The 56,230-nt window shown below is 71.0% G+C and carries 53 protein-coding genes, 3 tRNA genes, 2 rRNA genes and 1 other RNA gene; 26 read left to right on the forward strand and 33 right to left on the reverse strand.

Features of this window, described 5'->3' with window-relative positions; all coding sequences use genetic code 11:
* The 3 genes from LPA42_RS15580 to LPA42_RS15590 form a co-directional block, all read left to right on the forward strand.
* A 23S ribosomal RNA gene (locus tag LPA42_RS15580) occupies window positions 1-127 on the forward strand; the annotation flags it as partial.
* Window positions 128-203: 76 nt separating this feature from the next.
* A 5S ribosomal RNA gene (gene rrf, locus LPA42_RS15585) occupies window positions 204-320 on the forward strand.
* Between the two features lie 255 nt (window positions 321-575).
* Window positions 576-1,202 (forward strand): NADPH-dependent F420 reductase, encoded by a 627-nt coding sequence (locus tag LPA42_RS15590; protein ID WP_077937918.1) that lies wholly within the window; start codon window positions 576-578, stop codon window positions 1,200-1,202.
* A 99-nt stretch (window positions 1,203-1,301) separates the two neighbouring features.
* Here LPA42_RS15590 and LPA42_RS15595 read toward each other — a convergent pair whose 3' ends face one another.
* On the reverse strand, window positions 1,302-3,125 hold the full coding sequence (locus LPA42_RS15595; RefSeq protein ID WP_077937919.1) for a VanW family protein: 1,824 nt from the start codon (window positions 3,123-3,125) through the stop codon (window positions 1,302-1,304).
* 608 nt (window positions 3,126-3,733) lie between these two features.
* Here LPA42_RS15595 and LPA42_RS15600 point away from each other — a divergent pair.
* Both LPA42_RS15600 and LPA42_RS15605 read left to right on the forward strand, forming a co-directional pair.
* The gene (locus tag LPA42_RS15600; RefSeq protein WP_043966355.1) at window positions 3,734-4,276 is read left to right on the forward strand and encodes a DUF6230 family protein; all 543 of its coding nucleotides are present in this window, start codon (window positions 3,734-3,736) and stop codon (window positions 4,274-4,276) included.
* 84 nt (window positions 4,277-4,360) lie between these two features.
* Entirely contained in the window at window positions 4,361-6,031 is a 1,671-nt protein-coding gene (locus LPA42_RS15605; protein WP_228986645.1) for a DUF6114 domain-containing protein, read from the forward strand.
* 64 nt (window positions 6,032-6,095) lie between these two features.
* On the opposite strand, the gene LPA42_RS15610 is transcribed toward LPA42_RS15605, so the two are convergent.
* Both LPA42_RS15610 and LPA42_RS15615 read right to left on the reverse strand, forming a co-directional pair.
* Window positions 6,096-7,766, reverse strand: a complete 1,671-nt coding sequence (locus LPA42_RS15610) for a DUF885 domain-containing protein (protein ID WP_077937920.1) — start codon at window positions 7,764-7,766, stop codon at window positions 6,096-6,098.
* Between the two features lie 52 nt (window positions 7,767-7,818).
* Complete coding sequence (locus LPA42_RS15615; RefSeq protein ID WP_144082665.1) at window positions 7,819-8,418, reverse strand: Uma2 family endonuclease; 600 nt, start codon at window positions 8,416-8,418, stop codon at window positions 7,819-7,821.
* A 115-nt stretch (window positions 8,419-8,533) separates the two neighbouring features.
* Here LPA42_RS15615 and LPA42_RS15620 point away from each other — a divergent pair, with 115 nt between their 5' ends.
* Window positions 8,534-9,505 (forward strand): DMT family transporter, encoded by a 972-nt coding sequence (locus LPA42_RS15620; protein WP_144082666.1) that lies wholly within the window; start codon window positions 8,534-8,536, stop codon window positions 9,503-9,505.
* A gap of 45 nt (window positions 9,506-9,550) precedes the next feature.
* On the opposite strand, the gene LPA42_RS15625 is transcribed toward LPA42_RS15620, so the two are convergent.
* The 3 genes from LPA42_RS15625 to LPA42_RS15635 form a co-directional block, all read right to left on the reverse strand.
* The gene (locus LPA42_RS15625) at window positions 9,551-10,615 is read right to left on the reverse strand and encodes a PHP domain-containing protein (protein WP_077937922.1); all 1,065 of its coding nucleotides are present in this window, start codon (window positions 10,613-10,615) and stop codon (window positions 9,551-9,553) included.
* Window positions 10,616-10,691: 76 nt separating this feature from the next.
* Window positions 10,692-13,625, reverse strand: a complete 2,934-nt coding sequence (locus tag LPA42_RS34465) for a glycosyl hydrolase (RefSeq protein WP_228986646.1) — start codon at window positions 13,623-13,625, stop codon at window positions 10,692-10,694.
* Between the two features lie 230 nt (window positions 13,626-13,855).
* Window positions 13,856-14,641, reverse strand: a complete 786-nt coding sequence (locus LPA42_RS15635) for a M23 family metallopeptidase (protein ID WP_077937924.1) — start codon at window positions 14,639-14,641, stop codon at window positions 13,856-13,858.
* A 92-nt stretch (window positions 14,642-14,733) separates the two neighbouring features.
* Between LPA42_RS15635 and LPA42_RS15640 the strand changes: the two genes are divergently transcribed.
* The 4 genes from LPA42_RS15640 (at window position 14,734) to LPA42_RS15655 (ending at window position 16,768) form a co-directional block, all read left to right on the forward strand.
* Entirely contained in the window at window positions 14,734-15,129 is a 396-nt protein-coding gene (locus tag LPA42_RS15640) for a hypothetical protein (protein ID WP_198956585.1), read from the forward strand.
* Window positions 15,130-15,241: 112 nt separating this feature from the next.
* Window positions 15,242-15,409, forward strand: coding sequence for a hypothetical protein (locus LPA42_RS15645; RefSeq protein ID WP_176734415.1), 168 nt, complete (start codon window positions 15,242-15,244; stop codon window positions 15,407-15,409).
* A 137-nt stretch (window positions 15,410-15,546) separates the two neighbouring features.
* Complete coding sequence (locus tag LPA42_RS15650; RefSeq protein ID WP_043964862.1) at window positions 15,547-16,077, forward strand: tRNA adenosine deaminase-associated protein; 531 nt, start codon at window positions 15,547-15,549, stop codon at window positions 16,075-16,077.
* Window positions 16,067-16,768: a nucleoside deaminase gene (locus tag LPA42_RS15655; protein WP_077937925.1), complete on the forward strand. Its 702-nt coding sequence runs from the start codon at window positions 16,067-16,069 to the stop codon at window positions 16,766-16,768. The genes LPA42_RS15650 and LPA42_RS15655 overlap by 11 nt, the downstream gene beginning before the upstream one ends.
* Window positions 16,769-16,833: 65 nt before the next feature.
* Here LPA42_RS15655 and deoD read toward each other — a convergent pair whose 3' ends face one another.
* Window positions 16,834-17,541, reverse strand: a complete 708-nt coding sequence (gene deoD, locus LPA42_RS15660) for a purine-nucleoside phosphorylase (RefSeq protein WP_077937926.1) — start codon at window positions 17,539-17,541, stop codon at window positions 16,834-16,836.
* A 75-nt stretch (window positions 17,542-17,616) separates the two neighbouring features.
* On the opposite strand from deoD, the gene LPA42_RS15665 reads away from it, so the two are divergent.
* From LPA42_RS15665 to LPA42_RS15675, 3 genes are all read left to right on the forward strand, one after another.
* A tRNA-Ser gene (locus LPA42_RS15665) sits at window positions 17,617-17,703 on the forward strand.
* Between the two features lie 287 nt (window positions 17,704-17,990).
* Entirely contained in the window at window positions 17,991-18,767 is a 777-nt protein-coding gene (locus tag LPA42_RS15670) for a DUF5131 family protein (protein ID WP_077937927.1), read from the forward strand.
* An 82-nt stretch (window positions 18,768-18,849) separates the two neighbouring features.
* Entirely contained in the window at window positions 18,850-19,947 is a 1,098-nt protein-coding gene (locus LPA42_RS15675) for a three-Cys-motif partner protein TcmP (protein WP_077937928.1), read from the forward strand.
* Between the two features lie 72 nt (window positions 19,948-20,019).
* On the opposite strand, the gene LPA42_RS15680 is transcribed toward LPA42_RS15675, so the two are convergent.
* From LPA42_RS15680 to LPA42_RS15745, 14 genes are all read right to left on the reverse strand, one after another.
* The gene (locus LPA42_RS15680) at window positions 20,020-21,237 is read right to left on the reverse strand and encodes a tyrosine-type recombinase/integrase (RefSeq protein ID WP_198956586.1); all 1,218 of its coding nucleotides are present in this window, start codon (window positions 21,235-21,237) and stop codon (window positions 20,020-20,022) included.
* 16 nt (window positions 21,238-21,253) lie between these two features.
* Window positions 21,254-21,463: a helix-turn-helix domain-containing protein gene (locus LPA42_RS15685; RefSeq protein ID WP_077937930.1), complete on the reverse strand. Its 210-nt coding sequence runs from the start codon at window positions 21,461-21,463 to the stop codon at window positions 21,254-21,256.
* 369 nt (window positions 21,464-21,832) lie between these two features.
* On the reverse strand, window positions 21,833-23,392 hold the full coding sequence (locus LPA42_RS15690) for a hypothetical protein (RefSeq protein ID WP_077937931.1): 1,560 nt from the start codon (window positions 23,390-23,392) through the stop codon (window positions 21,833-21,835).
* Window positions 23,389-24,372 carry a bifunctional DNA primase/polymerase gene (locus tag LPA42_RS15695; protein WP_077937932.1) on the reverse strand — a complete coding sequence of 328 codons (984 nt, stop codon included), beginning with the start codon at window positions 24,370-24,372 and terminating at the stop codon, window positions 23,389-23,391. Before LPA42_RS15695 ends, LPA42_RS15690 begins: the two co-directional genes overlap by 4 nt.
* Window positions 24,373-24,385: 13 nt before the next feature.
* Window positions 24,386-24,685, reverse strand: a complete 300-nt coding sequence (locus LPA42_RS15700; protein WP_077937933.1) for a hypothetical protein — start codon at window positions 24,683-24,685, stop codon at window positions 24,386-24,388.
* Window positions 24,685-24,984: a hypothetical protein gene (locus LPA42_RS15705; protein ID WP_077937934.1), complete on the reverse strand. Its 300-nt coding sequence runs from the start codon at window positions 24,982-24,984 to the stop codon at window positions 24,685-24,687. The genes LPA42_RS15700 and LPA42_RS15705 overlap by 1 nt, the downstream gene beginning before the upstream one ends.
* Window positions 24,981-25,220, reverse strand: a complete 240-nt coding sequence (locus LPA42_RS15710; RefSeq protein ID WP_077937935.1) for a hypothetical protein — start codon at window positions 25,218-25,220, stop codon at window positions 24,981-24,983. The genes LPA42_RS15705 and LPA42_RS15710 overlap by 4 nt, the downstream gene beginning before the upstream one ends.
* 147 nt (window positions 25,221-25,367) lie before the next feature.
* Complete coding sequence (locus tag LPA42_RS15715) at window positions 25,368-27,554, reverse strand: cell division protein FtsK (protein WP_077937936.1); 2,187 nt, start codon at window positions 27,552-27,554, stop codon at window positions 25,368-25,370.
* 140 nt (window positions 27,555-27,694) lie between these two features.
* Complete coding sequence (locus tag LPA42_RS15720; protein WP_077937937.1) at window positions 27,695-27,916, reverse strand: hypothetical protein; 222 nt, start codon at window positions 27,914-27,916, stop codon at window positions 27,695-27,697.
* 88 nt (window positions 27,917-28,004) lie between these two features.
* Window positions 28,005-28,472: a DUF3307 domain-containing protein gene (locus LPA42_RS15725; RefSeq protein ID WP_077937938.1), complete on the reverse strand. Its 468-nt coding sequence runs from the start codon at window positions 28,470-28,472 to the stop codon at window positions 28,005-28,007.
* Window positions 28,473-28,562: 90 nt separating this feature from the next.
* On the reverse strand, window positions 28,563-29,417 hold the full coding sequence (locus LPA42_RS15730) for an ABC transporter permease (protein WP_077937939.1): 855 nt from the start codon (window positions 29,415-29,417) through the stop codon (window positions 28,563-28,565).
* On the reverse strand, window positions 29,414-29,578 hold the full coding sequence (locus tag LPA42_RS15735) for a hypothetical protein (RefSeq protein WP_158229428.1): 165 nt from the start codon (window positions 29,576-29,578) through the stop codon (window positions 29,414-29,416). The genes LPA42_RS15730 and LPA42_RS15735 overlap by 4 nt, the downstream gene beginning before the upstream one ends.
* A complete protein-coding gene (locus tag LPA42_RS15740) occupies window positions 29,578-29,886 on the reverse strand; it encodes a hypothetical protein (RefSeq protein ID WP_077937953.1) in 309 nt (102 codons plus the stop codon). The genes LPA42_RS15735 and LPA42_RS15740 overlap by 1 nt, the downstream gene beginning before the upstream one ends.
* A 57-nt stretch (window positions 29,887-29,943) precedes the next feature.
* Entirely contained in the window at window positions 29,944-30,192 is a 249-nt protein-coding gene (locus tag LPA42_RS15745; protein ID WP_077937942.1) for a DUF6284 family protein, read from the reverse strand.
* A gap of 482 nt (window positions 30,193-30,674) precedes the next feature.
* Here LPA42_RS15745 and LPA42_RS15750 point away from each other — a divergent pair, with 482 nt between their 5' ends.
* Complete coding sequence (locus LPA42_RS15750; RefSeq protein WP_077937943.1) at window positions 30,675-31,841, forward strand: hypothetical protein; 1,167 nt, start codon at window positions 30,675-30,677, stop codon at window positions 31,839-31,841.
* Window positions 31,842-31,845: 4 nt separating this feature from the next.
* Window positions 31,846-32,412: a cysteine hydrolase gene (locus tag LPA42_RS15755; protein WP_077937944.1), complete on the forward strand. Its 567-nt coding sequence runs from the start codon at window positions 31,846-31,848 to the stop codon at window positions 32,410-32,412.
* A 261-nt stretch (window positions 32,413-32,673) separates the two neighbouring features.
* Here LPA42_RS15755 and LPA42_RS15760 read toward each other — a convergent pair whose 3' ends face one another.
* Complete coding sequence (locus LPA42_RS15760) at window positions 32,674-33,192, reverse strand: hypothetical protein (protein WP_144082667.1); 519 nt, start codon at window positions 33,190-33,192, stop codon at window positions 32,674-32,676.
* A 602-nt stretch (window positions 33,193-33,794) separates the two neighbouring features.
* Window positions 33,795-34,472, reverse strand: coding sequence for an adenylate/guanylate cyclase domain-containing protein (locus LPA42_RS15765; protein WP_096761655.1), 678 nt, complete (start codon window positions 34,470-34,472; stop codon window positions 33,795-33,797).
* 573 nt (window positions 34,473-35,045) lie between these two features.
* Between LPA42_RS15765 and LPA42_RS15770 the strand changes: the two genes are divergently transcribed.
* Both LPA42_RS15770 and LPA42_RS15775 read left to right on the forward strand, forming a co-directional pair.
* Window positions 35,046-35,131: transfer RNA gene (locus tag LPA42_RS15770), tRNA-Ser, on the forward strand.
* A 185-nt stretch (window positions 35,132-35,316) separates the two neighbouring features.
* Window positions 35,317-36,948: an FG-GAP-like repeat-containing protein gene (locus LPA42_RS15775; protein ID WP_228986647.1), complete on the forward strand. Its 1,632-nt coding sequence runs from the start codon at window positions 35,317-35,319 to the stop codon at window positions 36,946-36,948.
* Between the two features lie 158 nt (window positions 36,949-37,106).
* Here LPA42_RS15775 and LPA42_RS15780 read toward each other — a convergent pair whose 3' ends face one another.
* From LPA42_RS15780 to LPA42_RS15815, 8 genes are all read right to left on the reverse strand, one after another.
* Window positions 37,107-38,144 carry a hypothetical protein gene (locus tag LPA42_RS15780; protein ID WP_077937946.1) on the reverse strand — a complete coding sequence of 346 codons (1,038 nt, stop codon included), beginning with the start codon at window positions 38,142-38,144 and terminating at the stop codon, window positions 37,107-37,109.
* A 112-nt stretch (window positions 38,145-38,256) separates the two neighbouring features.
* On the reverse strand, window positions 38,257-40,335 hold the full coding sequence (locus tag LPA42_RS15785) for an NACHT domain-containing NTPase (RefSeq protein ID WP_096761654.1): 2,079 nt from the start codon (window positions 40,333-40,335) through the stop codon (window positions 38,257-38,259).
* Window positions 40,336-40,446: 111 nt separating this feature from the next.
* Entirely contained in the window at window positions 40,447-41,049 is a 603-nt protein-coding gene (locus tag LPA42_RS15790) for a hypothetical protein (protein ID WP_077937948.1), read from the reverse strand.
* Window positions 41,046-41,660: a hypothetical protein gene (locus LPA42_RS15795; protein ID WP_077937949.1), complete on the reverse strand. Its 615-nt coding sequence runs from the start codon at window positions 41,658-41,660 to the stop codon at window positions 41,046-41,048. Before LPA42_RS15795 ends, LPA42_RS15790 begins: the two co-directional genes overlap by 4 nt.
* 180 nt (window positions 41,661-41,840) lie before the next feature.
* Window positions 41,841-43,505 carry an FG-GAP and VCBS repeat-containing protein gene (locus tag LPA42_RS15800; protein WP_077937950.1) on the reverse strand — a complete coding sequence of 555 codons (1,665 nt, stop codon included), beginning with the start codon at window positions 43,503-43,505 and terminating at the stop codon, window positions 41,841-41,843.
* A 137-nt stretch (window positions 43,506-43,642) separates the two neighbouring features.
* On the reverse strand, window positions 43,643-43,831 hold the full coding sequence (locus LPA42_RS15805; RefSeq protein WP_077937951.1) for a hypothetical protein: 189 nt from the start codon (window positions 43,829-43,831) through the stop codon (window positions 43,643-43,645).
* A 53-nt stretch (window positions 43,832-43,884) separates the two neighbouring features.
* Window positions 43,885-44,769 (reverse strand): hypothetical protein, encoded by an 885-nt coding sequence (locus LPA42_RS15810; protein ID WP_144082668.1) that lies wholly within the window; start codon window positions 44,767-44,769, stop codon window positions 43,885-43,887.
* 226 nt (window positions 44,770-44,995) lie between these two features.
* Window positions 44,996-45,080 (reverse strand) — tRNA-Ser (locus LPA42_RS15815).
* A gap of 82 nt (window positions 45,081-45,162) precedes the next feature.
* On the opposite strand from LPA42_RS15815, the gene ffs reads away from it, so the two are divergent.
* The 9 genes from ffs (at window position 45,163) to LPA42_RS15860 (ending at window position 55,143) form a co-directional block, all read left to right on the forward strand.
* Window positions 45,163-45,252: signal recognition particle sRNA small type (gene ffs / locus LPA42_RS15820), an RNA gene on the forward strand.
* 131 nt (window positions 45,253-45,383) lie between these two features.
* Complete coding sequence (locus tag LPA42_RS15825) at window positions 45,384-47,936, forward strand: DNA polymerase III subunit gamma and tau (RefSeq protein WP_228986648.1); 2,553 nt, start codon at window positions 45,384-45,386, stop codon at window positions 47,934-47,936.
* A 110-nt stretch (window positions 47,937-48,046) separates the two neighbouring features.
* A complete protein-coding gene (locus LPA42_RS15830; RefSeq protein WP_043964883.1) occupies window positions 48,047-48,355 on the forward strand; it encodes a YbaB/EbfC family nucleoid-associated protein in 309 nt (102 codons plus the stop codon).
* 14 nt (window positions 48,356-48,369) lie between these two features.
* Window positions 48,370-48,963: a recombination mediator RecR gene (gene recR, locus LPA42_RS15835; RefSeq protein WP_043964885.1), complete on the forward strand. Its 594-nt coding sequence runs from the start codon at window positions 48,370-48,372 to the stop codon at window positions 48,961-48,963.
* Window positions 48,964-49,199: 236 nt separating this feature from the next.
* Complete coding sequence (locus tag LPA42_RS15840; RefSeq protein ID WP_077937955.1) at window positions 49,200-50,864, forward strand: ABC transporter substrate-binding protein; 1,665 nt, start codon at window positions 49,200-49,202, stop codon at window positions 50,862-50,864.
* A 78-nt stretch (window positions 50,865-50,942) separates the two neighbouring features.
* A complete protein-coding gene (locus LPA42_RS15845; RefSeq protein WP_043964889.1) occupies window positions 50,943-51,947 on the forward strand; it encodes an ABC transporter permease in 1,005 nt (334 codons plus the stop codon).
* Complete coding sequence (locus LPA42_RS15850) at window positions 51,944-52,906, forward strand: ABC transporter permease (protein WP_077937956.1); 963 nt, start codon at window positions 51,944-51,946, stop codon at window positions 52,904-52,906. Before LPA42_RS15845 ends, LPA42_RS15850 begins: the two co-directional genes overlap by 4 nt.
* 69 nt (window positions 52,907-52,975) lie before the next feature.
* A complete protein-coding gene (locus tag LPA42_RS15855) occupies window positions 52,976-54,043 on the forward strand; it encodes an ABC transporter ATP-binding protein (protein ID WP_077937957.1) in 1,068 nt (355 codons plus the stop codon).
* Window positions 54,040-55,143, forward strand: coding sequence for an ABC transporter ATP-binding protein (locus LPA42_RS15860; protein ID WP_043964893.1), 1,104 nt, complete (start codon window positions 54,040-54,042; stop codon window positions 55,141-55,143). Before LPA42_RS15855 ends, LPA42_RS15860 begins: the two co-directional genes overlap by 4 nt.
* 101 nt (window positions 55,144-55,244) lie before the next feature.
* On the opposite strand, the gene LPA42_RS34470 is transcribed toward LPA42_RS15860, so the two are convergent.
* Entirely contained in the window at window positions 55,245-55,661 is a 417-nt protein-coding gene (locus tag LPA42_RS34470; RefSeq protein WP_308291151.1) for a hypothetical protein, read from the reverse strand.
* The gene (locus LPA42_RS15870; RefSeq protein ID WP_077937959.1) at window positions 55,559-56,218 is read right to left on the reverse strand and encodes an HNH endonuclease family protein; all 660 of its coding nucleotides are present in this window, start codon (window positions 56,216-56,218) and stop codon (window positions 55,559-55,561) included. The genes LPA42_RS34470 and LPA42_RS15870 overlap by 103 nt, the downstream gene beginning before the upstream one ends.
* Between the last annotated feature and the right edge of the window lie 12 nt (window positions 56,219-56,230).

The raw sequence follows: 56,230 nt of genomic DNA on the forward strand, positions 1-56,230 counted from the left end.
GATGAGGTATCCCACCCCACTTTGTGGGGGTAAGGCCCCCAGCTAGACGACTGGGTTGATAGGCCGGAGATGTAAGCTCGGTAACGGGTTGAGTTGACCGGTACTAATAGGCCGAGGACTTGACTACAAAGCTGCTACGCGTCCACTGTGCAACTCTGAACAAACAGACGACCCTGGTTGGTTGTTTGATATGTTCATAGAGTTACGGCGGTCATGGCGGAGGGGAAACGCCCGGTTACATTCCGAACCCGGAAGCTAAGCCCTCCAGCGCCGATGGTACTGCACTCGGGAGGGTGTGGGAGAGTAGGACACCGCCGGACATTCTTTCGTTTCAGGGCCACCCCAACCGGGGTGGCCCTGAAACGCGTCTGCGGCCATTTTGTCGAACACTCCCACCGGTGCCGCCCGCCTCGGTAGCGTCGATCGGGGACCCGCCGTCGGGCGGCGTTCCCCGCGACCGTGGCCGGAAACCCGTACGTGGCGTTCGCCTCCAGCGCTATTGGGACGCTCCGGCCGGGGTACCTGCCCACAGTTCGACCGGATCTGACCGCCGGGAGGCGGAGGCAGGAGTGGCCATGAAGATCGGAATCATCGGGTCGGGACATATCGGTGGCACCCTCACCCGGCGGCTGAGCGCCCTGGGCCACGAGGTGACGGTCACCAACTCACGGGGGCCGGAGTCCCTCGGGGACCTGGCGCGGGAGACCGGCGCGACCGCGGGAACCCTTGAGCAGGCCACCGACCAGGCCGAGGTGGTCGTGGTGGCCATCCCGCTGCGGGCGGTGCCGGAGCTGCCGGCCCGACTCTTCGAGGGCCGGATCGTGGTGGATGCCGACAACTACTACCCCCAACGGGACGGCGACATCGCCGAGCTGCTGGACCGCAGCCTCAGCTCCAGCCGGTGGACGGCCGAGCACCTCAAGGGCGCCCGGGTGGTGAAGGCGTTCAACAACATCCAGGCCCAGCACCTCATGGACAACGGCCGGCCGGCCGGCGCGGCCGACCGGATCGGGCTGCCGGTGGCCGGCGACGACGCCGACGCCAAGCGCGCCGTGATGGAGCTGGTCGACGCCCTGGGCTTCGACCCGGTCGACGCCGGCACCCTCGACGAGAGCTGGCGGCAGCAGCCGGACACGCCCGTGTACGGCACCGACCGCGACGCCGACGGCGTACGCCAAGGGCTGGCCGACGCGCGGCCCTGAGCGCCCGTTCCGGGCGGCCGGGCGTGTTTCGCGTACCCAAGGTGATGCCCCGCCGGCGACGTGCCGGCGGGGCATCGGTGTGTCCGGGCCCGGCGGACCTCAGTCGGCGGGGCCGCCGCAGACGTAGCGGGGCTCGGCAAGGTACCGCCAGGTGAACTTCTCCCGCTTGACCACCTTGCCGTCCTTCTTGATGACCCGGAAGGCGTCCTGGGTGAAGCCGTCGATGCCGTTGCTGGGGATGCACGACGGGCCGGGCGTGAGGTGGATGGTCTTCGGCTTGGTGACGTCCCGGCGGGGGCCGTACTCCGTCTTGACGCTGTCGTAGATCTTCGTGCTCCAGATCGACACGGTCACCGAGCTGGCGGTGGTCGAGGTGTCGATGAGGACGCCGTACTTCGTGTTGTTGCGGAACTTGAAGTCGAGGTTCGGCCAGAAGATCGTCGACTCGATGACCGGCGGGTACCGGCTGAACCAGTAGGAGTGCGGCTTGTGCTCGACGTCCTCCAGGCCCGCGTAGTAGGTGGCGTTGAACAGGGTGGTCGTGAACTGGGAGGTGCCCCCGCCCACACCGGGGACGAGCTTGCCGTCGAGGATCACCGGGGCGTCCCGGTACCCCTGGGCGTAGCCGCGCTCGCCGGTGTGGCCGTTGAGGGAGAACGTCTCGCCGGGCAGCACGACCGTCCCGTCGACGTCCTTGGCGATCTGCACGATGTTCTGGCTGCGGGGCGAGGAGAGGCCGCCGGTGAAGTGGGTGGTGAACCGGGACACCCGTTCGACGATGCCCAGCCCGGCCAGCTTCTCGGTGGTCAGCTTCGGCTGGGTCTCCTTGAGCCGGCCGGTGACCTTGCGGTCGTCGGTGCGGGGCAGGACGGCGAGCAGGTCGCGGCTGAGCGCGGCGCTGTCGAGCTGCTCGCCGGGGCGCCCGTCGACCGGCTTCGGCTTGCCCCCGGTGACCGTCATCCGGGCGTCGCGGGGCTCGGTCTCGATGGCGTCGAGCTTGTCGCCGAGAGCGGCCCGCAGCCGCTTCACGTCGACGCGGGGGGTGAGCTTCCCGGCGTCGTCGGCGGTGAAGCGCAGGCTCCGGGCGATGGCGGCGGGCGGGATGGTGACGGAACCCTTGTCGGTGTCGAGGGTGACGGGGGCGGCGACGGCGGGGCGGGCCAGCTCGGCGACGAGCTTGTCGACCTCCTCGGCGCTGGTCGCCGGCGTGTTCTCCACCAGCGGCACGGTCACCGGCTGACCGGAGAGCCAGCCGGCGCGGACCGCCTGGGCCGAGCGCTGCGGGTCGAGCGCGAGGCCGGACCTGGGGCGTACCGGCTTGGGGGTGGTGCCGGTGAAGATGATGGCCGGCACGGTCCACTCGCGGGTCTGGTCGCCGGCCGCCTTGCGCAGGGCCGCGTCGAGCCGGGCGGCGTCGACGGTCACCACCGGGGCGACGGCGCGCGAGCCGACGAGGCGGCTCACCGGGTGCGCCTGGGCCTTCGCCGCCGCGTCCACGGTCGCTTCGACGTCTACCGCGAGCCCCACGTCGGCGGGGGCGAACTCCAGGCTCTTCTCGCCGACCGTCACCCGCAGGGGGGTGCTCGGGGTGCCCGCCCGCTCCAGCTCAGCGCGTAGCTCGCGGATCGCGTCGGTGCGGCTGCGTCCGCCCAGCTCGGTGCCGAGCACGGTCGTGCCGCGCGGGACGTCGCCGGCGTACGCGTAGGCGCCCACCCCGCCGACGGCGGCGAGGACGGCGGTGCCGACGCCGGCGGCGAGCAGGACCCGCAGTCGGCGGCTGCGGCGGGCCGGCCCGGTGCCGGCTGTGGCCTTTGTGGCTGCCGGTGCGACGGGGTCCGGCTCGTCGACCGGCCAGCTCACCGCGGTCACCTTGACGGTCGGCCGGTCGTCGGCGGGCGGTCGTGTTTCGCCGTACAGAGTCACAGCAACCTCGATCGGTACGTACCACGTGGGAGCCTCTCCCACCCGGGAGACACCTACGGTAACCAACGGCGGGGCCGTCCGGCAGTCTGCGTCCCCGGCCGTGTCCGGGCAGCGTGTCGGCGTGGGGCGCACCGGCTGTCCGTCGGGCTGCGCGGGCTGGTCATGCGGGATTTCCACGCCGGTATCGCCGTCGGGGTGATCGATGGATCACTCTCAGCGGTCTGGCAGGTTCCCGTTACCAAAAAGTTACCGGCGGGTATCACGGCTACGTCGCGTGAGTCTCGCCGCGTCGCCTGTCGCACTCGGCCCGGTTTGTCCGGTGGGGCGTCAAGGCGGGCGTTGACCGAAGGTGACCATAACCGATCTTGATGGCGCGGGCGAGTTACCCGCCGGTAGCAAGGGTCTTGTGACCTGGGTCGCTTAGCGGCAGCATCCAATCCGCACGCTGCGCGCACCGTCCGGCCAGCGGATCGCAGCAGCCACCGCAGCTTCCCCCACCCCCCGAGCCGCGATCCCGCGCTCGGTGACCCCCGTTCGAGGAGGACCTCGTGAAGGATTCGGAAGACCGTCTGGAGCAGGGCGGCACCCGTTGGCGGCGGTTCGCCGCGATGATGGTGCCCGCGACCGCCGTCGCCGGCGCCATCGTCTTCGGCATGGCCAACGGCGCGATCGCGGCGTCGTTCGCCGTCTCCGGCCAGACCTTCAAGGTCGGCGCCTCGAAGCTGGAGGGCACCGGCTTCAAGCAGTACGGCGGGTTCGTCAAGGAGAAGGACGGCACCGCCCACCCGGTGGCGGTGTCCGAGATCGCGGACGCCAAGCTCTACGACTTGTGCCAGTCGGTGAAGATCCCCGACCTGCCGATCGTGCTCACCATCAACGCCGGTGGCGGCGGCAACCCGGCCACCGCCAAGGGCCTGCTGATCGACATGGACTCCCTGGGCGGCGACGCCGAGTTCAAGAACATCAAGATCGGCCGGGACGCCACCGACCTCAACGAGGGGGCCACCGCCAAGTCGTTCGGCCAGAGCGCCGACAGCGTGACCATCACCGACCTGGAGCAGGTGGCCCGCTCCACCAGCGCCGCGATCTTCACCCTCAACGGGCTGAAGCTCAAGGTCAACGTGGGTGCCGCCGCCAAGGAATGCTTCTGAGCCAGCCACCGGGCCCGTGGGGGGTGTGCCCTCCACGGGCCCCGGCCCGCCCTCGTCACCAGTGAGCACCGCCAGGAGGAGTACGTGACGACCGCCAACCCGCAGCACGCCCAGCCGGGCGGGGTCAGTCAGGCGTGGCGCAACTTCCGCCGCTGGCGTCGGGCCCGCCCCTTCTGGGGCGGCCTGTTCACCGCGCTGGCCGGGCTGGAGATCTTCTCCACCACCCAGATGAGCCTCAGCGGCCTGAGCTTCCAGATGGGGCCGACCGGCTTCCTGTCCTGGCTGATCCCGGTGATCCTGGTGGCCTGCGGGATGCTGATGTGGTTCAGCCCGCAGCAGCGGATGTTCTACGCGATCGTCGGCGCGGTGACCGCCGTGTTCTCGCTCATCGGGGTCAACCTCGGCGGCTTCTTCGTCGGCCTGCTGCTCGGCATGGTCGGCAGCGCCCTCGGCTTCGCCTGGGTGCCCGCCCGCCGACCGGCCGCCGCGCCGGCCGGGTCCGGCCCGCCCGCAACCGCGACCGAAGAGCCGGCCGGAACCGCGACGGCCGGGCCGGTCGACGCCGACGCCGACCGCGCCGGCGAGGCGGCGCTGGTCGACGAGCTGATGCCCCGCGCGCAGCACCCCGACGACGTCACCGGCCCGCTCACCGACACCCTGCCGCCGCCCCGCAACCCCCTGCGCGAAGCGCTGCCCGCCGACGCCGCACCCCCGCTACGGGAGTCACCGGCCGCCGGCGCGGGCGACGACAGCACCCAGGTGCTGCCGAGGGTCGGGGCGGACGGCCGTCCGCAGCCCCAGCCGGCCGAGGACGGCCCGGGCCGGCGCGGAACGCATCGGGACCCGAGGCTGCTGGCGATCACCCTGGTGCTGCTCAGCGTCTCGGCCGCCGGGGCGCTGGCGCTGCGCGACCAGGCCCCGGTGCAGGCCGCCCCCGCCGCCCCGTGCCCCACCCCGTCCGCCACCCGTACGGCCGAGCCCGAGCCGTCGGCGTCGCGCCCGGCCAGCAAGAGCCCCACCCCCACCCCCAGCCCGAGCGCGGAGAAGACCTCCGGGGGCAACGTGCTCACCGACATCATCGACGGCATCGGCGACCTGTTCACCGGTGGCGACGACGACGCCGAGCCGGCCGCGAGCCCGGAGCCGACGGGCACCGCGCCCACCACCGGCACACCGACGTCCACCGGCCGGCCGACCGCTTCGGCGAAGCCGACCCCGGACGCGTCGGCCAGCCCCGACAAGCCCGGCGACGGGTGCGCCACCCCCGAGCCCACCGAGCCCGCCGAGGTCGAGCCCGGCGAGCCGCTGCCCAGGATCGCCCCCGAGCCGGGCCAGCCCCGGGTGGCGGCGAAGCCGTCGAAGCTCACCGGCTCCAAGGTCACCATGACCGGGCTGCGCTTCGAGGGGATCGTCGACCTGCCGACCGGCGACGGCACCCTCAAGGCGCTGAAGTTCAGCATGGCCAAGAGCGTCACCGACGACTTCCAGCTCCTGGCCGACGGCCCCGGCGGCCGGAGCCAGCGGTACGTCACGGACCGGCTGACCGTCCAGGGCGACGTGGCGTTCTACGCCACCCGGTTCGTCGGGCGGCTGCTCGGCATCAAGATCACGCTCACGCCCGACCTGCCGTTCCCCGACGGCATCCCGATCACCTCGCCGATCCCGATCACCTTCACCGACCCGGTGATCGACCTCGCGTACGTCCAGTGCGACGTCCTCACCGGAAAGCCGACGCTGAAGCTCGACCTCGCCTGAGCCGCCCCCGACGCGACGGCCGGGGCCACACCCCCGGGCCCCGGCCGTCGTCCGTGCGGGAAACTCAGAGACGGGCGAGCGCCCGGCGCAGCGGGTCGAGGCCCAGCGCCCCCAGGTCCAACGCCTGCCGGTGGAACTCCCGCAGGTCGAAGTCGGCGCCCTTGCGGGCCTTCGCGTCCTCCCGGGCCTGGAGCCAGATCCGCTCCCCGACCTTGTACGAGGGGGCCTGCCCCGGCCAGCCCAGGTAGCGGTTCAGCTCGAAGCGCAGGTTCTCGTCGGGCACCCGGCAGTGCGCCCGCATGAACTCCCAGCCCAGCTCCGGGGTCCACCGCTCGCCCGGGTGGAAGTCGAACGGGTTGTCCTTCGGGATCTCCAGCTCCAGGTGCATGCCGATGTCGACGATCACCCGGGCGGCGCGGAACGCCTGCCCGTCGAGCATGCCGAGCTTGTCGCCCGGGTCCTCCAGGTAGCCCAGCTCGTCCATCAGCCGCTCGGAGTAGAGCGCCCAGCCCTCGCCGTGCCCGGAGACCCAGCACAGCAGCCGCTGCCAGCGGTTGAGCAGGTCGGCCCGGACGGCGGTCTGCGCGACCTGGAGATGGTGACCCGGCACGCCCTCGTGGTAGACGGTGGTCACCTCGCGCCAGGTGGAGAAGTCGGTGACGCCCTGCGGCACCGCCCACCACATCCGCCCCGGCCGGGAAAAGTCCTCGCTCGGGCCCGTGTAGTAGATCGCGCCGTCGCTGGTCGGGGCCAGGCAGCACTCGATGCGGCGCACCTGCTCCGGGATGTCGAAGTGGGTGCCGTGCAGGCCGCTGATCGCCTTGTCGGCCAGCGCCTGCATCCAGTCCCGGAACGCCTCCTTGCCCTGGATGGTGCGCGCCGGGTCGGCGTCCAGCGCGGCCACGGCCTCGTCGATCGTCGCGCCCGGCCCGACGATCCGCGCGGCCACCGTCCGCATGTCGGCCTCCAGCCGGGCCAGCTCCGCGAACCCCCAGGCGTACGTCTCGTCGAGGTCGACGCGCGCGCCGAGGAAGTACTGCGAGGCCAGCGCGTACCGCTCCCGGCCGGCGGCCTGCTTGTCGCGCCCCAGCGGGGCCAGTTCGTCGCGGAGGAACTGGCCGAACCCGGCGGTGGCGGCGGTGGCCGCCGCCGCGCCCCGGCGCAGCTCCGCCCCGAGCGTGCCGTCGACGCCGAGCCGCTCCACCAGGCCGTGGAAGAAGTTGTCGCCGCTCGGGTCCGTCCAGACGTCGCACTGCTTGGCGACCTCGACGAGCTGCGCCTTCGAGCTGACCCGGCCCGCGCCGGCCGCCTCGCGCAGCGTCGTCTTGTAGCCCTCCAGGGTGCCCGCGAACCGGTTGAGCCGGGCCGCGATGTTGGCCTGCGCTTCCTCGCCCTCGGTGGGCATCAGGTCGAAGACCATGCGGATGTCGTGCAGCCCGCTGGCGATGACGTTGACCTCGCTGGTCGTCTCACCCGCCTCGTACCGGGCGAGGTCCAGGCCGAGCCGCTCCTGCATGGCCTCCCTGGCCGTCCGCTCCGACTCGGAATCGGGCTCGGTCACGTCGAGGTCGGCCAGCGTGCGTCGGGTCAGCTCCGCCCGGGCCGCGTAGCCCTCCGGCGACAGGTCGTCGAGCTGGTCGTCGTGTCCGGCGATGCCGACGTAGGTCGCGCCGACGGGGCTCAGCGGCGCCCAGTCGGCGACGTATCGGTCGGCGAGGTCATCGATTCGTCCCACGGGGTGACACTACGCGACCGGGCCGGGCGGTTGTCGAGCGTGATTGCCGTGTTCAGGGCAGCAGCTCGGCCGGGTCGAAGTCGATCGGGAACGGCGCGTCGGCCCGCAGCCGCTCCCCGCTGACCGCCCGCGTGACGAGTTCGGGGCCGCCGAGCCGGTGCAGGGCGAGCAGGCGCACGTCGACCCGCGCCGGATCACGGGTGAGTCGTATCCGCATGAACCAGGGGATGCCGCCCTCGGCGCAGTGACGCGGCCGGTCCACGGCGGCCGGCCCCGGGTTGGCGTCGGAGGAGACCTCCACCGCGAGTTCGCAGTGGCCGGCCGGCATCCAGCGGTCCTCGTCGTCCGTCGCCGGCAGGGTGTGCAGCACGGTGACGTCCGGCTGGATCCACAGGCCCGGGCTGACGGTCAGGTTGACCCGGCCGAGGACGTGCCGGCCGGCGGCCTCGGCGGCGGGGGCGAGCAGGCAGCCGAGGCTGGCCATCGCGAAGCTCTCGCTGGCCCGCAGGAACGGGCTGATCACCAGCCGACCGGCGACGCACTCGTGACGGGCGCCGGCCAGTTCCCTGACGGGGAGGTACCGCTCCGCGAGCGCGGTCGTCCAGCACCCGGACAGCTCCACGAGCGGATCGAACTCCTGCGACGGCAGCACCGGCGTCACCTCCGGCCTGGCTCAACGAGGACGGCGTCACGGCGTTGCTGTGGTGGTGGACACGGTGGCGGGAAACCGCGCGACAGCGTCGCACCTCTGCGGCAGAGTGTCAGGGGTGACACCCGATACCACCCCTGACAGGTCGGCGCTGCGCAGCTGGCTGCCCGGCTTCCTCGCGCTCGCCGCGATCTGGGGCGCCAGCTTCCTGTTCATCAAGGTCGGCGTCCGCGAGCTGCACCCGCTGCACCTCACCCTCTACCGGGTCGCCGCCGGCGCGCTGACCCTGCTCGTCGCGCTCGCGCTGCTGCGCGACCGGCTGCCCCGCGAGCCCCGGATCTGGGCCCACCAGTTCGTGGTCGCCGCGCTGGGCGTGGCCGTGCCGTTCACCCTCTTCGGCTACGGCGAGCAGCGGATCGAGTCGATGCTCGCCGGGATCTGGAACGCCACCACGCCGCTGATCGTGCTGCCGATGGCGGTGCTGGTGTTCCGCACCGAGCGGCTGACCACCCGCAAGGCGGTCGGGCTGGGGCTCGGCTTCGCCGGGGTGCTCGTGGTGCTCGGCGTCTGGGCGGGCGTCGGCGGGGCCCACTTCACCGGTCAGCTCATGTGCTTCGGCGCGGCGGCCTGCTACGGCTTCGCCATCCCGTACCAGAAGCGGTTCGTCGCGGGCAGCGCCCACTCCGGCCTCTCGCTCTCGGCGACCCAGCTCGTGTTGGGGACCGCGCAGCTCGCCGTGGTCGGCCCGCTGGTGGCGGGCGCGCCGCCGCTGCCCACCGACCTGTCGCCCGGCGCGCTGGCCAGTGTGCTCGCGCTGGGCGCGCTCGGCACCGGCCTGGCCTTCGTGATCAACCTGCGCAACATCCGGGTGGCGGGGGCGAGCACCGCCTCCATGGTGACCTACCTCGTGCCGATCTTCGCCGTGCTGGTCGGGGCGCTGGCGCTCGGCGAGCGGCTCAACTGGCACCAGCCGGTCGGTGCGCTGATCGTGCTGGCCGGGGTCGCGGTGACCCAGGGCCTGCTCGGCCGGCGCGGGCGGGCCCGCAGGGTCGACGTCGCCCCGCCGGCCGCCCCGGTCACCGCCCGCTGAGCCGGCGCACGCCGGGCCAGCCCACGTCGAGCCGCTGCGCGTCGGTCAGCCCCGGGCCCACGCCACGAGGCGCTCCGCCGGCCAGGTGTTGACCACCCGGTCGGCGGGGACGCCGCACAGGGCCGCCCGCTCGCAGCCGAACCGCTGCCAGTCGAGCTGGCCGGGGGCGTGCGCGTCCGTGTCGATCGCGAACCGGCAGCCCGCCTCCAGCGCCCGCCGGATCAGCCGCTTCGGCGGGTCCTGCCGCTCCGGCCGCGAGTTGATCTCGACGGCCACGTCGTGCTCGGCGCACGCGGCGAAGACGGCGTCCGCGTCGAAGTCGCTCTCGGCCCGGGTACGCGGCCGGTGCGCCCGGTCGCCCGGCCCCCGCACGCCGGCCGGGCGCGACGACACCATCCGGCCGGTGCAGTGGCCCAGGATGTCCAGGTGCGGGTTGGCGATCGCCGCCAGCATCCGCCGGGTCATCCGGGCCCGCTCGTCGTTGAGCCCGCTGTGCACCGAGCCGACGACCACGTCGAGGCGGGCCAGCAGCTCCTCCTCCTGGTCCAGCGAGCCGTCGGCGAGGATGTCCACCTCGATGCCGGTGAGGATGCGGAACCCCTCGGGCAGCGCCTCGTTCACCGCCGCCACGTGGTCGAGCTGGCGGCGCAGCCGGTCCGCCGTGAGCCCCCGGGCCACCTTGAGCCGCGGCGAGTGGTCGGTCAGCACGACGTACTCGTGGCCCAGCTCGACCGCCGCGAGCGCCATCTCCTCGATGGGCGAGCCGCCGTCGGACCAGTCGGAGTGGGTGTGGCAGTCACCGCGCAGCGCCTCGCGCAGCGCCGTGGCCGCGGCGTCCAGGTCGGTGCCCTCGGTGGCGACGAGCCGGCGCAGGTAGACCGGCTCCTCGCCGGCCAGCGACTCGGCGACGCAGCGGGCGGTGACGTCGCCGACGCCGGCCAGCTCGGTGAGCCTGCCGGAGCGGGCCCGTTCGGCCAGCTCCGCCGCCGGCAGCGCGGCCAGGGCCGCCGCCGCCGACCGGAACGCCCGCACCCGGTAGGTCGCCTCGTTGGCCCGCTCCAGCAGGAACGCGATCCGGCGCAGGTCGGCGATGGGGTCCCGGTCGGTCATGCCCTGCAACCTACGCGCCCGCGCCGCCGGTCGGGGTACGACCGGCGGCGCGGGGTGGTGCGTCAGTGCGGACCGGTCAGGAGTACGGCAGCTTCACGACCGACTGGTTGCCGAGGCCGAGGGTGCTGGGGCTGCCGCCGATCGCCGACCAGACCTCCACCTTCACCGTGCCGTTGGCGAGGTTGCCGAGGGTGCCGCTGCTGGAGTGCAGCCCGGCGGCCTGGGTGTAGTGCTCGTACCCGGGGACCGGGTCGGTGGCGAAGTAGCGGTAGGTCTCCACCCGTTCCCAGCTCCCGTTGCCGGTGAGGTCGTAGGAGAGCCGCACCTGCACCCCGTTGCCGACGGCGGTGCCGGCGTCGAGGAACAGGTCGAACGCGGTCTGCCCGCCGGCGTACGCGAGGTTGAGGCCGGTCGCGGTGAACACCTGGGCGTTGGTCGGGGTGCCGTCGTGGTTGCCGTTCGCCGCCGCCACCGTCGTGGTGCCCGCGCCGCCGGCCGCACCGAGCCCGCCCCCGGCGAGCAGGTAGCGCGTCGGCGAGCTGGCCGGCGGCGTGGCGGTCGGCGACGGGCTCGGGCTGGTGGGCGTCGGGGTCGGGGTCGGCGTCGGGCTGGTGGTCGGCGTGGGGCTCGGGGTGCCCGTCGGCGGCACGCCCCCGGCGGCGTTGCCGCCGCTCCACGTGTACGCCCCGGTGGTGGCCGTCTTCCCGGCCCCCACGGTGAGCGTGGTGCCGTCGGAGAACCGCACCGTGACCGGCGCGGCGGTGATGTTCGACGCCACGTACGTCCGCGCCCCGTTGCGGGTGAAGACGGCGCTCAGCGGGTGGTTCGCGCTGACCGTGGTGTCGACCGTGCCGAGCGCGGCGAGGTTGCGGATCCAGTGGAAGGTGTGCGCGCGGCTCTCCCCCTCCTCCGGCGTGTACCCGGGGTTGGCCCGCAGGTTCGACAGCGCCGTGGCGGGGTCGCCGAGCGCCTGGAACTGCCAGAGGATGTCCTGCCACACCGTCGGCTGCCCGTTGTTGTTGCGCACCAGTTCGGCGTAGTTGGTGCGCACGTACGCGGGGTCGTAGCCGAGGTAGAGGTGGCCGCCGGTGACGGGCAGCAGGTTGATGCCCTGGATCATCTCCGGCTCGGCGCTGAACCAGGTCGCGTACGCGCCGCCGTCGCCCCAGACCATGCCGACCGTCGAGTGCTCGAACCCGGCCGGGAAGTTCTCGTCGGCGTGGTCGAACCAGTATTCCTGGATCGCCGCCGCCTGCGTCGTGTAGAGGAAGATGCCGGCGTCGCGGACGGCCGTGTCGCCGGTGGCCTGACCCCACTGGATCAGGGCGTTGGCGAAGTTCATCCCCTCCGACGAGGACTCCTGGTTGTTGCCCGCCCCGAACGAGCCGTGCCCGGAGGCCCAGTCGTGGCCGGCGTAGATGTCGAAGTCCCGCAGGTACGGGAACCGGGTGTCGTTGCGGTCGTAGTTGTCGGCGTCGCGGATGAGCAGGTCCACCATGCCGCCGTAACGGGCGTCGGTGGCCCACTGCGGGTCGAACTTGGCCAGGGTGGCCGCCGCGGCGATGAAGTAGCCGTAGTGGAAGTGGTGGTCGTTGAGTTCCTGGTCGGACCCGTAGGAGGCCGGGTAGCCGATCAGGGTGCCCCAGTTCTGGTCGTAGTAGAAGACCTTCGCGGTCTTGCCGGGCGAGGCGGTGAACCAGTCGGTGAGGGTGGACCGGATGGCGTTCAGCGCGCTGTCGCGGGTGGTCGTGTCGTCGACGAGGTCGGCCACCTCGGCGATCCGGGCGGCCCGGCCGAGGCCCTTGCCCGTCCAGTACGTGTCGCCGCCGCGCTGGTCCATCGGGTTGCCCCGCACTGCGGCGAGCTGGTCGCGCAGGGTGGCCAGGTCGGCGCCGGAGCCGTCGCCGACGGCCGGCAGTTCGGGCAGCACCCCGTGGTAGGTCATCGCGGTGCGGAACTGGGTGACGCCGGTGAGGACCTTCATCCGGCCGCGCGCCGACGGGTACGTCTGGGTGATCGGCGTGGAGCCGGTCAGCGCCCTCCACTGGTGCGGGTAGAGGCTCACCACGGTCTGCGTGGCGGTGCCCTCCCGGGGCGTGGTGGTGAACGCGTACGTGGTGGTCAGGCGGCTGGCCGCCTGGTCGTACGCGTACGAGACGCGGGTGCCGGTGACGTGGGCGTGCGCGTACCGGCCGTAGGTGGTGGCGAGGCTGGTGCGTTCGGCGGCGGTGCTGCCGGCGGTGGTGGGCAGCAGGGCGACGGAGAAGTAGCCCTTGCCCGCGAGGGTGGACGAGATCCGGCCCCCGCTGACCGTCCAGCTCGCGCCGCTCGGCGCGTACGCGACGTAGTCGTGGCCGGCGACGGTGAAGCCGATGGTGGCGCCGCTGTTGGACCAGACGGTCGGGGTGCTGTTGGCGTTGACGACGGCGTCGCCGCCGGTGGCCTGGAAGTAGGCGAACGGCAGGCCGTGGCCGATGGTGGCGCGCAGGGTGCGCGCGCCGTCGCTCCAGTACGGGGTGACGGTCCAGTCGGTCCAGCCGGCGACCTTCACCGTCGGCGCGGCGAGCCCGGCGACGCCGACGCGGATGTCCTGCGTGTACGGGTAGTGGAACTCGCCGACGCCGGTGGCCGTGCCGCTGATCGCGGGGGTCGAGTTGGCCGAGAAGCCCAGGCCGTCGGTGAACGTGTCGTAGGACAGCGGGTGGGCGTGCAGCGGCTCGCTGTAGGCGCAGTCGGTGCGCTTCCACAGCAGCGACGACCACCAGTCGTTGGTGGGCACGGCACCGGCGGGGGCGTCGGCGGTGACGTGCTGCCGGGGGTTGCTGGAGATCTGTCCGCAGCCGGAGGGCAGCGGGCCGACGGGCGTGGTGGTGTAGCTGCCCGCCCCGACGGACGCGGCCTGGGCGGGGGCCGTGTTGACGGCCACGGCGAGGCCGCCGGTGGCGAGGGCGAGGACGGTGGACGAGACGAGGGCCCAGAGGCGGTGGCGGTGTGGTGTGGGAGGTGTCACGGGTTCCTCCATCGCGCGGGTGCGCCGGACCGGCCGGCGTCGGCGCTTGGTCGGGATTGGGGAGGTTCGTTACCTGTGAGAGCGCTCTCTCATGCCGGGACGTTAACCGGTGTTCGAGACGTCCGTCAATGTGTGCGACCGGTTGAGCCGGGATGTCGCGATTGGACCGTCCCTGGTCCCGCTCCCACGCCCCGCTCAGCCGCCCAGGGCCGAGCCTCCCGTGCGGACCGTCAGCCGCCCCCGCCGCCGGTCTTCGGGGCCTTCGGGCAACCGTGCTCCCGACGCCACGCGGCGACCTCGGCGGCCGGCTCCCGGTTGCCGCCCCGCCGCCACGAGTCGAGATAGCGGGCCGGCCAGACCACCCCGCGCCGGATCCACCAGTCGCCCCGGCCCGAACACTGCGGGGAGAGCCCGAAGTGCAGGTGGCAGACGTTGTTGGCGTTGCCCGTGCGGCCCACCCGGCCGAGCTGTTTCCCGGCCCGCACCCGCGTGCCGGCGTCGATCCCGTCGGCGATCGCGCTCAGGTGCGAGCCGTAGTAGCGCACCCCGTCGTCGCCCAGCAGCGACACCGACAGGCCGCCGTTGTAGGGACCCAGCGGCCCCCGCTTGTCGAACCGGTCCACCCGGCTCACTTCCAGGATCGTCCCGTCGGTCACCGCCACCACCGGCTCGCCGCAGTCGGCGAAGATGTCCGTCCCCGGATAGGCGGAGTGGGTCGGGTGGTAGGCGACGTTGCCCGCGCGCACCGGGAAGACGTGCCGCAGGCCGGTGCGCGTCGGGCTGGGCGACGCCGACGGCCGGGCGCTCGCCGACGGGGTGACCGGCGACGCCGACGGGCCGACCGGCGTCCCGGCCGGCTGCCCGCCGGTGACCATCCCGGTCGGTGCCACCCAGCCCGCCCCGGGCGTGCGGTTCGGCGGCGGCGCGCCGCAACCGGCGGCCAGCACCGGCGCGAGCAGCAGCAGCACCGGGTACGCCGCGCGCGGGCGACGCCGACGCGGGAAGCGCGAGGACATCCGCCCATCCTGACAGAACCGATACGGTGGGGAGGGTACGGTCCGGGGTGTCCACCCCGCGCCCTGCGGCAACCGGCGGACGGAGTGCGGTGATGACCTGGCAGCCGGCCCACCCCGACTGGGCCGACCCGGAGCAGCCGGCCCACCCCGGCTCGCGTACCCCGTCGGGGCTCTTCCCCTCCGGGCCGCCGTCACGGCCCACCTGGCGCGAACCGCACCCGGTGACCGGGTCGGCGGTCGCCGCCGGGGCGGCCGTCACCGCCGCGTGGCTCGTGCTGTTCGCCCTCCTCGGCCGCGACGTCCCCACGTACGCCTGGTGGACCGTCGTCGCCGGCGCGCTGGCCTGGCTGGCCGCCCTGGCGCTGGCCCGCCACGGCGACCGCGGCGTCGCCACCGGCGTCGCGATCGTCACCGCCGGCGGCTGGAGCGTCGCCGCCGCCGTGGTGGCCGTGACCTGGGCGACGACGGGCGACTGGCCCCTGTGGTGACGGGCCCCGCGCGGCGGGACCGGCCGGCCCGCGCTGCCACCCTCGGTCGCCGGCCGGCTGCGCACCGAATCCCGTCTTGACGTACCCGCTTCGACGGCGCACTCTCGGCGGTATGGCCTGGACCACCCCGCGGCTCGACCCCGAGCGGAGCCGCCGCCGCCTCCAGATCCTCGCCGAGCTGGCGGGGGCCAGAGCGGGACGCGAGCGGGAACGGCCCCAACGCGCGCGCACCGAACGGCTGCGCCAGCTCATCGCCACCCGACGCCGGGTCGCGGGCTGACGGCTCCGGCCAACCGCCGCACTTTCCACAGGAATGACCGGCCCTTCGGGGCGTTGACCGGTCGCCTGCCGACCCGACCGGTTAACGTGCACGCGTAACGAGTCGGCGTGCTGTGCCGAGGCAAACTTGGGGGAACCGTGTCGTACTTCGCTGCCGCCGTGGTGCGCGACGGAGGCGGCTGGACCGCCGCAGAGGTGAACCTGCGCGGGGCCACCGACGTCGACGAGGTCGCCGACCGGCTGCGCGACGTCGAGCCCGACGCCGACCTGTCGCTGCTCTTCGTCGAGGCCGACGACGCCTACCTGGTCATCCTGCGCCTCGACGAGGGCGAGGACCTGCGGGTGTTCGGCTCCGACTCCGCGTACGCCGAGGAGTCCCGGCTGGGCGCCCTGCTGGTCGGCGACCTCAAGGGGTCGGTCACCGGCTTCGACGACACCGAGGAGCCCCGGCCGAGCGCCGGCACCGGCGACGACGACAGCGAGCAGCCCGCCGTCGACCCGGAGGCGGACCCGGTCGGTGACGCCGACCTCCTCGCCGACCTCGGCATCCCCGCGCAGCGGCTGCTGCGCCTCTGCGCCCACGAGGGCATGCTCCCGGCCGACGTGACCGCCGAGGTGTGCCAGGTCCTCGGCTGCGCAGACGAGGTCGAGGAGCTGCGTGGCGTCTGAGCCGGCGGACGCCACCGACCCGGCGCTGGAGGGCGTACGGCCGGGCCAGCCCACCCCGGGCGCGGTGCGGCGGTTCGGGCCGGGCGCCGACGAGGGCCTGGCCGAACTGGGCCTTGCCGGCCCGAACGACGGGCATCTCGGCGGGGTCGGCCTGGGTGGAGCCGGTCGCCGGCAGCGGCACGAGCTGTGGATGCGGCGCGCCCTCCAGGTCGCGGTCACCGGCCCCGATCCGGCCCGCGCCGACGCGTCGGCCGACGGGGTGGCACGCGTCGGTGCGGCGGTCGACGCGGCTCGCGCTGGTGAGGTGGCCGACGACGTGCCGGTCGGCGCCGTGATCTACGGCCCGGACGGCACCGAGCTGGCCGCCGGGCGCAACGAGCGGGAGCTGACCGGGGACCCGACCGCGCACGCGGAGGTGCTGGCGCTGCGCCGGGCCGCCGAACGCCTGGGCCGGTGGCGGCTGGACGACTGCACCCTCGTGGTGACGCTGGAACCCTGCACGATGTGCGCCGGGGCCATCGTGCTCGCCCGCGTCGCGGCCGTCGTCTTCGGGGCCTGGGAGCCCAAGACCGGGGCCGCCGGCTCGCTCTGGGACGTCCTGCGCGACCGGCGGCTCAACCACCGCCCCGAGGTCTACGGCGGAGTGTTGGAGGCGGAGAACTCCGCCGTCCTGCGCGCCTTCTTCCGCTGACCGTCTGCTGACCCGCCCCCCGCCCCGCCCGCCCCGCGATCGGGGCCGGGCCGGGCGGGGACTGCTCAGGCGATCGCCGTGTCCAGGCCGATCTCGACCATCTGGGAGAACGTCTGCTCGCGCTCCTCCGACGTGGTCTTCTCGCCGGTCTTGATGTGGTCGCTGACGGTGAGGAGGGTCAGCGCGCGGGCGCGGAACCGCGCGGCGATCGTGTAGAGCGCCGCCGACTCCATCTCCACCGCCAGGACGCCGTAGTCGGCGAGGCTGTCGTAGAGGTCCGGCCGGTCGGTGTAGAAGGCGTCCGCCGCCAGGATCGGGCCCACCCGCATGGTGATGCCGCGCCGCTCGGCCACCTCGACCGACGTACGCAGCAGCCCGAAGTCGGCGACCGGGGCGTAGTCGATCAGCCCGGCGAAGCGCATCCGGTTCATGTTGGAGTCGGTGGACGAGCCGATGGCGGCCACCACGTCCCGCAGCTTCAGTTCCTCGGTGAGCGCCCCGCAGGAGCCGACCCGGATCAGGGTCTTCACGCCGTACTCGTTGATCAGCTCGTGGGCGTAGATCGAGGCGGACGGCATGCCCATGCCCGAGCCCTGGACCGACACCTCCACCCCGTTCCAGCGGCCGGTGAAGCCCAGCATGCCCCGGACCGTCGAGTAGCACCTGGCGTCCTCGAGGTAGGTCTCCGCGATCCACTTGGCCCGCAGCGGGTCGCCCGGCATCAGGACCCGCTCGGCGATCTCTCCCGGCTTCGCGCCGATGTGCGTACTCATGGCAAAGATCCTGCCAGGCCGACCGGGGGGATACCGGTTCGGCATCCGGTCCCGGTGTCCTGTACCCTCGTCGGCGGTGGCGTGTCCGAGTGGCCTAAGGAGCACGCCTCGAAAGCGTGTGAGGGTTTACGCCCTCCGCGGGTTCAAATCCCGCCGCCACCGCTCGTGACAGGCGAGAACGCCCGGTCGATCCGCGAGGATCGCACCGGGCGTTCCGCTTGTGGTCTCAGTTTCGGTCTCAGTTGGGTTCGTCGGCACCCGCGGTCTCGTCACGCTTGCTGCTTTCGCTGTTCCACAACCAGCCCTGTTGAGTGCGCTGCGGCACGGACACGTGAGGCGTTGTACGGATGACACAAGCCACCTGACAACCCGTATGAGGCGCGACGGTGGGTAACTCTTCCGTGCCGTACGGATGTTCGACAAGATGTGTGATCTAAGGAGGTGATGACGTGGCGGACCGTAGTGCCATCGAGTGGACAGAGGCCACGTGGAACCCCACGACCGGGTGTGATCGCATCTCCGCGGGTTGCGACAACTGTTACGCGCTCGCCCTGTCCAGGCGGCTGAAGGCCATGGGCTCGGCCAAGTATCAGACCGACGGCGACCCGCGTACGTCAGGGCCGGGCTTTGGCGTGGCTGTCCACGCAGACGCGTTGGACATCCCGCGACGGTGGCGGGACCCACGGCTAGTGTTCGTCAACTCGATGTCCGACTTGTTTCATGCCCGAGTGCCGTTGAGCTACGTACAGCAGGTGTTCGAAGTCATGCGGGAGACGCCTCGCCATACGTACCAGCTGCTCACCAAGCGGGCCGCAAGGCTGGCGAAGGTGGCCCCCCAGCTTGACTGGCCCTCGAACGTATGGATGGGTGTAAGCGTTGAGGATGCCAGCGAGGTGGGTCGAGTTGATGAGTTGCGAGAGGTGCCCGCCGCCGTGCGCTTCATCTCCGCCGAGCCGCTGCTTGGCCCGCTCCTCGGCCTGAATCTGGAGGGCATCGATTGGCTCATCGCCGGCGGCGAGTCCGGGCTTAACTGCCGCCCTGTGGATCCGGTATGGGTGCGAGCGTTGAGGGATCAATGCTCCGGAGCCGGGACGGCCTTCTTCTTCAAGCAGTGGGGTGGTCGTACGCCGAAGGCTGGCGGACGTGATCTAGATGGACGTGAGCATTCTGAGATGCCCGCTGCTGGTTGTAGGGGTGCCAGCGGGTTGGAGGTTGTCCACGGCTGAGACATGCAGCCCGAATCGGGAGTTCCATCAGAGACGCTGCGGTGGGACACTGCTCCATGACCTTAAGTAGTCGGGAGGGCTGATGCCGGTCAACGGTCAGGTGCCATGGTCGTGTGAGCAACACACAGTCGCGAAACACGACATCTACCGCCGTTATCTGGAGCGATGGTTCCCCATCCTGCTCGCCGGCTCCAACGCGTACCCGTCGGTCACCTACGCCGAGGGATTCTCTGGCCCAGGCATCTACAGCGGAGGCGAGCACGGTTCTCCCGTGATCGCCATGAGGGCGCTCATCGAGAAGGTTCCTGCAACTAAGGGCGTTGCCCGCTTCGCCTTCATTGACGATGACGAGCGCTGCGTCACGATGCTGGGAAACACCCTCCGCACGGTCTTCCCCAATCGGCCGCGGTCCGACGCTGCAATGCCCGTCAAGATTGTCAAGGGGACATGCGCCACGCATCTTGAGGCAACCCTCGACAGCATGAATGCCTGGGGCCAGCCGATCTTTGCGAACCTTGACTCCTGGGGTAACGTCCCCGTGCCGTACAGGCTTCTGCAGCGCCTCGCTGCCAACGTCTCCAGCGAGGTCATCGTCACTCTATTCCCGCAGCATTTCGTCCGATTCGTCAGTAGTCAGGGCGAATCGGCGGACAAGGTGTTCGGTGGGGATCCCACCTGGCGGACAGTCGTGGACCTAGCTCCGGCAGCAAAGAGCCGCCATATCCTCACCGCATACCGGCAGGCTCTATGCAAGGCGGGGTTTCCGTACCTGCTGGACTTCGAACTGATTCCCAGGAAGGGACAACCGCTGTACCTCATCTTCGGCACCGGTCACCCCTTGGGCGTGAAGAAGATGAAGGACAGCCTCTGGGAAGTCGACCGTACCCAGGGCGTCGGCTTCCGTGATCCAAGAGACGAGCAGGCCGAGACGTTGTTTGACGTTGACGAGCCGCTACTCGGGCCACTAACCCGGCTGCTTGCTCGCAAGCTGCAGGAGAGCGGGCCCATCCGTGTAGAGGAACTGCGCGACTTTGCCCTGTTTGAGACGGTGTATCGACCGGAACATGTCATCCGAGCGCTGAAGCCGCTGGTGGATCGAGGCGCGATCAAGGTAGACGGCGGCGGCGCATTGCGGAGATCTTCGCTGGTCTCGCTCGTGCCAGCGTCACCACCTCGCTAGGTCTTCGTCTAGCTGGGTACTGACTGGTTGGCTGTGCTGGCACGATCGGTGCCAGCACAGCCAACTTTCCTGCTACTCGCCGTGGTCTTCGGGATCCCAGAGCAGGCTGCCGATCCGCTGAGCGATGTCTCGCCGAACCTGCGCCGTGAGGTGCTGGTACCGGGCAGCCATGGCGGAGTTTGACCAGCCCATGATGCCCATCACGGCCCGTTCGGCGACGCCGAGAATCAGTAGCACCGTGGCGGCTGTGTGTCGAGCGTCGTGTAGCCGGCCGTCCCTTAGCCCAGCCAGCTTGAGCAGTCGCTTCCATTCGTCGTAGTCGGTGCGCGGGTTGACCGGGCCGCCGGTCGGCGTGGCAAACAGCCAATCGCCACCCTCCCAGAGCTGGGCGGCGTTCGCGCGCTCCTGGTCCTGTTCGTCGCGGTGCTTACGGAGCAGCGTCACCAACTCGTCGGGGAGCCCGATGCTGCGCCGACCGGCCCGCGACTTGGTCTCGGCGGTGTCGGCACGCACCTGGCGGCGGTCGGGGCAGTGTCCGCCGTGCTTCCGGCCGCACGGTGAGCCGCACCCGTGCTCCCACCTCGGCCGCTGCCGGCCGCGCCGGACGGTCAGCGTCCCGGCGTCGAGGTTGACGTCTGACCAGCGCAGGCCGAGGGCTTCCCCCTGGCGCAGGCCGAGGGCGAGCGCGACCGCCCACCGCGCGCTGTTGCGCCGGCCCCGGGTAGCCGCCATCAGCCGTTGCACCTCGGGGACCGTGTACGGCTCGATCTCGCCTTCCGGTAGGCGTGGTGCCTTGGCAAGGCTGGCCGGGTTCTTGGCCAGGTGTCCCCGGCGGACCGCCTCGTTCAGCGCGGTACGGATCGTGCGGTGCGCCTGGTGGGCGGTCGCCGGGGCACTGCCGTTCTCCTGCATCTTCCGGTAGAAGCGCTCCAGGTGCTCGGGGTCCAAGCGCTCGATGCGGTGGGCGCCGAGACCGGGGATGAGGTGTCGGTAGACCGCCACCCGGTAGCCGGCAAGGGTGTTCTCCCGGACGCTCGGGGCAGCGATGTTCTCGACCCAGTGCGTGAGCCAGGTCTTCACCGTCCAGCGCTGGCCGGTCTTGCGAACCGTGCCGCTGTCTCGCTCCCGTTCCAAGAGCCGGACCTTCTTGATGACGGCGGCCTCCGTCTTGCCCCGGACATGCCGGCGGTCAGGTGATCCGTCGTCCTTGACGCCGACGGTCACCCGACCGTGCCAGGAACCGTCAGCGCCGAGGTAGACGCTCGATGCTCCGTTGGGTCTGCGTCCCACAGTCATGCTCCCTTCGTCAGGCGGCGCGGTCGAGGGGCGTCGAGTCGCCGAGCAGGCTTCGCACGTACTCGTCGAGGGAGAAGGTGGGCACGCGGTGCAGGCGGCCGATCCGGACGGTGCGGATCTGGCCTGCCTTGATAAGGGCGTACATGGTGGTGCGGCCGATGCCGAGTCGCTGGGCGGCTTCCTCGATGGTCAGGACGACGCGCTTTTCGGTGCTGGACACGGTGTTCTCCCGTGGTTGCTGGCCGAGTGTGGGAAGTGCGCTCGCTGGCCGGGTAGGCGGTGGCGAGCGCGGGATTCGACGGGCCGGCCGTCGTCTGCGGGTGGCCGGCGGTCGTAGTTCTCCGTGAGAGGGCTGAACCATCTCCGCATCTCCGCATCTCCGCAAACATGGCTGTGAGCTGGGCGAATGCTTGCGGAGATGCGGAGTTCCGCCGGGGGTTCATCTCCGCAAAGGGGGTGTGATCTCCGCAGAACGTCGCGGAGATGCGGAGATCGATGCTCTTCTAGGTTCTGATCTCCGCAGGGTGTTTCCGCTGGTGGGGCGGGGTTGGTGCGGCGTTGCGGAGATGCGGAGATGGTTCAGCGGGTTTCATCCCTGGTGGTGTTCGACCCAGAACACGGACCGGTCGCCCCGGTCGTTCTTGCCGGCGCGGACGACGTGTTCGCCGCGCCACCGTCCGGCCTGCCCGGTGAGCAGTCGGCCGAGTTGCAGCGGGTTGGGTAGGCGGCCGTTGTGGGTGGTGATGAACTGTCCGTCCCACGGGTCGTTGATGTCGCTGCCGATCTGCATGGGTTCGGCGTCGCGGCGTAGGTCCGCGGCGGTCATCGCACGTGCGCCGTGGCGGTCGTGCCAGCAGGTGAGGAACGCGCGCCAGCGCGTTTCGTCTTCGTCGATCTCGCGGACGTCGGCGGCGTTGGTGAGGAATCCGTCGATGCCGTGGTGGTGGAGGAACCCGCCGAGGGCTTGCGCCCAGGGGGTGAACTGCCGCATCGACAGCCCGGACACCCTCGGCGCTCCCTGCCGCGTCCAGTCCAGGACCAGCACGAGCAGGTGCCACAGGACGGTGAGTTGGTTTGCTGGGTCGGTGATCCACTGGTCAAGGTGCGGAATGCCGAACCCGGCTTGGTCGCGCAGTTCGGGGCGGGGCATGTCCGGGTCGAGATGCACCCGCACCGTACGGCTCGCCATGTCGCCGCCGACCTGGAGGTTGTTGCCGGTGGCCATCCACAGCCGGTCGTTGACGGTGGCGACATTGCGCGACGCGCCCAACTGGCGGTCGGACCACACGCCGGAGGTGACGAGCTGGGCGAGCACCGGGGAGTCGATGACGGTTCCCTCGGCGAGGTTGTCCCAGATCACCACCCCCACCTGCTCGGCCAACACAGCGGTGATGGACTTGCGTAGCTCCTCATCCGAGTAGGCCCAGGTCATGACGCGCTGCCCGTAGAGCATCCCGGGACCGGCAGTGAGGATGGTCTTGCCGGATGACGGCATGGTCGCGTCGATCAACGCGAACGGGGTCAAGCTGCGGGTGAAGTGGCGCAGGATCGGCGTGGCGAGCAAGGCCACGTAGTTGGCCCGGTCGGCGGCGGACGCCCAGGGGAAGTCTCGCAGGAACCTGCCGAGCAGGAACGTCCGTGCGTCGCGGACCTGCTCGGGGGTGGGTTGGTCGGGCACGGGGGGTAGGGCGACTTTCGCGGCGAGGTAGAGGCCGGTTTGCGGGTCGTAGCCGGGTTGCTGCAAGAGGGTGCCGTCGCGGCGCAGCACGGGTGCGCCGATGATCCCGCGCAAGGGTGGTACGCCGGGCCAGGTCTTGCCGGCCAGCACGGACGACAGGATGTCGCGGGGCGGGGTCACCTCGTCTTCGTACATTTCGGGGTTTCCTCCGTCGGTCTTGCGGGTTTTGACCTTGTAGACGTAGGCGTGTTCGGCGAGGAGTCCGGCCAGGCCGGCGGGGTTGAGGGCGCTCGCGCTGATCGGCAGCGGGGAGTCTTCGTCGGCGGCGGTGGGCAGACCACCGGACACCGCTTCCATGTGGACCAGGGAGCCGGCGGAAACGTAGGTGTCGGGCAACAGCCCGTCGACCAGCGCGGCCTTGAGCACGCGGATGGTTTCCGGGCCGGAACCGATCTGGAGACGGGTGCTCACGCGGCAGCCTTTCCGAGGGTGGCCAGGGTGCGCGGGTTGCGGGCACCCACACGGAGGCCGGATGCGATGGTGCGGGCGATCTCGCCGGGCCGTAGGCCGATGGACAGGGCGGCGGGTTCCAGGACGGCGGTCACGTCGTCGTCGGTGAGCGCGCCTCCGGCGGCGAGCTGTCCGAGCGCGACCGCGGAGGTGAACAGGGCGTGGTTGCGGGTGCCGTCCGGCGAGGTGGTGAGGTGGTCGACCTGGCGGCGGATCGCGGCGGCCAGGTAGCGGCCGTGCCGGTCGGCCGGCAACGCCACCGCCGCCGGCCGGTGCGCCGGCCGCGGCGCGGGGGCGAGTAGGGCGGTGAGCCAGTCGGGCAGCGGGGCGGGGTCGACGTCGAGCGCGACGGTGTAGGGGCGGCCGGCGACGGTGCTGCCGGCGGCGACGACGTAGCCGCCGTGGGCGCGGGTGTCGACCTTCCACCCGAGCCCCCGACCCCGATCACTCGTCGTGTTGCGCAACTGCGGGCCGCTGGCCGGGTGGCGGTAGTAGAGGTGGCTTCCGCCCCGGCCGGTGGTCACGGTGTACGTCGCGTCGACGGTGCCGCGATGCTGGGCGGCCAGGGCGGCGAGCACGTCCAGGCCACCGGCCGCGCCAGCCCACTGCGGCGGCGGGGTGTCGCCGGGGTGCTTCGGCACATCCAGGTCGACCACCACCAGGCCGGACGGGCCGCACGCGATGCCGATGCCGTAGGGGCGGGTCGACCACGCGCGGCGGATGCGGGTCGGGTCGGTCGTGGCGCGTTCCTCCCACCCGACGTGCCGGCCCGCCGTCTTGCAGCGGGGGTCGGTGAGGTCGCACCGGTCGGCGGTGCAGCGGGACGGGAACGCGGGCCGCTTCGCATTGTCCTCATCGGCGGTGCGGGTGTCGGGGCGTAGCGGGAAGACATGCCAGCCACGTTCGGCGTAGACGAGCGCGGCGGCGAGCAGGTCGGGCATGGGTGTCTCCTGTTCAGGCGGGCCGGCGGGTGGCGCGGGCGGTGTCGAGGTCGATCAGCGCGCCCCGGGCGGCGCTGGTGTCGGTGGCCGGCCGGGGCCGCTCGGCGGCGACGGTCAGGCGTAGATAGAGCCGGTGGCGGCCGGCGTCGGTACCGGTTATCGGCCGGCGGGCGCTGTGCCAGGCGATGTGGCCGGCGGCGGCCAGGACGCCGACGGCGGCGGCCAGCTCGGCCGGGGTGCCGGACAACCACACCTCCAGCCCGGTGAGCTGCGGGTCGCGCGGCGACGGCCCGTCGTGTCGCGGCCGGGCCATCAAACGGCCCTACCGGGTCGCGGCCGGGCCGCGAGGGTGGCGCGGGTGACGGCCTGGCGCACGTCGCCGAGCAGGCCGACCAACTGCCGCCGGGCGGCCACCTCGCCGGGGGCCAGGGCGACCCTGACGCGCACCTCGGCGTGCTCCCGGCCGGCGGCGGTACGCACCCGCACGAGGACGGCGCGGCCGTGGCCGGGCAGGTCGACCACGATCTCTTCGGAGCGGTGTTCGCCGAGGTTGCAGCGGTGGTCGCGTCCACACCATCCCGTGTGACCGGGGCGGCGAGGTCGGGCGGTCACTGGTTTCCGTCGCGGTACTCGGTGCGGATGTGGTCGAGGAGTCGGCGGCCGGTGCGGACGCGGATGCCGGTGCCGTCGCAGCGGGGGCAGTCGCGTCGGGTGCCGATGGTGGTGCGGTGGGAACGGGCACCGTGGCAGCGGTGGCAGCGTCCCCACGGGGACACCGCACACACGGCCAGGTATGACGCTGCGTATATGAGGGTGGCGAGGCTAGCGAGCAGCAGGATGGGGGTCACGAATTGCCTCCACAGGCCGGATCGGGGGCGTAGGGGGCCGTCGCCGCTAGTTGTTAGGGCGCTGGCCAGGTTTGGGATGTGGTGCTAGCGGGGGTGCTAGGTCTAGCGGGGGGTGCCGCTAGACCTAGCACCCGACGGCTGTCCGGGTTAGGCGGCTTTGTCGCCTCGCCGCTTGTTACGGTCCGCGACCGCGTCGGCGATGTGCTGCCGTTCGATGCCGCGCCGGTTCGCGCCCTTGCCGGTGGCAGGGTCGGTGCCCCACACCTGCCCGGTGGTGATCCCGTACGGCTTCAACGCGGCCGTGAGTTGGTCGCGGGTCAGGTCGGCGTACGCGTCGCCGTTCAGCTCGGCCAGCCGCTCGGTGAGCGTCTCGGCCCACACCTTCGGCTCCGTCACCGGAACCACGGTGAGGATGTCGTCGAGCAGCGTGTCTCGCCGCGCCGCCGGGGTCGGCGTGGCCTGCCCGACCGCGTGACCGGTCAGCGTCCCGGCGGCTTCGCGTAGGGCGCGTGCCCGGTCGGTGATCTTCTCGGCGGTGGGCCCGTCGACGTAGAACGTCCGGACGATCTGCGCGTCGTCGGCCGCGCCGACGAGGTAGCCGACGCCCTTGTCCTTCTTGGCGAACATGGTCGCCCGGATGCCGTTCTTGTACGCCGAGGTGCCGAGGATCATGTCGTTCTCGATCTGCCCCATGACGCGCAGGCAGAACCGGGTGCCCGCGTTCGCCGAGACGCCGGTGGGCAGGCTCTTGGCGTCGGGGCGTTGGGTGGCGACGACGAGGATGACGCCCAGGGCGCGGCCCAGCTTGATGACCTTCTCGGCCAGTTCGCCGGCTTCCTTGCCGAACTCCGGGTGCGAGAAGAGTTCCTGCACCTCGTCCAGGGCGACCACGAGCCAGTGAAGGCCCAACTTCTTGCGGCGGGCCAGGTCGGGGGTGACCTTGTTGTCCGGGCACACGGTCTTGGGGAGGCCCTTGATGACGGCGGCGCGGCGCTGGCATTCCTTGCGCAGCTCCCGCAACGCGATCAGGCCCTGCTCGGCGGTGTCGTCGTCCTGCCCCGACGCATACCGCGCCGACACCTTCTCCAGAGGATCGAGGCCGCCGGTGCCTTTGAAGTCGAAGCACCACAGTTCCGCGTACGGGTCGAGGGCGGCGGCGAGCAGGGGCACTTGGGTGGCGGCGGTCTTGCCGTAGCCGGGAATCGACCCGATCAGCACGTTCGTGTACGGCAGTTCGAAGGAGATGATCCGCCCGCGCGGGTCGGTGCCGAACGGCACCGGCCTGCCCAGGTCGAAACCCCCGGCTGCCTTGAGGAGCGGCCATGGCTTCGGCGGCGTCGCGGCCATGTCCTGATCGCCCACCCACAGCAGCAACCGGCCCGGGTGCACCTCGGGCTGTCCTTCGGGCCAGACGCAGCCGAGGGGGCGGGTGAGGCCGGCGGCGAGCCGGTCACGCCGCTCGATCACGTCCCCAGCGGTGACGCCGGGGGGTAGGTCGATGTCGGCCCGCCAGCCGGGGCCGTCGCGGGTGATCGGCGCGGTGAACGCGATCGCGCGCTGTCCCTGTTTGGCGATGGCCTGGGTGATGCCGGCGATGCCGAGCACGGCCAGGGCGCGCACGACCACGTCGGAGGTGAGGCGGGCGACGCGGGGGATGACCACGGCGGTGTCGAGCAGCGGCTTGTCGGCCGGCTGCCCCAGCATCCCGCACAGGGTGACGAGCAGGGCGGGTATCGCCCACTGCGCCCATCCCGGGGCCAGGGCCACGGCCACACCACCGGCCAGGGACAGCGACAGGGTGAAGGTGGCGACGATGCCCCGCCACCGCACCCGCCGGTCACGCTGCTTCGACAACTTCAGGTACAGCTCACCGTCGCGGGTCTGCGACGTCGACTGCCGCAGGTGCTCACCTTCCCAGTCGAACACCCACCGCACCCCACCCGACACGAGACGGGCCGCCCCGGCCGGGGCGCGCAAGGCGAGCTTGCCGGCGTACTTCGGCACCCGCAACGCGTGGTAGGCGCTGGTGTGTAGGAGGTGCCCGACCGCCCAGCGCATCACGTCGACCAGCTCGGCACGCGAGCGCAGCCAGGCGGGCAGGATCGGGCGACGCTGCCCGGCCCGCGCGGCGCTGAGGGTGAACCGCGGGGAGCGCTGCGCGTCGGCGGAGTCGACCAACAGCGGCCCGCCGTCACCGTCGCTGTCGGTGGGGTCGGGGGTGGTGCGGGCGGCGCGAGCGGCGTCCAGGTCGACCACCTCAGCGTCGGAACCGGCGGTCACGTCGGCTTCGGCGGCCTGCCAGTCGAACCGGTCGTCATCGTGGGGGGACGTCATGATGGGTGTTCCTCCGTGGTCGGTTGACGATTCGGGGAGGACCGGCGGCACAGCACTGGTTCCTAGGCCATCGGGCTGTGCCGCCGGGCAGAACTACTTGCCGGTCGCGCCGCAGCAGCGGCGGCGGCGCGGGGCGGGTGTCAGCGGCGGCCCTTCTTCTTGGCCTTCTTGCTGTCGGTGGTGCCGATGGCGACCGCGCCGGGGCCGATCGCGCACGTGCCGGTGACGGTGATGCCGCCGGAGATGGTGACGCCGGTCGAGCCGTTGACCTTCGTCCAGCCGCCGCACGCGCACCGGGCGATGGGGCCCCGGCTGGTGGTGACGATGTCGTTGGTGTTCTTGCCGCAGTCCTTGCACTTCACAGCGGTTGTCCTCCCGGTTGTGCCGTCCAGTTGGTCTGGCGGCCTCCGCGTGGGCATCCGGTGGTGGGCGGATGCCCCACGGGGGCGGTCAGACCGCGCAGAACAGGGCAGCGACGAACAGCCAGCCGATGTGCCAGGACTGGTCGAGGGCGTAGGCACCGGTGCCGAGGGATGGGTTGTCGTTGTGGCCGGGGCGGGGGGTGCCGAGGGCGTAGAAGCGGGCGGAGCCGAGGGCGGCGGCGATGCGCTTGAGCGGGGTGCGCCGGTCGGCGATGTAGTGCGTGACCGCCGATACGGCCAGGCCGATCGCGACGCCGGACGGGTCGAGGCGTAGGCCGGTGCCGGCGATCAGGAACAGCAGGGCGATCAGCGCGGTGAGGGTGTAGGTGGTGACGTGGGCGGCGCAGGCGATACGGCCCGCCCATCCGGGCTGGCCCTTGCAGTCGGCCTGATGCTGGGTTTGCACCCAGTGGTCGGCGACCTGGTGGGCGACGTAGAGGGCAACGAACACGGCAGCGAACACGGCGGCGCGAGTACCGCTCGGGTCTGCGAACATGGGTATCTCTCCTGAGGTCTGCTGGGCTGAGGGATGAGGCCGGCGGCACGGCATCGGTTCCTAGGCCAGGGGCCGTGCCGCCGGGCAGAGCTAGTCGTCGGCGTGCATCAGGTGCGCCAGGGCCGCGCCCATGCCGAGCACGGCGACGGGCAGGCAGGCCACGAGGGTGGTGATCCACCAGGGGGCCGAGGTGACCCCGGCGGCGATCAGCAGGTGGTAGGCGACCTGGCCGAGCGCGCCGATGGCGAGGGAGCCGAGGGCGGACCACTTGGCGAACCGGGCCGCTCGTGCGGGTACGCGGCCGGAGAGCCACACGTAGAGGGCGAACGCGCCGTAGGTCTCGACGCCGATCGGGAGGGTTATGGCGGTGTCGATGACCCACCCGGACCCGATGCCGGGCAGCAGGTTGACCTTCCCGAACCCGGTGAGCTTGCCCAGGCCGACCCAGCCGCCCCAGATGGCGACGAACGCGGGCAGGGCGAGCAGGATCACCGGCCACACCACCGCCCGCCGGGACCGTGCGGGCCGAATCTTGGTACCCGGGCTTTCGACCGTGCTGACCTGCTCGACCGGCGTGACGTCCACCGGCGGCGGGGCGGGGGTCGGGTCCGGTGCGGGCTGCTCGGGCCGGTCGGGCGTGTCCGGGTCCGTGTCGGCGGTGGTGGTGTCCGGGGTGGGGTCGACCGGGACCAGCACCGGCCGTTCGGCGAGGCTGCCACGCAGCACCATCGCGGCGTGCAGCGAGTCCACCCGGTCTTGCTGGGCGCGCTCCTCGCGCAGCCGGGTCAGCAGCTCGTTGGCCTTCTCCGACCCGATCCGGAACCGCTTCATCAGCCGGTTGCGCGACGGCAGCGCGTCCAACTCGTGAGCGAGCTTCCGGGCCGCCGGAAGCAACTCGTCCACGGGTTGCGGGTAGCGGGTGCCGTTGATCGTGGGGGCGGTCATCGGGTGTCGTCCTTTCGGGTAGTGGTGGGGGCGGTGCAGCACTGGCCGTCCGGGGCGGGGCAGCCGTGCAGGCACGCGCCGCAGGACTGCTCGGCGCAGTGCTCGCCGGTGTCGTCAGCGGCGCAGGCCACCGGGTCGCAGATGCAGCAGGCGGGGGGCATCAGCCCACCGCCACGGCGGCGAGCGCGTCGGCGGTGGCCGTGTCCAGCGGCGGCGCGTCGAGGTAGTCGGTGGCGTCGGCGTAGATCTCCCAGCCGTGCCACGTCGGGTAGGCGTTCAGGGACCGGACCGGGCGACCGTCGTTGTCGACGCGCTCACGCTCGCTGATCAGCAGGTCCGGGGCGTTCAGGCCGGCGGCGTCGAGCCAGGCACGCAACTCGTCGACCGACCCGAACGTGATCGCCATGGAACTGCCGTCGCTGTGGACGCGGATGCTGGTCGGGGCGGCGAGCAACAGCAGCTCGGCCATCACCGCGCGGTGGCTTTTACGAACACTCACGGGGACTCTCCTTCTGTGGAGGGGCTGTCAGGCGACGTGACGCACGGCGGTAGTCCCGGTGGCCAGGTCGGCAGCAGCGCGGGTCACACGGGCGGTAGCCCGACGCAGCCGCCGCCAGTCCAGCGGCGACGGGCCGCCGTGATCCTCGGCGTAGATCAGGCTGATCTCAGCGTCGAGCAAGTCCAGCTCAGCTGCGATCAACGGCCACTCACGATCGATCGCGGTTAAGGCGGCGGCCGTCGGCTCGGTGTCGATGGGGACAAGGCGGTGCCTCACGTAAAACCTCCCGTAATCGAGGCGATTGATGACGGCTCGGATCGACCGTCTACAACCTGGCGTTGTATTCGGACGCTACAGCGTCACGTTGTATTCGCGCAAGCACCTGTACCGCGTAGGCTTGTACGGATGTCTGCTGCTGATCTGCCCACCGACTGGTGGACCACGGAGCACGTGCGGACCTACCTGGCGTCGGTAGGTGCGCCGATCAGCCGTGCGACCTGGGCTTCTTACGTTTCACGCGGTCAAGCTCCCGCACCCGACCGGATGTTTGGGCGGTCGCCGGCGTGGCATCCCGAGACCGTTCAGAAGTGGCAGGCCGAGAGGCCGCGTCGAGGCACCACCACCGGCTAGGTCGGATCATCGGGTGCCTCCTGTTCTCGGCTTCGGTCTGCGCCGGCGGGTTGCTCGCCTGCCAATGAGACTGCCCGCCCTTGAGGGCTACGGGCAGGTCCTACGCACGGACACGAAGGACAGGGCCCATGTCCACTGAGGTCCCTCGGCAGTTCAAGCCCAATCTCGTGCTGGTCAACCGTCGGAAGGCCGCCGGATGGGAGTCGCGAAGACGCGCCGCGCGGGAGTTGCACCGCGTCGGCCTACAGCGCGGCATCCGGGAGACGCCCACCGTCGAGGCCATCGAAAAGGCGATGTACCGGCACGAGACCGGGCGCGTGGCCGTCACTGACCCGATCTATCGGCAGCTCTACTGCCTGGCGTACGACGCGAAGCCGCACGACCTGTTCGGGGAACTGGCTACCGGGGCGGAGGATCGCCCGCACTTTTCCGTGCGGTCGCACAAGTTCGTGCCGGCGTTCGTGGGTGCCGAGGGCGCAGCGCTGCTGCGAGAAAGCGCCGGCTGCACCCCGGCGGCCGAACAGTGGTACCCATGCCACTCGACCCCGGTCGCGCACCCCGAGGGCGGATGCACCCTTTACGTGTGGCCCTGTGGATCGGTCGTCTTCCACCTGGTCGAAGCCGTGGAGTTCTCGACCATTGCGGCCCTGGCCTTCTGGCGCAAAGTCTCATACGGAGACAACATCCGGTGGGCAACGGAATTCGTCTCTCGCTTCGTGCCCGACGTTGACGAATCCACCATGTACGTCTTCGGAACGCACTGGCTTGCGGAACCGGCGTGGCCGACTGATCTGACCGAAACTGCGTTGCGCATCATGGCGACGCCTTCGGTGCTGCTACACCGAGACCGCGTGATGGACGACGAGCACCTGGCCCACGCCGAGCTAATCGAGCAATCCTTGCTATCTGATGCGTACGACCACGGCGGCATCGAGTCGTTCGGCGTACGCGGCATCTCGTCCGGATACGCCTCATGGTCGGGCGTCGTCTATCACCCCGTCGCCGTTGACCGCTCCCTGACCGAATCCGAGCTAGTTGCGTGCGGATTGGCGATTCAATCCATGTGGGTATACACCGACGCGATTACGCGCCAGATTGAGCAGGGTAAGGATCCGGAGGTGTCGCCGGGGTATGGGTGGCGGTACCTTCGAGGAGTACGTTCCCGGCTAACCACGTCCCGGCCGCGAGAAACCGGGCAACATCAAGCGATGCGTAGAGCGGTCCTGCAAACAAGCGACCTCATGCCAGCGTTAGAGCAAGCCATCGAAACCCTCCGCGACACGGATCGAGGTTGAGCCAATGACAACGGGTCGTCCTGTGCTTGTTGTGACCGACATGCAAAACGGCTTCGTGCGGGAACAGTCGGCTCATATCGTACCGGTGGTTGTTGATTTGGTGCGCCGCTGGCAGGAGGTTGGCGGTGACACTTTGTTTACCCGGTACTTTAATTACGCTGGAAGTCCTTATGAGCGCTTTTTTGGCTGGCGGAAGCTTCAGTCTTCGCCGGAAACAGATGTTGTTTCCGAATTGCTGCCATTCCTTCAGCGAGGAGAGATGCTCGACAAGACTATTTATAGCCCCTTCACGACGGAGGGCGAAGACCTTTTTGCTGCGAAGGGGTGGGACGATGTTTACTTCTGTGGAATAGCTACGGAGAGCTGCGTACTGAAAGGTGCGGTAGATGCCTTTGAGCGCAATCTTCGGCCGTGGCTAATCGCAGACGCCTCCGCCAGTCATGCAGGTCGGGAGGCGCATGATGCCGGCCTGCTAGTGGCGCGGCGATTCATTGGACCAGGTCAAGTTATTGAGATCTCGGATATCCCAGCCAGTCTGCTTGCTGGGCAAGGTGGAGGGGCAGCCCTCTAGTCCTCATCGTTGAATACAACGCGCCGTGCCAGCGGAACGGTGTCCCGGTGGGGGCACCATGCAACTGCACGGGTCGATGGCAACATGCCGGTCACTTGTGTCGTGCATGATCCAGATACTTGCGGCCTCTACGGGGCGACCGCGACTGAGTAGCTGCTTGATGCGCGCCGCGAGCGGCGGATGCTGAAGGCTATCTTCGTCCGCGAAGAAGACCATCTCGATGAAGCATCAATTCGCCGTGATCAGCGCACCTCAGGGGGCTCAGCGGATCAAGATCGTGGCAATTCCAAGAAGCGGCGCAGACGCCGAGAAAGCGAAGAGACCTCTGCGAAGAAAGGTGAATTTATTGATCGCGATGAGCGATAAGGCTCGCGCCTGGACCCAGGCTTCCTCTCGTTGCTTGTCAGCATCGAGATCAGGGACGAAGCCTGCAGGTTGGGTCGCGAGCGAGGGGAATGCATAGCGACTAAATGCGAAGGGTGCCCCGGTGCGAGGGGCTAGGGCTGACACCAAGAAGACTGCGCAGGCTGCGATCCCAGCAAGCGCAAGGAGGAGCAAGATGCCCGCGAACAAGTCCCGCCATCCAGCTGAAGGAGCGCTTGCGATAAACTTGCGCAACTGTCCAAATGCCGCCGCACCAAGCACCGTCAACCCGGCTGCAAGAAACCCGATCTTTGTGTCGGCGTTGGCGATCCAGTTGCCATAGAAAGTGATTGCGGCTATTCCGTCGTTGCGATCCGGTTGAGCTGTCGGTATGTCCGGCTGTCTTTTAAATAGCATGGGGCTCGTAGCCCTCCGTTGGCCAAACTCCGTTCATCCGCCAGGCGGCGTAGCAAGCTAGCCAATGCGCCGTCCATGCGACGGCTACGCTAGTCTTATAGCCCTTTCCTTCCCAATCTAAGCGATCGGCGATGCAAAGTGCACCACTAAGGTAAAGGTGTGGTGCTGCGCGAAATACTTTACCTTCATTTCGGCCCAGCCGCTTAGGCTTGACTGCCACAGCTGTGGGAAGAGATCCGTCAATCTGGGGCAGGATGAGAACATCAAATTTGCCGAGGCGAGTATCAAGCGTAACGCCGTAGGCAAGGTCGTTGTTTTCCTCAAGCACCATCAAATTTGCAAAGCGGCCCCGCATGTCCGCGATGTCGTCGGCCCTCTTCTCCGGCGACTGGATCCACCAGGCCCTTGCCGTGTCGTCGCGCGCAGGAGCGGGGTCATCGCCTCCATGGAATCGGTGTGGGGGAATTGCCGTGAGCGTCGAAGCGGAGCTGACTAATTGCATCTGGCGGTCACCCAGGACTACGGTGCCGTCGACCGTGACTCCACGGGGAACGTGGATCCCCACCTTCCGGAATAGCGATGGAAGTGTCATAGTTTACCCCCTAAAATATCTCGATCGCAGAAGTGGGACTTCCTGCGATCTGCTCGGTGACACCGTCAAGCTCCGGCAGCAGCTTACGCCAATGAACGTCAAAGAAACGGTATCGCTTCGTTTCGTAGTTCCTCGTATATCGCTTGGGCGAATCGGCGTGCTCTGTAAAAAGTCCGACATTCTCTCGCGACAGGAGTCCCTGGAACTTCTCTCCAACGACGCATTCCCAAGAGTTCGCGTACTTCTCGCATTTTGCGGCGAAGTTTGCGGCGAAGCCCACAACGTTTACTTCACTGATATCACGAGTGCCGATTCGCACGAAGTCTAGGCGCCCGAAGTCGGCGCCCACTCGAACTTGCACCGGCTCCAGGCCATAATCGCGAAGCATTGGATTCAAGGTGGACTGCACCGCATCCATAACCTGCGCCCCAGACGCAAGGGCTATGGTCGCATCTATGGCCGGATCGCTTTCCGCGCAACCAAAGCAAGCGAAAAGCCCATCGCCGCGCAGGCCAAGTACATAGCCTCCATTTTGCACCACCGTGCGAGAAACCTCGGCTAGTACAGCATGTGCGAGCAGCACCATCTCATGCGGTGGATCCCAGAATGTCCTTTGCGTAAACTGCTCCAGATCAATGAAGACTGCGACGGCCTCGCAAAAGCCGGATCCGCCGAGCGGCAGGCCCATGTAGTCTGGGTGCCCGGTGGTCACTGCGCCGACTTCTACCGGTTGCGCTCGTGAAAGATCGACGCTTTCTTTGGCCGAAGCTTGAAGACTCCTGAGTCGATCTATGTTTCCCATCACCCGGCTAGCAAATACTCTATTACTGAACGGTTCGCCCCTCACGCCGCTCAGCCCTCCGATTCAGTCACACTGCGACCCGGCGCCGCTCGGCCAAGTCTACGGACCGGGTACGACAGGTCCGAACGTCACCGATCCCGCGACCCAGGTGGGCAGGCTGCGTCTGGGCGTCCTACCACCGGCGCAGTCGCCGCCTAGTTCTGCCTTGTTCGTTGCCGTGCCCGGACACTGCCTGGCGGCGTCGAGGGAGCCGCGGGCAAGGACGCAGACGGCAAGAGTTGAGCCCAGGCTTATGAGTAGGTGCATGGAGGGGGCGTGTCGTGCAACGGCCAGGTGTCCGATCACGCATCGTGGCTGGAGTCGCGCTCCGGGACGGGTGGTCTCAACTGCGGTCTCGTTCGCTGCCGTACACGGTCGTCCATGACGGCCCGGCCTACAGCAGAACTGCTGGTCATGTGCGGTGTTGAACCGGTCCGGACGCATGGTCTCAGGCCTCGAAAGCGTGTGAGGGTTTACGCCCTCCGCGGGTTCAAATCCCGCCGCCACCGCTCGTGAAACGCCTGGCAGATCCGTGAGGACCTGCCAGGCGTTTTGTCTTCCGCCGTCTCCCGCCGTCCGAACGTCGCACAACGGGTCCGAAAGTCCGTTATCGCCGTCGATCCGGGGCCCCTATCGTGTCGGGACGTAAACACGGAGCGGGGAGAGTCATTTGCGTCGGAGAACTGCAAGCGTGTCGGTCCTGGCCGTGCTGGCCGGGCTGGCGATCAGTGCCCCCGCCGAGGCGGCGGACATCGGGATCATCACCCGGGAGGGCGTCAGCCTCCAGTACGAGCGGGTGGCGAAGGCGGTGACCCCGGTGAAGGGGACGGGTGCCACCCGGTCCGACTTCGACGGCGACGGCCGCGACGACCTCGCCGCCACGGGTCAACCCTTCGAATCCAAGCTGCCCCATTACCCGACCGGGCTGGTCGTCGTGCGCTACTCGTCCGCGCCGCAGGTCGACTACTTCACCGGGGTGCTGCGGGACGTACCCAGCTGCAGCTGCTTCGGCAGCGCGGTCGTGGCGGGGGACTTCAACGGCGACGGCTACGACGACCTGGCGGTCGGCGACTCGGGCGAGGCGGACCCGCAGAACAAGACCTACGCCGGCGGGGTGTGGGTCATCCCGGGCAGCGCCTCGGGCCTGGTGGGCGGCTCGGCGATCCACTTCAACCAGAGTTCGCCGAACGTGCAGGGTGAGCCGGAGGACTACGACCAGTTCGGGGCGGTGCTCGCGGCCGGCGACATCAACGGGGACGGCCGCGACGACCTGGCGGTCGGCGCGTACGGGGAGGCGATCGGGGACAAGGCGGACGCCGGCTCGGTCTACGTCCTGTTCGGCGGGTCGACGGGGCTCACGGCCACCGGCTCGCAGTACTTCCAGCAGGACCAGGCGGCGGTGCCCGGTGCCGCCGAGCGCAACGACCAGTTCGGCCGTGCCCTCGCGATCGGCAAGGTCAACAAGGACCGGTACGCGGACCTGGTCATCGGCGCACCGTGGGAGAACGACGGCGGTGGCGCCAGCGGCAGCGGGCTGGTCACCCTGATGTGGGGGTCGGCCGGCGGTGTCTCCTCCACCGGGGCCACGTCCGTCACCGGGGCGGGAGTGCACGCGGCGACGGGCGACCGCTTCACCGTCGCCTGGCACCTGGGCGAGTCGCTCACCGTCGGCGACGTGAACGGCGACGGGCTGGGCGAGGTGATCGCCGGGGCACCGAGGGCCCAGACCCCGCAGGACAACGGCGGCCTGATCGCGGTCTTCACGGGTCGCTCCGCCGGCCTGTCCGGCAGCGCGGTGAAGATCATGACGCAGCGCACGGCCGGTGTGCCGGGAGACCCGGAGTCGTTCGACCGCTTCGGTCTGACGCTCGCGGCCGGCGACGTGACCGGTGACGGCAAGGCGGACGTGTTGGTCGGCACGCCCGGCGAGGACATCGGTTCCACCACCGACGCCGGCACAGTCACGTTGCTGAAGGGTTCCTCCTCGGGCCTGACCGGCACCGGGGCGCAGGGCTTCGACCAGAACCACTCGGTGGTGCCGGGCTCGGCCGAGCGCTGGGATCGCTTCGGTGGCACCGTTGCGCTGCTGAACCTCAACGGCACCGGCGGGCTGGACGCCGTCGTGGCGTCGGCCGGGGAGGAGGTGGCCGGCGACACGCCCGGATACGCCTCGGGCTCCATCGCCGCGTTCCACGGCTCCTCCGGTGGGCTCGTGCCGCAGGCCACCTCGTGGAGCGGCGCGTCCCTGCGTACCGATCGCATCTCGCTCCTGAACTACGGGGACCGCATCGCCGGGCCGCACTGCGGCATCACCGCTATCTGACCCGTCTGGGGCCCGCCACGGGCACGACGAACCGCCCCATGGCGGTGATCGTGCCCGCGCCGGGCCCCAGGGCTCGGCCCGCCCCGACTCACGTCACGGGGAGGTGGCGTCCCGTTGGGTGAGCCGGTATGCGCCGTCGACCGGCCTCGATACGCGGGTCAGCCCTTGATCGAGTTGGGCACCACGGGGACCGTCACCGACGTGCCCGTGTTCGCGGTGACGTCCGGCACCAGGATCCTGGTGATCTCGATCTCGGGGCGCTGGGTGCGCCTGGCGATGCTGTCCGTCTCGCGCTGCACGGGGCAGAACGGCAGCCCCAGCCAGTACTTGGCGAAGACGTCCCACGCCGCAAGCTCCTCCCGATTCAGCTTCTCGACCTCGAGGCCGTCGTCGCCCTTGCCGATGTCCGGCAGGGCCGCCTTGTCGAACGCCTCCGCCAGCAGGACGACCGTCTCGTCGTAGCGGTTGGGGTTGACGGACCGGCCGAGTCCCCAGTCGTCACGCGTCCGGCTCAGCCGCTCCCGGTCATCGTTGCTGATCTTGTTGTCCTGCTGCTCGCCGAAGAGCAGACCCCCCTCGTCCTTCCCCGTCCACCAGCTCGCGTAGTAGGCGCCCTGGTAGCCCTGGCACAGGTAGCGGTTGCCGTTCGGGTGGACTTCCAGCAGGAAGGTGTGCACGAACGGGATGGTGCAGTCGAGGAGCAGGATCTGCCCCTGCGGCGGCACCTCCCGAAGAAGCTCCAGCAACCGTTTCCCGGCACCCGAGCCGACCTTCTCCCGCTTTCCCGACTCGATGCCGCCGACGAAGGTGGGGTGCTTCTTCTTCAGCTCGGACAGGATGTTCTCGGCCGTCTTACCGCAGTTGGCCCAGTTGACACTGCCCATCGCCATGTTGAACAGGCCCTCGTTGCGGGACTTCACGACGGTCGTGTTCCTCTCGCCCAGGAACCCGCCGGTCTTCACCCGCATCTGCGCCGCCCGCACGGCCTGCGGCCAGGAGGGGAACGACTCCTTGCCCTCGGGGCCGGACCAGGTGACGAGCTGCGCCAGGATGGCCTGTCGTTCGTGCTCCGCCAACTCCTCACCGGTCGTCTGCTGATACTGGCCGAACGCCTGCTCGATCTGCTCGGCGTAGGGGTCGAGCGCGCCCGTGACGCTCAGGTCCGGAATCGGATTCTTGGCGATGGTCAGCAACATCTGCTCCTCGGCGTGATCGTCGACGTCGGAACGACGCCGACACCGAGACGATGCCGCAGGGGGAGATGCGCTGCTGTCCGAGATCCGCGGTTCTGTTATCCGCAACCCGATCTCACGGGTGCGGGAGCGCCTGGGCGTCTGACTTGGTCAGCCGGTCGGCGAAGAACTCCAGCAACTCCCGGTGGACGAAGATGTAGCCGTCGCCGACGTCCCGCAGGAACAGGCACTGCACGGCGTAGTCGAGGAACGGCCGCAGCGGCCGGGGCAGGACGCTGTCGCGGGCGAGCCGCCGGCGGACCAGCCACTGCTCGGTGAGCGGCCCGAGCGCGACGGCCACCAGCAGGTACGACGCGGCGAACGCTCCGACGACCACCCCGTACCGGAGGCCGTCGGCACCGGTGCGGGCCAGGCCGACGGGCAGCCCGCCGAGGGCGCCGGTGACGACGCCCAGCAGCGGCGCGCCGGTCGCGGCGAAGCGGAGCCGCTGCCGCAGGGCGGGGCTCGGGATCTCGCGGCGCGGCGCGCCGCCGGGCGGGCCGATCAGGTAGAGGTCGAACAGCATGGCGCGGGTGAAGGCCAGGGCGAGCAGGGTGGCCAGCAGCATCCCGAACCAGTGCGCGAAGTCGGCGAACAGGCCCGGCCAGCCGCGCAGCCCGTCGGTGAGGCCGAAGGCCAGCCCGACCAGGAGGGCTGCGGCCACGGCCGCCCACCCGACGCCGACGTTGCCGGCCACGTCGCGTAGCTCGTCGGCGGTGTCGGTCACCCAGTTGACCCGGAGGGGCCGCCGGTCCTCCGGCCGGCGTTCCCGGGAGGCGATCAGTTCGAGGTCGTCGTACTCGTCGCGGACGAGGGCGAGCAGGGTCAGCGTCGCGGCTGCCAGCCCCACCACGAGGCCGGGCCAACCGATCAGGGCAGCCCCGAGCAGGGTGACCACCCCGCCCACGGCGACGCTGGCCAGCGCCCGGCTGAGCAGGTCGGCGCTGCGCCCGGCCCAGAACGGCGACCAGGTCGGGGCGACCAGGTCCAGCACGAAGATGGTCTGCTGCCGCTTGCGCAACTGGTGGCCGAGCACCGTCAGATACTGGACGGCCTGCTCCGGCCGGTACGCCGGGTGCGGGCGGTGCCGCAGCATCGTCTCGACGTACCGGGCGAAGAGGCGGGTGCGGCGACCGCCGGGGCCGTCGGTCGGGCCGGGACCGTCGGCGTAGGCCAGGCCCATGATGGCGAGCAGCAGGGGCGACCCGGTGAACTCCCACAGGCCCTCGTCGGCGGCGAGGGCGGCCCGCAGGCCGGCGAGAGCGGTCCCGGAGCGGTCCAGGTACCGCTCGATCTGCGGCCGGGTCAGCGGCTGGATCGTCACCGTGCCGTAGACGGGCAGGCTGGTGCGGAGCTCCCGGTATTCCGACTCGCGGCAGCAGACCGCGATCGGGGTGAGCGGCTGCCGGGCGTGGAACACGGCGATCGCCGCCGCGCACTCGTCGCGGCGGGCCTCGACGACCTCGTCGAGGCCGTCGAGCAGGGGCAGGACCGCGCCGGCCTCGATCCACGCGGTCGCCTGCCGGGACGGGATGCCGTAGCGCTCGGTCAGCTCGGCGGCGAGCCACTGCTCCAGCGGCAGGCGTCGGGTCGCCCACGACGACAGGTTCAGCACCACCGGGATGGGGGCGTCCGGGTCGCGCCCGGCCCCGTCGACCAGCTCCCGGGCGAGCTCCAGCAGGGTGGTCGTCTTGCCGGAGCCGGGCGCACCGAGGATCACCACGGCGCGGTCGAGCCGCTCGAAGAGGCCGGCCACGGACGCGCCCTGGTCGAGGACGCCGGTGAAGCCGTCGCGGTGGGTGGCCCGCAGCGTCCACGGGTACCGCCGGTCGTCGGCCGATGCGGTGACGCCGAGCTGGATGCGCGCCTCGCGGTGCAGGGAGCGGTCCAGCACGCTGGTGATCCAGTACCGGCGTACCCGGTCGAGCAGGACCCGGCGGGCGTGCGCGGCGGCCACGCCGGTGACCGGCGCGGACTCCCGGGCCCGCCGGATCTCGACCACCATCACCGCCACGACCACCACGGCGAGCGCCGGCCAGGCGAGCCACAGGTGCGGCGTCCACCCGTCGGGCAGCGCCCCGGTGGCGACGTTGGTGACGACGCCCAGCAGGGTCACGCAGACCACCGAGAGGACGACCGTGGTTACCCGACGCATGCGTCGTCTCTACCGTCCGGCCCGCGTCCGCACAACCCATGATCGGGTACGCGCCGGTCAGGCCGCCTGCGGACGATGGAGCCCTCGGCTCAGCAGGAGCCCTGGCTCGGTTCAGCAGGGGCCGTAGCCCTCGGCGAAGAGGCGGCGGGCCCAGTCGGCGTACCCGGCGATGATCTTCCGGACCGTGCGGCCGTCGTGCAGGAAGAGGTACGCGCGGTCGCCGCTGCGGGCCAGCAGCCCGTCGAACCGGTACGTCCGCTGTGGAGCGTCGAGCGGGCTGACCGACCGGTAGCGGGCCCGGACCTCCCCGACCGGCGTGCCGACGCCGATGCCCTGCGGGGTGCGGACGTTGATCCGCTCCGCCGTGGGGACCGGGTCGTCGAGCCAGAGCAGCACCAGCCGGTCGTCGACGAAGATCGGGCTGACCGCGCCGTGGCCGGCGAGGGTGGGCCCGCACGCGTCCACGTCGGACGCCAGCATCCCGCGCCGGGCCAGTTCCTCCTCGGTGTCGCCGAACTCGACGTCGGTCAGGCCGTTGAGGTCGACGACCTCGTCGACCGCCTCGTCTGCTGCCGACCGGCCGGCGTCGGGCGGCGGACCGGGCGGGCGCGCGTCGCCCCCGGCGTCGACCGGCCCCTGTGGACGTACGCCGCTGCCGGCGATCGAGGCAGCCGCGAGCAGTGTCGCAATGAAAACGAATTGTCTGAATTTCATGGAATCCCCCAGTCCACAACGGCCCCGGGGCGCTCAGGTTGCTGCCGATCGCCGGATTCCCCGAATTCCCACTCCTCGGCCAGCTCGTCCCAGTAGTCGGCGCTCAGTCCGCGCCGCCCGTGCGCCAGCCAGCCGGCGGTGTTCCGCTCCAGGTGCAGGCCCAGTTCGGCGAACGGGTCGAGCCACCGCCCCGGCTCCGCGCCGATGCGGGTCAGCGCCGCGTTCAGCGGCCACTGCCCGCGCGGGGCGTCCAACACGTCGTCGAAGTGCGGCCCCCAGCTCACCGCGCCGCCGAGCCACACCACCGACGCCTGCCGGCCGAGGCCCCCCGAGAACGCCGCCTCCAGGTAGGCCACCGGTCCCGACCTCGACCACCCGGCGAACAGCCCCGCCAGGGCCGGCGACAGCACCAGCTCGAATGGCTGCTCCGGGCCGGGCTCCCCGGCGGCGAAGTCCGGCAGCGCCCCGGTCAGCTCCTGCACGAGCTGCGGGGTGACCGGCAGCAGCGCGAAGTCCTGCCGCAGCGCGGCGAGCACCGCGTGGTCCAGGTCGGCCGTCCGTTCGCGGAGCAGCTCGACATCGGCCACCACCGCGCTGAGCTGGTAACTCATCGGACCCTCCGCCGTCCACAGGCTGTGGATAGAACATGTGTACGACCGGGCGTGGTGTGCCGGCGCTGCCCCGGACCGTACCGAACGCGCCCCCTGTGGCCGCCGGGCCGGTGCGGACGTGGAAGAAGGGCCGGCCCCGGGCGGGGGCCGACCCTTCCTCCAGCGCGGGAGGTACCCGGATCAGTAGAACGAGCCGCCGCTCTGCGGCCCGGCGATGCGCAGGCCGAAGCGCTGGGGCCAGGCGCGGTCGGTGCGCAGCGACGCGCCGCTCCACGAGGTGGTCTGCGGCACGAGCCCACCGCTGGACCCGAAGAACGAGGCGATCGACCCCGACGGGTAGCCCGCCGTGTCCGACGCCACCTCCTCGCCGGTCGACGCCACGACGGCGTCCAGCGCGCCGGTGCCGTCGAGGTTCAGCAGCGCGACGGAGGCGCCGAACTTGTCCCCACGCTCGGCCGAGCCCGGCACCACCGAGTGGTTCTGGTCGAAGCCCTGCGCCCCGGTGCCCGTGAGGCCCGAGGAGGAGCCCTTCAGCAGGGTGATCATGCCGGCGCTGTCCGTCGAGCCGATGTCCTCGCCGGGCACGCCGACCAGCACGTCCGCCTTGCCGTCGCCGGTCACGTCGCCGACCGCGAGCGAGCCACCGAAGCGGTCCTCACCCTCGGGGTCGCCCGGCACGCCCGCCGTGCGCTGCGTGATGATCTTTACGGCGCTGGCCGACAGGCCGCCGGACCGGCCCGTGAACGCGGCGATGAGCCCGCCCGTGATGTGCGGAGTCTGCGCGCTGGGCGCGCCCGCGATCACCTCGCCCAGCCCGTCGCCGTTCACGTCGCCGATCGCCAGGGTCTCGCCCAGATACCAGGCGACGACGTCGGGGTTGCCCGTCGCCGGGTACACCGCCCCGCCGGTCACCGACGTCGCGCCCGTGGTCGACACGCCGCTCGCCGAGCCCCACATCAGGGTGACCATGCCGCTGCCGTTCCAGGACGTGCCGTCGTTCTCGTGCGGCGCGCCGATGACCAGGTCCGCGTACTTGTTGTTGTTGACCTTGCCAATCGCCAGCGAGAAGCCGAAGTGGTCGTTGCGCTCGGCCGAGCCCGGCACCGCCGCCTGGTCCTGCTGGAGATACTGGGAGCCGGTGGCCGTGAGCCCACCCGACCCGCCGAACAGGACGTACACCGAGCCGGCGTCCGCCTTGTCCCCGATCGCCTCCCCGTACGCGCCGATCGCCAGGTCGTCGCGGCCGTCCCCGTTGATGTCGCCGGTTGCGAGCGCGCCACCGAACCGGTCGTAGCTCTCCGGCTCGCCCTGCACGTTCGGCGAGCTCTGGTTGAAGTGCCCGGCCGCGCCGACCACCAGGCCCGAGGCGCTGCCCGGGATGACCCAGACCCCGCCCGCGTGGGTCCTGTTGCGCGGATCCACCTCGTCCGAGTCGCCGATCACCAGGTCGTCGTAGCCGTCGCCGTTGAAGTCGCCCGCCGCCAGCGCGGTGCCGAAGCAGCCGCAGCCGCCCTCCGACGACAGGACGCCGAAGAAGTAGTCGACCTGCGGCGCCGACGAGTAGCGCACGACCACCACTCCGGTCGGGTACTGGGGCAGACTGGTCTCGAAGGGATCGCCCGAGGCCGCCAGGTCGTCGCGGCCGTCGCCGTCGAAGTCCGACCGGGTGGCACCCGTCCCCTTCACCGGGGTCACCGCCTTCGCCACCCGGTGGTACTGGAGGGCGATGCCCTCCCGGGTGATGGTGCCGAACTCGTCGGCCGCCCGCGCGGGCGCACCGACCGCCAGCCCCGCCACCACGGCCAGGGCCGACACCCCTGCCGCTGTCTTTCGACGTGTCGTCATCCGACGCAACACAAACCCCCGCTCGTTGTTGGACGCCCCGACACGCTAGGGGGATAGATCAACGCCCATAACCAGGCGAACGGGCAGGTCAGCCGCCGACCGGGCAGCCCGCCCGGCCGAACGGCCGACCCGGCCTGTCACTTCAGCGCGACCCCGTCGCCGGCGGCGGACACCGACGCGACGGTGGAGTTGCCCGCGTACGACCAGCGCCAGTAGCCGGCCGCGCTGGCGGTCGTGGTCGTCTTCAGGTTGCCGCTGGCGGCGGTGTAGACGGTCTTCACCGTGGTGTAGGTGCTGCTGCTCGACTTGCGGAACTGCAGCTTCACCGGCTGGTTCGCGTACCCCGCGAAGGTGGTGGCCGCGTCGGTGGTGGCCCGGGTCAGCTGCCGGTCACGGTCAGCTTGCCGCCCTTGGCGACCGGCTCCGGGGAGGCGTCCACGGTCAGCTTGGCCACCTTGAGGAGGGTGACGCTGTCACCGCCGGAGACTGAGGCGGCGGAGGTGCCGCTCCCGGCGTACGACCACCGCCAGGCCCCCGACGCGGTGGCCGTGGCGGTCGTCTTCAGCGTGCCGTCGCTGGCGGAGGTGACCGTCTTGACGGTGGACCAGGTGGTGCTGCCCGACTTCTGGAACTGGAGCCGCACCGGCTGCCCGCCGTAGCCGACGGCGGGCCGGTTGCCCGCGACGTCCCAGGCGCTCCAGTTGGGCTGGGTCAGCTTCCCGGCGACGGTCAGCGTGCCGTCCTTGCGGACGGGCTCGGGGGTGGCGTCCGCCGTCGCCAGCGTCGTCTGCTTCAGCAGCGGCACGTTGTGGGCGGGATCGCTGTAGAGGAGGTACTGCCCGCCGTCGTAGACGTAGCCGAAGATGCGCAGCTGGACCTGCCGGCCGGCGGAGGCGTTGTCCAGGCTGTGCTGGTGGACGACGGCGGTGCCGGTGCAGGTCGACGTGGTGGCCGTGGTCTGCACGCACGTCATGTTCTGGCTGGCGGGCCCCTCCAGGAAGGTGAAGAAGTAGCCGCCGCCCACGCTCCGGAGCTGGGCGTCGATGGTCGCCACGCCGCCGGAGTCGTCGTAGATCTCGGTGACGGCGGGCACGGTGACGGAGACGGCGTTGCTGGTGCCCAGCACGATCGGCTTGCCGTTGTTGATGGTGGTGCTGCGGATCCTGGTGTCGTGGTAGTCCGCGTGGGCGGGCGGCGGCGTGAGCAGCAGGCCACCGGCGACCGCCCCTGTCACGACCAGGGCGACGTTGCGTACGGATGTCAAGGATCCCCCATGGGTCAGGAACCGCGCCCGTGGCGCGGTGGCCGCATCCTGCCACACCGGGGACGGGGCCTGGCCAGCAGATCTTGGACGGTTGTCGTCCGGCGCCGACAGCAGGTGTCCAAGTTCTGGAGGCGCTCCCGAGCGGCAGCGCGGCGAAGCGGTCGCGGAGACGACTCAGGGCCGGTCCCCGTGGGGCCGGCCCTGTCGTCCGTGCTGCTCAGGTGAGCGGAGGATACGAGATTCGAACTCGTGAGGGTGTAAACCCAACACGCTTTCCAAGCGTGCGCCCTAGGCCTCTAGGCGAATCCTCCGTGGGACAGGATACAGGTCCGCCGCGCGCCGGCCACCCCACCACCCCCCGAAGATCGACCGGGCGTCGGGTAGGGTGGGTGTCACCTCCCGTGCGGCGGTATCTCGTGAACCTCCCCAGGGCCGGAAGGCAGCAAGGATAAGCGAGCTCTGCCGGGTGCACGGGAGGCCTTTTTGTCTCCCGGCACCGCTACCGTACGCCGCAGGCCAGGTGCCGGCCAGAGTGCCGGCCGGGGCACGGGGTGGTGGGTGGTCACCCGCGCCCGACCGGCGCAGAATGGCTCGGTCGAGAGGAGGCGGGACGCGTGACACTGGCGCTCTACCGCAAGTACCGGCCGCGCACCTTCGCCGAGGTCATCGGCCAGGAGCACGTCACCGAGCCGCTGTCGCAGGCGCTGCGCAGCGGCCGGCTCAACCACGCGTACCTCTTCTCCGGGCCGCGCGGCTGCGGCAAGACCTCCAGCGCCCGCATCCTGGCCCGCTCGCTCAACTGCGAGCAGGGGCCGACGCCGGAGCCGTGCGGGCAGTGTGACTCGTGCCGCTCGCTGGCCACCGACGGGTCGGGCTCGATCGACGTCATCGAGATCGACGCGGCCAGCCACGGCGGCGTCGACGACGCCCGCGAGCTGCGCGAGAAGGCGTTCTTCGCGCCCGCCCGCAGCCGGTTCAAGATCTACGTCATCGACGAGGCGCACATGGTCTCGTCGGCCGGCTTCAACGCCCTGCTCAAGCTGGTCGAGGAGCCCCCGGAGTACGTCAAGTTCATCTTCGCCACCACCGAGCCGGAGAAAGTCCTCGGCACGATCAAGTCGCGGACCCACCACTACCCGTTCCGGCTGATCCCGCCGAAGACGCTCCGCCCCTACCTGGAGCAGCTCACCGAGGCCGAGGGGGTGACCGTCGACCCGGCGGTCTTCCCGCTGGTGGTGCGCGCGGGCGGCGGCAGCGCCCGGGACAGCCTCTCCGTGCTCGACCAGCTCATCGCGGGCGCGGGCCCGGAGGGGGTCACCTATCCCCGGGCCGCCGCGCTGCTCGGCGTCACCGACTCGGGGCTGCTCGACGAGATGTGCGACGCCCTCGCGGCCGGCGACGGCGCGGCGGCGTACGCGACCGTGGACCGGGTGGCCGAGGCCGGGCACGACGCGCGCCGCTTCGCGTCGGACCTGCTGGAGCGCCTGCGCGACCTGATCGTCCTCCAGCAGGTGCCCGACGCCGCCGAGAAGGGCCTGATCGACGGCCCGGCCGACCAGATCGAGCGGATGACCGCCCAGGCGCAGCGGCTCGGCCCGGCGACCCTGTCCCGGTGCGCCGACATCGTGCACGACGGCCTGGTGGCCATGCGCGGCACGACCGCGCCCCGGCTGCTGCTGGAGCTGATCTGCGCCCGCATGCTGCTGCCCGGCGCGGACGACTCCACAGGTGGCCTGCTCCAGCGGCTGGAGCGGATGGAGCGCCGGCTCACCCTGGGTGCCGTCGAGCTGCCGCCGGCCGCCGCCGGCTCCGCGCCGGTCGCCACCGCCCCTGCGGTACGCCCCGAGGCGACCCCCCCGCCTGCGGCGGCTGCCGCGCACCCGGCGCCGGCTGCGGCGTCCGCCGCCCCGGCGGCTGCCCCGGCTCCGTCGGCCGCCCCGCCGTCCGTGGCTGCTGCGGCGGCAGCTCCGGTGTCCGCAGGCCCCGCCCCGGCCGCTCCCGCCCCTGCCGCGCCCCGGCGGGAGGTCCCGCCGGAGGCGGTCATGCCCGACCCGGCGACCCCCGCCCCGCCCCGCCCCGGCGCGGCTGCGGCGGGTGCCCTGGACGCCGTCGCGGTGCGCCGGGTCTGGCCGGACATCGTCGCGAAGGTCAACCGGATCAAGAAGCCGGCCGCCGCGCTGATGCGCGACGCGGTGGTCCGCGACGTGGACGGCGACACGCTGGTGCTGACCGTCAAGTCTCCGGTGCTTGCGCAGATGATGGGCAACCACACGTCGGTGCTGGCCGAGGCGCTCTACGAGGAGTTCGGCGGGCGCTGGCAGGTGCGCTGCGAGGTGGCCGGCGAGCGGGGCGGCGGCTCCCGGGGGCCCGCCCCCGCCCCGCCCCGCCCCGCGCCGGCCCCGCCCGCGTCCCCCTCATCCGCGGCCCACGCGCCCGCCACGAACGCCCGCCCGTCGCCCGGCACCGCGCCGGGTCCTGCCGGCGGTGCTGCCCCGGCCGGCGGTGCCGCTGGCGCTGACGAGGAGTGGCCCGAGCCCGCCCGACCCGGTGGGGCCGCCACCGCTCCCGCCGCGAGCGCACCGGCCGGGGACGACTGGCCGGAGGCGGCCCGCCCGGGTGGCGCCGCCCCCGCCGCGCCGCCGGCAACGGCCCCGCCCGGCGGGCCCGCCCCGGTGGCCGCCGCGCGTGCCGCCGCCCCGGCGACGTCGCCCCATGGCACCGCCAACGGTGCTGCGGCCAACGGTGCCGCTGCGGCGACGCCGGCCAACGGAGCCGCCGCGCGTGGTGCCGGCCCCGCCGCGCCGGCCAACGGTGCCGCCGCCCCGGGCGGCAGGGCTCCCGCTGCCGGCAGCGGGCTCGCCGCCGCGCGGGCTGCGGCGGCCGGCCGGGGTGCGCGTACCCAGAACGGGGCCCGCAAGACCGCGGACGCCGACTGGGCGGGCGAGCCGCCCTACGACCCGGACTTCGACGGGCCGGTGCGCGGCGGTGGCCGCCCGGGCCCGGCGGCGCCGGCCGCCCCGACCTACGAGGGCTTCGACCCGGGCGACGAGCCGCTCGACGAGGTGATCGACGAGCGGACGGCCCGGCAGTCCAGCGAGGAGCAGGCGGTGCAGCTGCTCCGGGAGGCGTTCGGCGCGGAGAAGATCGACGAGGTGGACGCCCGCTGACGCGGGCGTCGCCCGTGCCAGGCAACAGTCTGCGCCCCGGTTAGGCTGGGCGCGGTCGAGCAGACGAGTGCGAGAAGGAGCCATCCGTGCGCCCAGGTGGACAGCCGAACATGCAGCAGATGCTGAAGCAGGCGCAGAAGATGCAGCAGCAGATCGCCAAGGCCCAGGCCGAGCTTGCCGAGGCCGAGCTGACCGGCACCGCCGGGGGCGGCCTGGTCGCCGTGACGGTCTCCGGCTCCGGCGACGTGAAGAGCATCAAGATCGACCCGAAGGCGGTCGACCCGGAGGACGTGGAGACGCTGGAGGACCTGGTGGTCGCCGCGTTGCACAACGCCGCCGAGGCCGCCCGGGCGCTGACGGAGCAGAAGATGGGCCCGGTCGCGGGCGGGATGGGCGGCCTCGGCCTGCCCGGCTTCTGAGCCGGCCGACGCAGATGTACGAAGGTGCCATCCAGGACCTGATCGACGAGCTGGGGCGACTGCCGGGCGTGGGCCCGAAGAGCGCACAGCGGATCGCCTTCCACGTCCTGTCGGCCGATCCGGCCGACATCAACCGGCTGGCCGGCGCGCTGCGCAAGGTCAAGGACCTGGTGCGCTTCTGCACCACCTGCTACAACGTGGCCGAGTCCGAGCAGTGCCGGATCTGCCGTGACCCGCGCCGCAGCGACGAGGTGCTCTGCGTGGTCGAGGAGCCCAAGGATGTCGTGGCGATCGAGCGCACGGGCGAGTTCCGGGGCCGCTACCACGTGCTCGGCGGGGCGATCAATCCGCTGGAGGGGATCGGGCCGGACAACCTGCGCATCCGCGAGCTGATGACCCGGCTGGGCGGCGGCGCGGTGCGGGAGCTGATCCTGGCCACCGACCCGAACACCGAGGGCGAGGCGACGGCGACGTACCTGGCGCTGATGGTCAAGCCGATGGGCATCTCGGTGACCCGGCTGGCCAGCGGCCTGCCGGTGGGCGGCGACCTGGAGTACGCCGACGAGATCACCCTCGGCCGCGCGTTCGAGGGGCGCCGGGCGGTCTGACAGCAGGTGCCCTCAGGGGCAGGGGCGACGTAACAGTTTGGCATCGTGGTTTCGGATCGTTCGGCGAAACTCGCTTTTGGCCGTAGATTCTTCGGTCGTCTCGCGCCTGGGACACGATCCGATACCAACCCTTGCCCTGCCAGTTTCGGGCCGGTCCGAACGGGAGCTAAGGTCACGGCCATCGGTGACCCCTGTCACCACGTTGTCCGTACCCCCAAGGACGAGGTGAAGCACCCATGCGTGCACCCAGGCCGAAGGTCGCTGTCGCGGCCGTCGCGGTCGCGGCCCTCGCGGTAGCAGGCTGCGCCGAGAGCAACCGCGATGACAACTCCGGCGGTAGCAAGAAGGACACCATGGTCTTCGGCGTGGCCGGCGACCCGAAGGTCCTCGACCCCAGCTTCGCCAGCGACGGCGAGTCGCTGCGCGTGGCGCGCCAGGTCTTCGAGACGCTGGTCCGGCCGGAGGAGGGTGGCACCAAGGTCACCCCGGGGCTGGCCGAGTCCTGGACCCCGGACGCCGCCGGCACCACGTGGACGTTCAAGCTGCGTTCCGGCGTGAAGTTCCACGACGGCACCGACTTCAACGCCGAGGCCGTCTGCGCCAACTTCGACCGCTGGTACAACGCCAAGGGTCTCATGCAGAGCCCCGACGTGACCGCGTACTGGCAGGACGTCATGGGCGGCTTCGCCAAGAACGAGGACCCGGAGCTGCCGCCGAGCCTCTTCAAGTCCTGCACCGCCAAGGACGCCACCACCGTGGACCTCGCGTTCACCCGGGTCTCCAGCAAGATCCCGGCCGCGCTGATGCTGCCCTCGTTCTCGATCCACAGCCCGAAGGCGCTCCAGCAGTACGACGCCAGCAACGTCGGCGGCACCGCCGAGGACATCAAGTACCCGTCGTACGCGACGGAGCACCCGACCGGCACCGGCCCGTTCAAGTTCAAGTCCTGGGACGTCGCCAACAAGACGCTCACCATCGAGCGCAACGACGACTACTACGGCACCAAGGCCAAGCTGAAGACCCTGATCTTCAAGACCATCTCCGACGAGAACGCGCGCAAGCAGGCGCTGCGCTCCGGCGACATCCAGGGGTACGACCTGGTCGGCCCGGCCGACGTCGAGCCGCTGAAGACCGAGGGCTTCAACGTCCTCACCCGCCCGGCGTTCAACGTCCTCTACCTGGCCATCAACCAGAAGGGGAACCCGAAGCTCGCCGACCTCAAGGTCCGGCAGGCGATCGCGTACGCGCTCAACCGGCAGGCGCTGGTCGACTCGAAGCTGCCCCCGGGCGCGAAGGTCGCGCTGAACTTCATGCCCGACACCGTCGAGGGCTTCAACGGCGACGTCACCAAGTACGACTACAACCCGGAGAAGGCCAAGGCGCTGCTGGCCGAGGCCGGCGCGTCGAACCTGACGCTGAAGTTCCACTACCCGACCGAGGTCACCCGGCCGTACATGCCGAACCCGAAGGACATCTTCGAGCTGCTCTCGGCGGACCTCAAGGCGGTCGGCATCAACGTCGAGGCCATCCCGCTGAAGTGGAGCCCCGACTACCTGAACGCCACCACCTCCGGCAGCAAGCACGACCTGCACTTCCTCGGCTGGACCGGTGACTACGGCGACGCCTACAACTTCATCGGCACGTTCTTCGACCGGCCGAAGGACGAGTGGGGCTTCAACAACGCCCAGCTCTTCGCCCAGTTCAAGGACGCGGACACCACCGCCGACCAGGCGGCCCGGGTGGAGAAGTACAAGGCCCTCAACAAGGCGATCATGGACCTGCTGCCGGGTGTGCCGATCTCGCACTCGCCGCCGGCGATCGTGTTCGGCAAGGACGTGACCGGGATCAAGGCGAGCCCGCTCACCGACGAGCGGTTCTCGACCGGCGAGTTCAAGTCCTGACCTGACGCAAGGACCACGGGCGGGCGCCGTTACCCACGGCGCCCGCCCGCAGCCCTCCGTACCCCTTTCGAGGCCGCCGTGTTCCGGTTCATCGTCAGACGCCTGCTCCAGCTGATACCGACGCTGTTCGGGCTCTCCCTCCTGTTGTTCATCTGGCTCCGGCGGCTGCCCGGCGGCCCCGAGACCGCCATCCTCGGCGAGCGCGGCACCCCGGAGATGCGCGCCGCCATCCGCCGCAACCTCGGCCTCGACGAGCCGATCCTGATCCAGTACGGCCGGTTCGTCCGGCGACTGATCAAACTGGACCTGGGCACCTCGACCTCCACCAAGCGCCCGGTCGTCACCGAGTTCTTCGAGCGGTTCCCCGGCACCGTCGAGCTGACCGTGATGGCCATGATCATCGCCATCGGCATCGGCATCCCGCTCGGCTACCTGGCCGCCCGCCGCCGGGGCCGGCTGTTCGACCACCTGTCGGTCGGCGGCTCGCTGATCGGCATCTGCATCCCGGTGTTCTTCCTCGCGTACGTGCTCAAGGCCCTCTTCTCGGAGAACCTCGGCTGGTTCCCGTCCAGCGGCCGGCAGGACCCGACCCTCGGCGCGACCCGGATCACCAACTTCTTCGTCCTCGACGGGCTGATGACCCGGGAGTGGGACGCCGCCGCCGACGCCCTCTGGCACCTGGTGCTGCCGGGCCTCGCGCTGGCGAGCATCCCCCTGGCGATCATCGTCCGGATCACCCGGGCCAGCGTGCTGGAGGTGCTCAACGAGGACTTCGTCCGCACCGCCGAGGCCAAGGGCCTCACCGAGTCGACGGTCCGCCGCCGGCACGTGCTGCGCAACGCCATGCTCCCCGTGGTCACCTCGATCGGCCTGCTCACCGGCGGGCTGCTCTCCGGCGCGGTGCTGACGGAGACCGTCTTCGCCTTCAGCGGCATCGGGGCGTTCGTCGCCGAGGCGATCAGCCAGCGCGACTATCCCGTGCTGATGGGCTTCATCCTGATCATCGCGGTGGTGTACGTGCTGGTGAACCTCCTCGTGGACCTCTCCTACAGCGTGATCGACCCGAGGGTGAGGGTGCGATGACGATCAGCCCCGGCAAGAAGCGCGAGAAGATCGACCGGCTCGCCGAGTTGGCCGCCCGGGACGACGAGCGCGGCGTGAGCCTCTGGCGGGAGGCGTTCCGCCGGTTGCGGCGCAACCCGGCCGCGATCGTCGGCGCGGTCATCCTGGCCCTGTTCCTGCTGATCGCCATCGTCGGCCCGTTCCTCGTCCCCTACCCGGCCGACGCGCAGCTGTGGAAGGGCGAGATCCGGGACAACATCGGCTACTTCCCGGGCCCCCGGGCCGACAACTGGTTCGGCGTCGACCACATCGGCCGCGACGAGTTCAGCCGCATGATCGTCGGTGCCCGGCAGACCCTGCTCGTCGGCGTGGTCTCCACGCTGATCGGCCTGGCCGTCGGGTCGCTCATCGGCGGCATCGCCGGGGCCAGCGCCGGCCTCGGCGGCAAGTGGGGCCGGGCCGTCGACAACACCCTCATGCGCTTCGTCGACATGCTGCTGGCCATGCCGAGCCTGCTGCTGGCCATCAGCATCGCCGCGCTGCTCGGCGCCGGCCTCACCACCGTCATGATCGCGGTCGGCGTGGTCTCCGTGCCGGTCTTCGCCCGGCTGCTGCGCGGGTCGATGATCTCCCAGTCGAACAGCGACTACGTGCTCGCCGCGACGTCGCTGGGCGTGCGGAAGCCGAAGATCGCCCTGACCCACGTGGTGCCGAACTCGCTCGCCCCGGTCATCGTCCAGGCGACGCTGACCCTGGCCACCGCGATCATCGAGGCCGCGGCGCTGTCGTTCCTCGGCCTGGGCAACAACGACGCGTCCATCCCCGAGTGGGGCGTGATGCTCGCCGACGCGCAGCGCTACCTCGACGCCGCGCCCCGGCTCGCCATCCTGCCCGCCCTCGCCATCATCGTCACCGCGCTCGGCTTCACCCTGCTCGGCGAGGCGATGCGCGAGGCCCTCGACCCGAAGCTGCGGAAGTAGGTCGGCTGTCGTGTGTGCAGCGCGAGGAGTGAGCTTGCGAGCCCCGCAGTCGCAAACGGAAGGCCGATAATGGCACTGCTCGAAGTGGACGACCTCTCCGTCACCTTCGCCCGGCGCGGTCAGCGCACCGTGCACGCCGTCGACGGGGTCTCCTTCTCCGTCGACGCGGGCGAGGTGGTCGGCCTCGTCGGCGAGTCCGGCTGCGGCAAGAGCGTCACGTCGCTGGCGATCATGGGTCTGCTGCCCAGGCAGCCCGGCCTGCGGGTCGGCGGCAGGGCCGTCTTCGACGGCACGGACCTGCTCCAGCTCGACGACCGGTCCCGGCGCGACATCCGGGGCCGGGACGTCGCGATGATCTTCCAGGATCCGCTCTCCTCGCTGAACCCGGTGATCCCGATCGGGCTCCAGGTGACCGAGGTGCTCACCCGGCACCGGGGGATGAAGGGGGAGGCGGCCCAGAAGGAGGCCGCCGACCTGCTCGACCGGGTCGGCATCCCCGACCCGCGCCGCCGGCTCAAGGAATACCCGCACCAGCTCTCCGGCGGCATGCGGCAGCGGGCCCTGATCGCCATGGCGGTGGCCTGCCAGCCCCGGCTGCTCATCGCCGACGAGCCGACCACCGCGCTCGACGTCACCATCCAGGCGCAGATCCTGGAGCTGCTCAAGGAACTGGTCCGGGACTCCGGCACCGCGCTCGTGATGATCACCCACGACCTGGGGGTGGTCGCCGGCATGTGCGACACGATCAACGTGCTGTACGCCGGCCGGGTGGTGGAGACGGCCCGCCGCCGCCCGCTGTTCCGCGAGCCGCGGCACCCGTACACCGTGGGGTTGCTCGGCTCGGTGCCGCGCCTGGACGCCGGGCGCGGCGAACGGCTCAACCCCATCCCCGGCTCCGTGCGGGACGTGCTGGCCTGGCCGGACGGCTGCGCCTTCGCCCCGCGCTGCACCCGCCGGGTCGACGAGTGCGTGGGGGCGCCGCCGGAGCTGACGCTCACCTACGACGGCCGCAGCTACCGGTGCGTCAACCCGCCCCCGGTCCCCGGCACGCTGCCCCCGGCGGCGACCGACGCCGGCGCGTCGGAGCCCGCGACCGGCGGCCCGGTGCCCGCACCGCGCGAGGAGGAGAAGCCGTGACCGAGAGCGACATCCTCGTCGAGGTCCGCGACCTGAAGGTGCACTTCCCGATCAAGCGGGGGCTGATCCTCGACCGGGTCGTCGGCCACGTCAAGGCCGTCGACGGCGTCGACCTGAGCATCCCGCGCGGCAAGACGTACGGGCTGGTCGGCGAGTCCGGCTGCGGCAAGTCCACGCTCGGCCGGGCGCTGCTCCAGCTCACCCCGCCCACCGGCGGCGAGGTCCGCTTCGACGGCGTCGAGCTGACCACCCTCGCGGCGGGGAAGCTGCGCACCATGCGCCGCCGGATGCAGATGATCTTCCAGGACCCGATGTCGAGCCTCGACCCCCGGCAGAACGTCGAGTCGATCCTGACCGAGGGGTTGCAGACCCACGGCATCGGCACCGACCGCGACGACCGGCGGCGGATCATCGGCGAGACCCTCGACGCCGTCGGGCTGCCCCGGTGGGCGCTGTCCCGCTACCCGCACGAGTTCTCCGGCGGCCAGCGGCAGCGCATCGGCATCGCCCGGGCCCTCGTGCTCGGCCCCGAGCTGATCGTCGCCGACGAGCCCGTCTCCGCCCTGGACGTCTCCATCCAGGCCCAGGTGGTGAACCTGCTCGACGAACTCCAGGACAACCTGGGCCTGACGTACCTGGTGATCGCGCACGACCTGGCCGTGGTCAAGCACATCTCCGACGTCGTCGGCGTCATGTACCTGGGCGCGCTGGTCGAGGAGGCGCCGAGCGACCGGCTCTACAGCGAGCCGCTGCACCCGTACACGCGGGCGCTCATGTCGGCCGTGCCCGTGCCGGACCCGGACGTCGAGGACCGGCGGGAACGCATCCTGCTCGCCGGTGACCTGCCCTCGCCGGCCAACCCGCCGTCGGGCTGCCGCTTCCACACCCGCTGCCCGTGGGCCCAGCCGACCCGCTGCGCCGACGAGCGGCCGGCGCTGCGGGAGATCGGCGGCAGCCGGGTCGCCTGCCACTTCGCGGAGCGGATCGCCAGCGGCGAGCTGCGCCCGCACAAGGTGAGCGCCCAGATCGTGCGGCCCGAGGGCGAGGGCGAGGACCCGGCGGTCGTCTCGGCCCCCACGGAACCCGGCTCCTACGTCTGAGGTGCAAGGAGGGGCCCCCTGTTAACGCATTCTGCATAGCAGGGGGCCCCTGTTAACACCTGTGGCCGGTCTGCCCTCCGGGCGTTCAGCTCGGCGGCCGGTCAGCCCTCCGGGCGGTGGAGCAGGCCGACGGCGATCGTGTGCACGGCGTCCAGCCCGGCCGGATCGGCCAGCGGGGCCCGCCCGCCGGTGACGGCGTACCACTCGTCGGCCTCCCGGTACTGCACGCGCAGGGCGACCTGGCCGTCGGCGTACTCGGTGCGCAGGGTCAGCTCGCCGGTCACCACGCCGACCTCGTCGGTCATCACGCCGCCGGGGCCGGGCACGATGTCGGCCGTACGGCTCGACGCTTCGCCCCCGGTAGCGCCCGCGTCCGGGGCCTGCCCCGGTGCCGGTGCCGCCCCGGCCTCGCCCGTCACGGCTTGCTCGCCCATGTGCAGCCCCCCAACATGTCGGACAGGGCGGCCTTCTCGGCACTGGTCACCGTCAGCCGCCAGTGGTGCTTCACCGTCACCCAGTCCTCGGCGTACTGGCACCAGTACGACCGGTTCGCCGGCTTCCACTGCGACGGATCCTGGTCACCCTTGGACCGGTTGGAGGACGCCGAAACGGCGATGAGCTGCGGTCGCGTGAGATCGTTGGCGAAGTCGCCCCGCTTGGCGTCGTCCCACTCGTCGGCACCCGAGCGCCACGCGTTGGCCAGCGGGACCGTGTGGTCGATGTCCACGTCGGAGGGGTCGGTGAACGTCCGCCCGTCGTACACGCTCTCCCAGCGGCCCGCGACCACGTTGCAGCCGGAGAACCGGATGTCCTTGCCGTCGCGCTTCAGCACGCTGTCGCGTACGTCGCAGTTCTTGCCGGTGTCCCGCCAGTGCGGGAAGCGGCTGCGGCTGTAACCCTTCATCGACGCGGCGCTCGCCACGGTGAGCTGGTCGAGCATCTGCCCGACGTTGCCCCCGCCGCCGCTGGGCGCGGCCTCCGGCTCGTCGACCACCTCGCAGCCGGCGGTCGCGACGGCCAGCGCCACGGCGAGCGCGGCGACCACGGCCGCGCGACGTCCTGATCTGGTACGCACAGACGACACCTC

Origin of the sequence: Micromonospora sp. DH13, assembly GCF_020873825.1 — a bacterium.
Lineage (GTDB): Bacteria > Actinomycetota > Actinomycetes > Mycobacteriales > Micromonosporaceae > Micromonospora > Micromonospora haikouensis.

Coding starts and splice junctions, on each gene's coding strand:
- LPA42_RS15590 (WP_077937918.1), top strand. CDS start 576: ATGAAGATCGGAATCATCGGGTCGGGACATATCGGTGGCACCCTCACC.
- LPA42_RS15600 (WP_043966355.1), top strand. CDS start 3,734: ATGATGGTGCCCGCGACCGCCGTCGCCGGCGCCATCGTCTTCGGCATG.
- LPA42_RS15625 (WP_077937922.1), bottom strand. CDS start 10,615: ATGACCGACCGGGACCCCATCGCCGACCTGCGCCGGATCGCGTTCCTG.
- LPA42_RS15635 (WP_077937924.1), bottom strand. CDS start 14,641: ATGTCCTCGCGCTTCCCGCGTCGGCGTCGCCCGCGCGCGGCGTACCCG.
- LPA42_RS15640 (WP_198956585.1), top strand. CDS start 14,734: ATGACCTGGCAGCCGGCCCACCCCGACTGGGCCGACCCGGAGCAGCCG.
- LPA42_RS15645 (WP_176734415.1), top strand. CDS start 15,242: ATGGCCTGGACCACCCCGCGGCTCGACCCCGAGCGGAGCCGCCGCCGC.
- deoD (WP_077937926.1), bottom strand. CDS start 17,541: ATGAGTACGCACATCGGCGCGAAGCCGGGAGAGATCGCCGAGCGGGTC.
- LPA42_RS15675 (WP_077937928.1), top strand. CDS start 18,850: ATGCCGGTCAACGGTCAGGTGCCATGGTCGTGTGAGCAACACACAGTC.
- LPA42_RS15695 (WP_077937932.1), bottom strand. CDS start 24,372: ATGCCCGACCTGCTCGCCGCCGCGCTCGTCTACGCCGAACGTGGCTGG.
- LPA42_RS15700 (WP_077937933.1), bottom strand. CDS start 24,685: ATGGCCCGGCCGCGACACGACGGGCCGTCGCCGCGCGACCCGCAGCTC.
- LPA42_RS15715 (WP_077937936.1), bottom strand. CDS start 27,554: ATGACGTCCCCCCACGATGACGACCGGTTCGACTGGCAGGCCGCCGAA.
- LPA42_RS15725 (WP_077937938.1), bottom strand. CDS start 28,472: ATGTTCGCAGACCCGAGCGGTACTCGCGCCGCCGTGTTCGCTGCCGTG.
- LPA42_RS15730 (WP_077937939.1), bottom strand. CDS start 29,417: ATGACCGCCCCCACGATCAACGGCACCCGCTACCCGCAACCCGTGGAC.
- LPA42_RS15735 (WP_158229428.1), bottom strand. CDS start 29,578: ATGCCCCCCGCCTGCTGCATCTGCGACCCGGTGGCCTGCGCCGCTGAC.
- LPA42_RS15740 (WP_077937953.1), bottom strand. CDS start 29,886: ATGGCCGAGCTGCTGTTGCTCGCCGCCCCGACCAGCATCCGCGTCCAC.
- LPA42_RS15750 (WP_077937943.1), top strand. CDS start 30,675: ATGTCCACTGAGGTCCCTCGGCAGTTCAAGCCCAATCTCGTGCTGGTC.
- LPA42_RS15755 (WP_077937944.1), top strand. CDS start 31,846: ATGACAACGGGTCGTCCTGTGCTTGTTGTGACCGACATGCAAAACGGC.
- LPA42_RS15760 (WP_144082667.1), bottom strand. CDS start 33,192: ATGCTATTTAAAAGACAGCCGGACATACCGACAGCTCAACCGGATCGC.
- LPA42_RS15765 (WP_096761655.1), bottom strand. CDS start 34,472: ATGGGCCTGCCGCTCGGCGGATCCGGCTTTTGCGAGGCCGTCGCAGTC.
- LPA42_RS15780 (WP_077937946.1), bottom strand. CDS start 38,144: ATGTTGCTGACCATCGCCAAGAATCCGATTCCGGACCTGAGCGTCACG.
- LPA42_RS15785 (WP_096761654.1), bottom strand. CDS start 40,335: ATGCGTCGGGTAACCACGGTCGTCCTCTCGGTGGTCTGCGTGACCCTG.
- LPA42_RS15790 (WP_077937948.1), bottom strand. CDS start 41,049: ATGAAATTCAGACAATTCGTTTTCATTGCGACACTGCTCGCGGCTGCC.
- LPA42_RS15795 (WP_077937949.1), bottom strand. CDS start 41,660: ATGAGTTACCAGCTCAGCGCGGTGGTGGCCGATGTCGAGCTGCTCCGC.
- LPA42_RS15800 (WP_077937950.1), bottom strand. CDS start 43,505: ATGACGACACGTCGAAAGACAGCGGCAGGGGTGTCGGCCCTGGCCGTG.
- LPA42_RS15830 (WP_043964883.1), top strand. CDS start 48,047: ATGCAGCAGATGCTGAAGCAGGCGCAGAAGATGCAGCAGCAGATCGCC.
- recR (WP_043964885.1), top strand. CDS start 48,370: ATGTACGAAGGTGCCATCCAGGACCTGATCGACGAGCTGGGGCGACTG.
- LPA42_RS15840 (WP_077937955.1), top strand. CDS start 49,200: ATGCGTGCACCCAGGCCGAAGGTCGCTGTCGCGGCCGTCGCGGTCGCG.
- LPA42_RS15850 (WP_077937956.1), top strand. CDS start 51,944: ATGACGATCAGCCCCGGCAAGAAGCGCGAGAAGATCGACCGGCTCGCC.
- LPA42_RS15855 (WP_077937957.1), top strand. CDS start 52,976: ATGGCACTGCTCGAAGTGGACGACCTCTCCGTCACCTTCGCCCGGCGC.